Annotated in this window: 42 protein-coding genes and 2 pseudogenes (1 of these 44 running past the window's edge); 10 read left to right on the forward strand and 34 right to left on the reverse strand. The window is 34.6% G+C overall.

The window, feature by feature from the left end:
- Positions 1 to 52 precede the first annotated feature (52 nt).
- From A3SG_RS0102340 to ppsA, 13 genes and pseudogenes are all read right to left on the reverse strand, one after another.
- Entirely contained in the window at positions 53 to 2,263 is a 2,211-nt protein-coding gene (locus tag A3SG_RS0102340) for a glycosyltransferase (RefSeq protein WP_016988397.1), read from the reverse strand.
- A 13-nt stretch (positions 2,264 to 2,276) separates the two neighbouring features.
- On the reverse strand, positions 2,277 to 3,314 hold the full coding sequence (locus tag A3SG_RS0102345) for a hypothetical protein (protein WP_016988398.1): 1,038 nt from the start codon (positions 3,312 to 3,314) through the stop codon (positions 2,277 to 2,279).
- A 70-nt stretch (positions 3,315 to 3,384) separates the two neighbouring features.
- The gene (locus tag A3SG_RS0102350) at positions 3,385 to 4,323 is read right to left on the reverse strand and encodes an MlaD family protein (protein ID WP_016988399.1); all 939 of its coding nucleotides are present in this window, start codon (positions 4,321 to 4,323) and stop codon (positions 3,385 to 3,387) included.
- A gap of 8 nt (positions 4,324 to 4,331) precedes the next feature.
- A complete protein-coding gene (locus A3SG_RS21010; protein WP_016988400.1) occupies positions 4,332 to 5,081 on the reverse strand; it encodes an ABC transporter permease in 750 nt (249 codons plus the stop codon).
- Positions 5,082 to 5,548: 467 nt separating this feature from the next.
- Positions 5,549 to 5,947, reverse strand: a complete 399-nt coding sequence (locus tag A3SG_RS22140) for a phosphoribosyltransferase family protein (protein WP_016988401.1) — start codon at positions 5,945 to 5,947, stop codon at positions 5,549 to 5,551.
- A 362-nt stretch (positions 5,948 to 6,309) separates the two neighbouring features.
- Complete coding sequence (locus A3SG_RS22145; RefSeq protein WP_232226257.1) at positions 6,310 to 6,531, reverse strand: hypothetical protein; 222 nt, start codon at positions 6,529 to 6,531, stop codon at positions 6,310 to 6,312.
- A 76-nt stretch (positions 6,532 to 6,607) separates the two neighbouring features.
- A complete protein-coding gene (locus tag A3SG_RS22150) occupies positions 6,608 to 7,405 on the reverse strand; it encodes a hypothetical protein (RefSeq protein WP_232226258.1) in 798 nt (265 codons plus the stop codon).
- Positions 7,406 to 7,760: 355 nt separating this feature from the next.
- Positions 7,761 to 8,054 (reverse strand): chaperone modulator CbpM, encoded by a 294-nt coding sequence (locus A3SG_RS0102370; RefSeq protein WP_016988402.1) that lies wholly within the window; start codon positions 8,052 to 8,054, stop codon positions 7,761 to 7,763.
- The gene (locus A3SG_RS0102375) at positions 8,051 to 8,950 is read right to left on the reverse strand and encodes a DnaJ C-terminal domain-containing protein (protein WP_016988403.1); all 900 of its coding nucleotides are present in this window, start codon (positions 8,948 to 8,950) and stop codon (positions 8,051 to 8,053) included. Before A3SG_RS0102375 ends, A3SG_RS0102370 begins: the two co-directional genes overlap by 4 nt.
- An 822-nt stretch (positions 8,951 to 9,772) precedes the next feature.
- A complete protein-coding gene (locus A3SG_RS0102385; RefSeq protein WP_016988405.1) occupies positions 9,773 to 12,373 on the reverse strand; it encodes a cation-translocating P-type ATPase in 2,601 nt (866 codons plus the stop codon).
- Positions 12,374 to 12,615: 242 nt separating this feature from the next.
- A complete protein-coding gene (locus A3SG_RS0102390; RefSeq protein ID WP_016988406.1) occupies positions 12,616 to 13,605 on the reverse strand; it encodes a 2-hydroxyacid dehydrogenase in 990 nt (329 codons plus the stop codon).
- An 88-nt stretch (positions 13,606 to 13,693) separates the two neighbouring features.
- A pseudogene (locus tag A3SG_RS23025) lies at positions 13,694 to 13,924 on the reverse strand (zinc ribbon domain-containing protein); the annotation flags it as partial.
- Between the two features lie 348 nt (positions 13,925 to 14,272).
- Positions 14,273 to 16,396, reverse strand: coding sequence for a phosphoenolpyruvate synthase (gene ppsA / locus A3SG_RS18905; protein ID WP_016988407.1), 2,124 nt, complete (start codon positions 16,394 to 16,396; stop codon positions 14,273 to 14,275).
- Positions 16,397 to 16,957: 561 nt separating this feature from the next.
- Between ppsA and A3SG_RS0102400 the strand changes: the two genes are divergently transcribed.
- From A3SG_RS0102400 to A3SG_RS0102430, 7 genes are all read left to right on the forward strand, one after another.
- Positions 16,958 to 20,476, forward strand: coding sequence for a PAS domain-containing protein (locus tag A3SG_RS0102400; RefSeq protein ID WP_016988408.1), 3,519 nt, complete (start codon positions 16,958 to 16,960; stop codon positions 20,474 to 20,476).
- Between the two features lie 9 nt (positions 20,477 to 20,485).
- Positions 20,486 to 21,211: a sensor histidine kinase gene (locus tag A3SG_RS0102405; RefSeq protein ID WP_016988409.1), complete on the forward strand. Its 726-nt coding sequence runs from the start codon at positions 20,486 to 20,488 to the stop codon at positions 21,209 to 21,211.
- A gap of 4 nt (positions 21,212 to 21,215) precedes the next feature.
- Positions 21,216 to 21,626 (forward strand): response regulator, encoded by a 411-nt coding sequence (locus A3SG_RS0102410; protein ID WP_016988410.1) that lies wholly within the window; start codon positions 21,216 to 21,218, stop codon positions 21,624 to 21,626.
- Positions 21,627 to 21,663: 37 nt separating this feature from the next.
- Entirely contained in the window at positions 21,664 to 22,071 is a 408-nt protein-coding gene (locus tag A3SG_RS0102415) for a response regulator (RefSeq protein ID WP_157485272.1), read from the forward strand.
- A 6-nt stretch (positions 22,072 to 22,077) separates the two neighbouring features.
- The gene (locus A3SG_RS0102420; protein WP_016988412.1) at positions 22,078 to 24,435 is read left to right on the forward strand and encodes a response regulator; all 2,358 of its coding nucleotides are present in this window, start codon (positions 22,078 to 22,080) and stop codon (positions 24,433 to 24,435) included.
- 178 nt (positions 24,436 to 24,613) lie between these two features.
- Complete coding sequence (locus A3SG_RS0102425) at positions 24,614 to 24,976, forward strand: response regulator transcription factor (RefSeq protein ID WP_016988413.1); 363 nt, start codon at positions 24,614 to 24,616, stop codon at positions 24,974 to 24,976.
- A 1,094-nt stretch (positions 24,977 to 26,070) separates the two neighbouring features.
- On the forward strand, positions 26,071 to 27,603 hold the full coding sequence (locus A3SG_RS0102430) for a SulP family inorganic anion transporter (RefSeq protein ID WP_016988414.1): 1,533 nt from the start codon (positions 26,071 to 26,073) through the stop codon (positions 27,601 to 27,603).
- 792 nt (positions 27,604 to 28,395) lie between these two features.
- On the opposite strand, the gene A3SG_RS0102440 is transcribed toward A3SG_RS0102430, so the two are convergent.
- The 3 genes and pseudogenes from A3SG_RS0102440 to A3SG_RS0102445 all read right to left on the reverse strand — a co-directional run bounded on the left by A3SG_RS0102440 (position 28,396) and on the right by A3SG_RS0102445 (position 30,318).
- Entirely contained in the window at positions 28,396 to 28,710 is a 315-nt protein-coding gene (locus tag A3SG_RS0102440; RefSeq protein WP_016988416.1) for an HPF/RaiA family ribosome-associated protein, read from the reverse strand.
- Between the two features lie 269 nt (positions 28,711 to 28,979).
- Positions 28,980 to 29,375, reverse strand: a pseudogene (locus A3SG_RS23030) (murein L,D-transpeptidase catalytic domain-containing protein); the annotation flags it as partial.
- Positions 29,376 to 29,781: 406 nt separating this feature from the next.
- The gene (locus tag A3SG_RS0102445; protein ID WP_016988417.1) at positions 29,782 to 30,318 is read right to left on the reverse strand and encodes a GNAT family N-acetyltransferase; all 537 of its coding nucleotides are present in this window, start codon (positions 30,316 to 30,318) and stop codon (positions 29,782 to 29,784) included.
- Between the two features lie 1,171 nt (positions 30,319 to 31,489).
- Here A3SG_RS0102445 and katG point away from each other — a divergent pair.
- Positions 31,490 to 33,751, forward strand: a complete 2,262-nt coding sequence (katG, locus tag A3SG_RS0102450; RefSeq protein WP_029596569.1) for a catalase/peroxidase HPI — start codon at positions 31,490 to 31,492, stop codon at positions 33,749 to 33,751.
- A gap of 818 nt (positions 33,752 to 34,569) precedes the next feature.
- On the opposite strand, the gene A3SG_RS22695 is transcribed toward katG, so the two are convergent.
- From A3SG_RS22695 to A3SG_RS0102485, 6 genes are all read right to left on the reverse strand, one after another.
- Complete coding sequence (locus A3SG_RS22695; RefSeq protein ID WP_016988419.1) at positions 34,570 to 34,701, reverse strand: hypothetical protein; 132 nt, start codon at positions 34,699 to 34,701, stop codon at positions 34,570 to 34,572.
- Between the two features lie 538 nt (positions 34,702 to 35,239).
- A complete protein-coding gene (locus A3SG_RS0102460; protein ID WP_016988421.1) occupies positions 35,240 to 35,824 on the reverse strand; it encodes a fasciclin domain-containing protein in 585 nt (194 codons plus the stop codon).
- 1,310 nt (positions 35,825 to 37,134) lie between these two features.
- Complete coding sequence (locus tag A3SG_RS0102465; RefSeq protein ID WP_016988422.1) at positions 37,135 to 37,800, reverse strand: tetratricopeptide repeat protein; 666 nt, start codon at positions 37,798 to 37,800, stop codon at positions 37,135 to 37,137.
- A gap of 483 nt (positions 37,801 to 38,283) precedes the next feature.
- The gene (locus A3SG_RS0102470; RefSeq protein ID WP_029596570.1) at positions 38,284 to 39,912 is read right to left on the reverse strand and encodes a long-chain fatty acid--CoA ligase; all 1,629 of its coding nucleotides are present in this window, start codon (positions 39,910 to 39,912) and stop codon (positions 38,284 to 38,286) included.
- A 1,028-nt stretch (positions 39,913 to 40,940) separates the two neighbouring features.
- The gene (locus A3SG_RS0102480; protein WP_016988425.1) at positions 40,941 to 41,825 is read right to left on the reverse strand and encodes a ChaN family lipoprotein; all 885 of its coding nucleotides are present in this window, start codon (positions 41,823 to 41,825) and stop codon (positions 40,941 to 40,943) included.
- 23 nt (positions 41,826 to 41,848) lie between these two features.
- On the reverse strand, positions 41,849 to 42,460 hold the full coding sequence (locus tag A3SG_RS0102485) for an SOUL family heme-binding protein (RefSeq protein WP_016988426.1): 612 nt from the start codon (positions 42,458 to 42,460) through the stop codon (positions 41,849 to 41,851).
- Between the two features lie 682 nt (positions 42,461 to 43,142).
- Here A3SG_RS0102485 and A3SG_RS0102495 point away from each other — a divergent pair.
- Positions 43,143 to 43,985 (forward strand): alpha/beta hydrolase family protein, encoded by an 843-nt coding sequence (locus A3SG_RS0102495; RefSeq protein ID WP_016988428.1) that lies wholly within the window; start codon positions 43,143 to 43,145, stop codon positions 43,983 to 43,985.
- A 323-nt stretch (positions 43,986 to 44,308) separates the two neighbouring features.
- On the opposite strand, the gene A3SG_RS0102500 is transcribed toward A3SG_RS0102495, so the two are convergent.
- From A3SG_RS0102500 to truA, 9 genes are all read right to left on the reverse strand, one after another.
- Positions 44,309 to 44,773, reverse strand: coding sequence for a hypothetical protein (locus A3SG_RS0102500; protein ID WP_016988429.1), 465 nt, complete (start codon positions 44,771 to 44,773; stop codon positions 44,309 to 44,311).
- A 412-nt stretch (positions 44,774 to 45,185) separates the two neighbouring features.
- Positions 45,186 to 47,366, reverse strand: a complete 2,181-nt coding sequence (locus A3SG_RS0102505; RefSeq protein ID WP_029596572.1) for a TonB-dependent receptor — start codon at positions 47,364 to 47,366, stop codon at positions 45,186 to 45,188.
- A gap of 53 nt (positions 47,367 to 47,419) precedes the next feature.
- Complete coding sequence (locus tag A3SG_RS0102510) at positions 47,420 to 47,737, reverse strand: DUF6660 family protein (protein ID WP_016988431.1); 318 nt, start codon at positions 47,735 to 47,737, stop codon at positions 47,420 to 47,422.
- A gap of 112 nt (positions 47,738 to 47,849) precedes the next feature.
- Positions 47,850 to 48,056, reverse strand: coding sequence for a GDCCVxC domain-containing (seleno)protein (locus A3SG_RS22155; protein WP_083832393.1), 207 nt, complete (start codon positions 48,054 to 48,056; stop codon positions 47,850 to 47,852).
- Positions 48,041 to 48,676: a mercuric transport protein MerTP gene (gene merTP / locus A3SG_RS0102515; protein WP_016988432.1), complete on the reverse strand. Its 636-nt coding sequence runs from the start codon at positions 48,674 to 48,676 to the stop codon at positions 48,041 to 48,043. Before merTP ends, A3SG_RS22155 begins: the two co-directional genes overlap by 16 nt.
- Complete coding sequence (locus tag A3SG_RS0102520) at positions 48,673 to 49,047, reverse strand: ArsR/SmtB family transcription factor (protein WP_016988433.1); 375 nt, start codon at positions 49,045 to 49,047, stop codon at positions 48,673 to 48,675. The genes merTP and A3SG_RS0102520 overlap by 4 nt, the downstream gene beginning before the upstream one ends.
- Before the next feature lie 425 nt (positions 49,048 to 49,472).
- Positions 49,473 to 50,861: a dihydrolipoyl dehydrogenase gene (gene lpdA / locus A3SG_RS0102525; protein WP_016988434.1), complete on the reverse strand. Its 1,389-nt coding sequence runs from the start codon at positions 50,859 to 50,861 to the stop codon at positions 49,473 to 49,475.
- A gap of 678 nt (positions 50,862 to 51,539) precedes the next feature.
- Complete coding sequence (locus tag A3SG_RS0102535) at positions 51,540 to 53,294, reverse strand: ABC transporter ATP-binding protein (protein ID WP_016988436.1); 1,755 nt, start codon at positions 53,292 to 53,294, stop codon at positions 51,540 to 51,542.
- Between the two features lie 159 nt (positions 53,295 to 53,453).
- Positions 53,454 to 54,188, reverse strand: coding sequence for a tRNA pseudouridine(38-40) synthase TruA (gene truA, locus A3SG_RS0102540; RefSeq protein ID WP_016988437.1), 735 nt, complete (start codon positions 54,186 to 54,188; stop codon positions 53,454 to 53,456).
- 306 nt (positions 54,189 to 54,494) lie between these two features.
- On the opposite strand from truA, the gene A3SG_RS0102545 reads away from it, so the two are divergent.
- On the forward strand, positions 54,495 to 54,995 hold the full coding sequence (locus A3SG_RS0102545) for a metallophosphoesterase family protein (protein ID WP_157485275.1): 501 nt from the start codon (positions 54,495 to 54,497) through the stop codon (positions 54,993 to 54,995).
- On the opposite strand, the gene A3SG_RS0102550 is transcribed toward A3SG_RS0102545, so the two are convergent.
- The 3 genes from A3SG_RS0102550 to A3SG_RS0102560 all read right to left on the reverse strand — a co-directional run.
- Complete coding sequence (locus A3SG_RS0102550) at positions 54,996 to 56,588, reverse strand: ATP-binding protein (RefSeq protein WP_232226259.1); 1,593 nt, start codon at positions 56,586 to 56,588, stop codon at positions 54,996 to 54,998.
- 194 nt (positions 56,589 to 56,782) lie between these two features.
- Positions 56,783 to 57,442 carry a response regulator transcription factor gene (locus tag A3SG_RS0102555; RefSeq protein WP_016988440.1) on the reverse strand — a complete coding sequence of 220 codons (660 nt, stop codon included), beginning with the start codon at positions 57,440 to 57,442 and terminating at the stop codon, positions 56,783 to 56,785.
- Between the two features lie 149 nt (positions 57,443 to 57,591).
- On the reverse strand, positions 57,592 to 57,671 hold the 3' portion of the coding sequence (locus A3SG_RS0102560) for a DUF4293 family protein (protein ID WP_016988441.1). It continues 334 nt past the right edge of the window; only the last 80 of its 414 coding nucleotides appear in the window; its start codon lies off the right edge, out of view; the stop codon is at positions 57,592 to 57,594.

Below are 57,671 nucleotides of genomic sequence, written 5' to 3' on the forward strand. Positions count from 1 at the left end.
TCACTGGCCTCTTCTTTTTTTACAAAAAAGTAAAAGCAGCTACAATTCTACATTATTTTTCCATTATTAGGCGTGCCTTAAAAAAACACAAAGTCGATTCAGCACCCTGATTTATATTAATGTGTTTGTCTTCAAGACCATCATAAGAAGCACCATTTTCTGGGTTATACATAATTTGTTTCAGATGATTGTTGCCTAAAAACCAGGCGAAAGCCAACTTTAATTGTTCTTCGTATTTTCTGTTTTTGGTGACGTCATTGAATAAATCTAAAGCAATAATCGTAGTGGCCACTTCAATAGGCTGTTCTCCGTAAAAACACCTTTCGTTTTGTTTTTTAAACCATCCTCTGTTTGAGATTACCTTGAGTTGGCCTTTCATAAAATAATGGGATAACAGAAAGTCAAAGGTAATTATGGCTATTTTTTTATATTTCATCTTTCCGGTAACCAGATAACTGTACATCATCGCCTCTGGCAATACATTATTGGCGTAGGTCATGTAATCTTCATACCAGCACCAATTCACATCTGAATTAATATGATAGTGTCGCAATAGTTCATCTGCTAATTTTTCGATATGTTTTTCAATTTTTGGATCTTTATAAGCGGAGTAATAGTTGTAGAGTCCTTTTATGGCATAGGCCATAGCCCTTGGAGAACTGAAATCATCAATTCTGACAATTGCTTTATCCCAGCATCTTTTTGCTCTTACAACTATTTCTATCGGGAGTGTTTTTTTATGTGCTAAGGTCGTCCCTAGGCTCCATAAAGCTCTTCCATTAGCATCTTCGAGATTAACTTCATAATTTTGTGCGGTTAATTCATTGTTATAGTCTTTGTAATTGTCAAACCAGCCATTTGGTCTTTGTATTCCTTCTATATATCTCAAATAGGCGTGTACCAATGACAAGGTTTCATCGTTAGGCTTAAATTTATGATACATAACCAGATCGATCAAGGCTCTTGCATTATCATCCAAGGTATATCCTGATTCAGGATCAGGTTCGCTAAATTTAGAAAATTGGAGTATGCCAAAATCAGTAGTCAGGTTTTTAATATGGTCTAGCTTTATCGGTGGAAGACAGAAATTTAAATTCTCTTCTTTGATTGTTAATTGATCAAATAAGAGTCTGTATTGGATGGCAATATTCCCCCATGAGGTGACATGTGACTGTGAAAAAGCATTCTTGCCCATACTTACCCGTTCCTCTTTATTTTCAATAAGCCGCATTATCGCCTCTTTAAACTCTTCAGAATCATCAAATTTGCTTAGTAAAATCCCCGTAGTCTTTGTTAGCATTTCAACTGAATGGGGAATTGGTGTGGAAATTACGGTACAGCCACAACTCATAGCATAAGCCAAAGTACCACTTACGGATTGGTTGGGATCTTTGGATGAAAATAAATAAATATCGGACAGTGTTAAATATTCCAAAAGTTGTCTCAATTCAACATATTCATTGATAAAGACTACGTTATCTTCTAAATGGAGGTCACCCACAATTGTAGCTAGTTTTTTGCGGTATTTCTCCCCTTCATCTTTGATGATTTCGGGATGTGTTTTTCCAATTATTAAATAAAGTAAACTGGGATGTTTTTTTACGACTTCTGGTAATGCAAATAATGTTGTTTCAATATTTTTATTTTGACTGATCAATCCAAAAGTAGATAACACAATCCTATCAGAATAATGGTAGCTTGCTTTTAATTTTTCTTTTTGTTCCCATAACACATTGTGGTTGCCGTGCGGAATTACCTGTGTTTTTGAAGTAGGACAGTTATAATAGTATGTCAAGATCTCTTGCGATTTTTTTGTTAGTACTACAATGCGGTCCGAGAGGTCAATGATGGCATTGACTATTTTTTTTCTTTTTTCATCAGGATTAGGGAGGACAGTATGAAATATTGTGGCGATGGGTTTATTTAAAGCCAATATAAAGGCAAGGATATAATCGCCATATTCACCACCGAAAAGCCCAAACTCATGCTGGATACAAACGAGACCGATGTCTTTACGTTCATTTATTTGTTCAGCTACAAACCGGTATTCATTCAAGTTAGCAGCCGATAGCGTATACGTAACTTCTTGATTGTATTTGTATTCGACATCTTTATTCTGTAAGGCGCATACCTCAACAGGAAGGGTATCCCCAAAAACAATTTTTACGGCATCTACGATATCATTTGAAAAAGTCGCTAATCCACACTCTCGAGGTGGATAAGAACTTACAATCAGCATTTTTAATCCTTTCTCAATTTTCATTGGTTTACTATGTTTAAGGTTGTTTTTTTAATTCGCTTAGTAATTCGGATAGATTTATTTTAGCGACTGCAATATGCCTGTCAGCAGCACCGTAGTAGATATAAAGGTCATTGTCAAATAACGCATGACCAGTGGGAAAGACAACATTATTAACGATACCCTCTTTTTCCCATTTTTTTGTTGGTGAAAAGAGAGGATAAGGCAATCTCGATAGCTCCATTTCGGGATTTTCTAAATGGAATAAAGCAGCTTTAGCATGGTATATCTTTCCAGTTGGAGTCTCATTTACACCATGATAAATTAACAACCATCCGCAAGGGGTTTCAATGGGAGGAATCCCGCCGCCTACATAATTCGTTTCATAAGGATCTTTAGGGTCTAGAATAATATGATCAGTCAAGTTCAGTAAATAATTTTCCCAAAAAGGAAGCGTTAGGTCTTCCCACTTGTCAAACTTAACAATCTGTATTCCGGGCCAAATTCGATGTAAGAGAACAAATTGACCCTTTATTTTTCTTGGAAAAAGGACGACATCTTTATCGCGTAATAAACGGGTTTCGTCTCCGGCTAACCCGATTTCCGTAAAAAGATTATAATATTGATGGTATTTGGGGTTTAAAGTAGAATCGTTAAATCTATTGATATAATTTTCATATTCCTGATAGTTCACTGAAGGTGTGATTATTCCATGTTTTTCAAAATGAATTAAATCTTTCGAAGTGGCTAAGGCTCCCATGGTATTGACGCCATCATAAGCAGTGTACGTTACGTAAAAGGTATCTTCAATTTTTACAACTCTTGGGTCTTCGACTCCTTTTTTTTCATAATCGAAGTCCCTCAAAATAAGAGGCTTTTCCAGTCTTTCCACTATTTTTGTAGGTCCCTCCATTTTTGCATAGCCAATGGTAGAAACGTTGCCTTCTTGTACGGCCCGATATAAAATATGAATCGTATTTCCATCCTGATAAACACCAGGGTTTATGACGCCATTATTTTCAAATTCTAAATGAGTGGGGCTTAGAATAACTCCTAACTTTTCTACTGTAATCATGATCGAATGTTTTGTGATTTCTTAATCAATATCTTATTGGTGTTATTTTTTATACCTCTCTTTTTATCCTTCAAAAGTATCCTGTAAAGAAAAAATTATGTTTTAAAGCTTCTAAATTTTCGTTTAATTTGGTTTTAGCCTCATTGACATTGGGAATCTTAGCCTCAATTTTATGAACAAGTTTGGGATCATTAGCAAGATAATTCAAAGCACCTTTTCCATCTTTTATGTTGAGAGCGGTTTTGTTTAAATTAGTCACGACTCTGTTTATTTCCATACTTGAATTATCTAAATTATTAACAATTGTCTTTATACCATTGGCAACAGCCGTGTCTTTCAAAAGACCTATAACGTTGTCTTTATTGGTCATCGATTCAACAAGTCTGTTTAAATTTTTATTGGATTTTGCCGTTTCCCTTCCCGATATTTTTAAGTAATACATGGTTTCTTTTAAATATTTGGCGACCTCAACATCATTTAATAACAGTCCGATAGTCCTTTTTCCGTGATTAATTTCTTCGGTGATTGTAAGTAAGTTTTCAGTAAGATACGCCACATTTTCGTTCGTTTTACTTAGAGTTTTCAAAAGATCATCAGTACGGATATGATTTACAGAACTAATTTCATCTCGTGGCTCAACTAGAGGTTCCGCCTCCTTCCCTTGCAAAATATCGATAATCATACTTCGTACCAAGAAGTCAGGGATTATCATGCCCACGGCATCTTTTTTTACATGTTTGAAGAGCGTATCGTCAATAATCATGTTCACTTTGATGTTTGTGTCATTAATCATTTCAATGCCACGAACAGTCCCTAGATTTAGTCCAGAGTAGCTCACATTATTTCCTATTTGTAAATCATTTACATTAGTGAAAACAGCCGTCAAATCACTTATTTTCCCAAATATATTTTGCTTATTGTCAATGAAATATGTAGCTGACACGAAAATGAATAGCCCGATCATTACAAAAAGTCCTAATCTTATTTTTTGTGATGTTGTTTTTCCCATGTCTATACTTATTTAAAGAAAGCCTGTACTTTTATGTCGGTTGAAGTCGATAATTCATTAAACGTACCTTCAATATAATTAATACCATCGACCAGTAAAATCATTCTATTTGAAATCACTCTGGCACAATCGACATCATGTGTAATGATGAGAGCTGAGGTCTTGTGTTTTTCTTGAATTGACTTCATCAATATCAATATTTCTTTGGCTGTGATAGGGTCTAATCCCGTGTTGGATTCATCGTAGAGAATGATCTTGGGTTGCAGAATTAGTGTTCTCGCTAAGGCAATCCTGCGCTTCATTCCACCTGAAAGTTCGACTGGCATCAAATCTATTAAGTATTTGAACGGATTGGTACCAGAAACCTCCATCGCGTCAATTTGTTCCGTAACGCGCATGGATCCTAACTCAGCACCAATACCGGAACCAATACGGCTAGCACAAATTAAAGCGGTTGTTATAGGACCTATTTCTCTAATTATTGAAATACTCACCATGGAGGGCATCCATGAAACAGCACCAAACTCAAGCAGAGTAGGGCGTGATTGTAAGGAAAAAACCAAACCAATTATGAATCCAGTAAGAGCAAATAACAATAAATAACGATTTCCCATACAAAGGCATTGACGAAGAAACTCTTTAAATTCAAATGGACGTCTGAAAGATTCTCTGAAAAACCGACCGGCAAAAAAGGCAAGTTCACCAATTTGAATCAAGAAAGATTTAATCAATTCAATTATTTTAAAAATGGCATTCATAGGTGTGATGAATTGATTTTCTTTATATTGCGCTACTCAAATATACGACTATTAAGCTGGTTTTCAGGTGTCTTACAATGTTGTTAAACTGATTATTGAATCATTTAGTCGAAAAAAAGAGATTGTTGAGTGGACAATAAAAATAATTTAGCAAATACACTCTTATTAAAAAAAACTAAAACAAGAAGATATTGTACCAGTGAGGAAGATGATTTTCCGATTTTGATTATCGTGATAGCGCAAGAGGATTAATTACGCCGATTAGTAATGTTAGATCATAACACGCTGGACTTAAACCTAAATTTGTTTTTACTAAATAATTTAATTGGTTGAAATCGCTTTTATACGCTTTAATAGCAATCGCAGTCCGTTTGGTTGGGTTATAGAATCAACAAACCACTGATGTCAATTCTATTACTTTCATGCGAAATCCTGTTGCAGGTAATAATTTTTTTGGCACCGGAGTCTTATATCTGCTGAAAAGCATTCTTAGCGAATACCGTATGTACGCCGATACAAATAGGAGGTTTCATGCCGGTATTTTTCAAATGCGCAATTGTTTCAATCATCGTCCGTCTTGTTGAAATGATATTATCAATTAAAACTGGAATATAATCCTTGTATTTAGCAACAGGAGTTACAGATTCGTCGACATCAAGACCGCTGTATCTAACTTTCGTTAAAATTACATAGGCTGCACTAGCATTTTTTGCGACGGCAGCAACCCATTGTTCGCTTTCGCCAGCAGGGCCAATCAAAATGGGTTTGTCAATATTGTTTTTTATCCAAGTTGAAATAGGATTCGCGGCGTGATATACTGTGGTCGATAGACCGTAAACTTTAGATAAAGAGCTTCTACGATGCAATTGTGGGTCAATCGCTATAATAGTTTCTCAATCAGGAAAATAACGAACTTCGATGATTCCTTTTTCAGCCTTTTCTTTTTCAATAAGGATTGCCGTCAAGTCCTCATTTCTGGGTAAAGTAAAATATATTTTTCTCCTGTGCTTTATTGGAGCAAAATGATATCCTCTTCTGATTTCGTATACTCTATCGAGTATTTCAGCTCGTCGTTCGTTTTTGAATAAATACAGTATAACACATCTTCTTTTTGCATTTTTGTGTTTAAAGGTATTTATAGCAATACCCCTTCTTTACTATCCTGTCGGGCACCGGCAAGTTTTGCAATCTTTGCCAGTTTTCTGTTATCGATTTCAGTTAAGAAGCCTTATTTTTCAGCTTTAATATCTTCTTTACAAGGTGCAAATTCAGGTTCTTTAAAATCACCCTGCGCTTTGCAGATCGAAAGGAACTTCTTGTATGCTTGTCCTAATGAAAGAATTTCTTTTGCAAGCTGTATTCCACTTTTGTTTTTTGTTTCGTGTACCATGTCAAAAATGCTCGTGGCGAGAAGTAATGATTTATTTCTAAAATCTTGAGGTGCTTTCATTTCGTTTCGCAAAACACTAATTACATCGATAGCAACCAGTGCGCGACCAATTCCTTTACCGATGGGTTAAAAACCATCAGTAAATAGCATACTTATCTTGATGCCCATTACTTTTCCTACGACATAGAAATACTATTTTGGTTTTTCGGTCATCTTCATCCGTTCTTACTTTTGCCGTTTTTCCTATTGGAATATCAATAACTACATGTTTGAAACCTGCTGCAATTTTTTTTGATAATACGGAGGCGATCATTTGGCCTTCACCAGCCACATCAAGCGATCTTTCTAAAAGTATTATGATGTCGTCAGCCGGGCTGAGTTCTATCGAACCATCCAATACAAAGCATCCGTTTTCTTGTTCGACTACTTTTTGAATTTGTTTGATACTGAGGTCTATTTTTGTCATGGTTTCCAAGCAATCTGCTGTGCCTGCAGGTGATGTGATGGACCTAGACAACGTTTTGGGTATTGTTAGTCCAAAGGCAGCAGCGATAGACACTACGATGGGTGTTGTCCTGTTTCCGGGAAGTCCCGCCACACACTGATTGTCCTCTACTATTTTTCTCTGCCAAGAAAGGCTTTGTCCTGAACCTTCCGTCGCTTTAGTGAGTCCTATGATCTCTTGAATGTTGAGGTTGTCACCGGCACAGGCGGTAATGAATGCCGCAATTTTAATATTGGAATATTCGCCTTTGACAATATCGTTTTTAATGTTTTTCAAGGACTCATCATTCAGTTGTTTGCTATACATTTTAGCTCTAATACTTCCCATAGAGTTCACGGGCTGAACATGCGAAAAACTAATTTCATTTCCTTCTTTAGCATCTAAGTCCATCCAAGCACTTTCAGACAATCCTGCTTCTCCAGATTTCAAAATCCCATTATTGATAATGTATTAGGTGGCTATTTTAGATTTCCCTTTTCCGGTTACTAATACGCGGTTTAGTGCTTCAAAGCCTTCCGATAAGCAAATATTGCAATTTTTACGCATGAAAACAACATGTTTCCTTTGGGTATTAATACCAAGATGTACTAATTTTAGAGTATTTGAAAGTAGTATGCATAAAAATAATTACTTAACGGCGCTGTTAATTAAGAAATATTAGCTCCCCCTCTAGGCGTAAAGTATCGTCTTAATTGAATAATAATCAGAAAATAGAATTATCACCGCAATGAGGAAAACAGCTAAACTCTTTCAGTATTTATAATTTATATAATAGGACTGAGAATTAATTTTCATAGAAGCGCAACCTGTTTTTAACCTCGACTAATTCTTTTTGCAGCGTATCAATTTTTTGCAGCAAATTAAAAACAACGTCAATTCCTTCGATGTTTACATCTAATTCTTGATGCATCCTAATCATTTTTTCGATTTCATAAATAGAATCCTGATGTATATAGTGTACCTGCTCCATGGTTTGAATCTCCACCAATCCAAGTTCACTTAAATTACTAAAGAAAGACAGTTCGACTTTATAATGGGAGACTAATGTATTGAGGGGAATGAAGTTTTCTATGTTCATAAGGCGTTTAGTGTAGAAAGTTCAGTGAATAGCTCTTTTTCTTTTTCAGAAAGGCTTATCGGAATTTTTATTTCGTAGGTAATGTATAAATCTCCAAATTGACCTTCTTTTTTATAAATAGGAAACCCTTTTCCTTTCAGCTTTACTTTGGTTCCATTTTGAGTCCCCGCAGGCACATTCAGCTTTACTTTTCCGTCAAAAGTGTCGATGGTAATATCACCTCCCAAAATAGCTTTATATAATTCTAAATCGACACTTGCATAAAGGTTCTCTTTATCTCGTTTAAAGGCAGTGTGATTCTCTAAGGTAAAAGTGATGTATAAATCTCCTTTTGGACCACCTCCGGATCCTGCAGCACCATATCCTGTAATTTTTATAACTTGTCCATTTTCTACTCCAGCAGGAATAGTAAGTCGGATGTTTTTGCCGTTTATGGTTAGGGTGCGTTTGTGGGTAGTGTAAACCTCTTTTAAGTCAAGATGCAATTCAGCATTGAAGTCCTGTCCTTTAAATTGCGCTGTGCGACGGCCGCCTCCTCTTGCGGATCGCCCGCCAAACATGGATTCAAAAAAGTCCGAATAATCCGCGCTGCCACCTCCACCGAAATCAGCTTGCTGTCCACTTCGTTGGTAGTGTTGCTGCTGTCTTTTCGATTGTTCATACTGCTCCGCGTGTTGCCAATTTTCGCCATGGGCATCGTATTTTTTACGATTTTCGGCGCTGCTTAATACTTCATTGGCTTCATTTAGTTCCTTGAATTTTCTTTCAGCTTCCTTGTCGTTGGGATTCAGGTCAGGATGATGTTTCCGAGCCATTTTACGAAAGGCCTTTTTTATCTCAGCGTCCGTTGCCGTTTTATCGACCCCCAATACTTTGTAATAGTCTATGAATGCCATTTTGTATTATTTTTTCAATTATTGATACCGTCTTTACTTTTTATTATCATCCAATATCCTGCTCTCGCTAATTCTTAAAAATTACAGATTATTACCTGCCTAAATTTAATCAATTTTTAGATGATATAGCATAATAAAACGTTTTATTACGCGCAATTGTAAATTATAAAAGCCTCGAAAAGGGACTATTTAAAAGTGATTTTATTACAATTTTGAGTCACAAATTTTTACATAGATCAAATCTTCAATGTATTGTATTTAAAATACTGTTATTTTTTTTAAATCAATAAAGAATGATTTACAGCCTATGAATTCAGTATCTTGAGGGTTGATCTGCAAAATAAAATTTATTTTTCCCAGCAGGTGTCCTAATAAGTTCCAATGTAATGTCTCTTGTTTGTATTCTATAGTTTTTAGCCGCGAGCGCACGTCCTAATTCATGCATAACAACTTTTACAAAAATGCATAAAACGAAAACTACCGACCAAAGGATCTGAATAGCGTTATACCCTGTTCGATAATTGATATAAATAACAAATACAATAAGTAACGAAAAGGTCCAATACATAAATAGGTCAATACCTGCTACTTTTCTCAGTTTGAATGTTCCTTTTATTTTTTCCTGTTTTAAAAGATGTAAATTTTTAGTGTAATTATAAAAAAAAGATAATTCAAGAATCCATAAGATATAACGTTTTAGATAATCAGGAACCGCTCACATTCTATCATTAAAGTACAAAATTATTCAGAAAGAAATGATACTACAGGCCACAAGAATAGCGTTGCTTTTGGCTATCTTCATTTTGGTGTTTTTTAGAATTCCTATTTAGAATTCCTCTTGAACCATTTTTCTATCTCAACTGCCCAAAAAACGATACTTGACGCGGCTAAGGTTATTGCCAACTCGAATACAGTTAATGGCTGCGTTCTGAAAATTTTGTTAAAAAAAGGAGTGTAAATAATTATAAACTGCAAACTAAATGTTAAAAGCAAAGCTCCAAGCATCGGTTTATTTGAAAATATGCCCATTTTGAAAACGGATTTTCGAGAAGACCGAATAGCCATTACATGTCCCATCTGGCTAAAGCAAAGTACAGTGAAAGCCATAGTTTGCCAGTGTGAAATCTGGTTTTGTATTGACCAAGCCTGAATTGCGAGTGTCGTAATACCCATTAAAAGGCCTACCCATAAAATATGGATGGCCATGTCTTTGGAAAAAATATTCTGTTTAGAATCTTGTGGTGCTCTTTGCATGATATCTGTTTCAGCTGGCTCTGAGGCCAGTGCTAGGCCAGGCAAACCATCAGTTACTAAATTTATCCAAAGTATGTGGATAGCTAACAAAGGAATTGGTAAACCTAAAAATGGAGCTAAAAAAATAGCCCATATTTCACCAGAATTAGAAGTCATAGTATACTTGATAAATTTGAGAATGTTGTCAAATATTCTTCTCCCATGTTTTACGGCAATAACGATAGTGGCAAAATTATCATCGAGTAAAATCATGGCAGCCGCCTCCTTAGCAACCGCTGTTCCATTAATACCCATGGCAATACCAATATCGGCATTTTTAAGTGCAGGCGCATCGTTTACACCATCGCCTGTCATGGCAACAAGATGATTTTTGGATTGCAAGGCATTAATAATCAATAATTTTTGTTCAGGAGTTACTCGGGCATAGACCCGCACATTTTCTACTATTTCTGCAAAGTCTTGCTGATTTAACTGGGCAAGTTCTGTTCCTGTTAGCACAAGGTCTTTTTCGGAAGATTTGATCCCTAATTTTTCCGCAATAGTTATAGCGGTCAATTTGTGGTCGCCGGTAATCATTACAGGGATAATACCTGCCTCTTTACATTCAGTCACGGCTTGTCTTGCTTCTTCACGAGGGGGATCTATCATTCCCACTAAACCAATAAGGCTTAATGATGATTCTATTGCATCAGAATATAGGATTTCTGGTAGTTTGGACATGGTTTTCATTGCAAATCCTAACATCCGATATCCCTTTTTTGCCATCTCATTTACATGGAGTTCAAATTCAGGAATACGTTCTTTTTGATTGTCATTTATCTTATCAAATAACACCTCAACTCCACCCTTAACAATAACCATAATTTTGTCAGGCGCATCTGCGGACGGATCTTGAATCTGATGTAACGTGGTCATACATTTTCGTTTTGAATCGAAAGGCAACTCTGCAATTCTGGGGAATTTTAATTCTAAAGCGGATCGTTCTAATTTTTTTTTAGAAGCATAGTCCACCATGGCAACTTCAGTAGAATCTCCCAGCCATTCCCCTTGTTTATCTTTGGAAACGTCGTTGTTCAGAGCCATGGCATGGAGTAAAATATTGTTTTCTGGGAAAATGGTACTGAATTCCTTTATGGAAGTTTCATAAATGCTTTCTACAGTCATTTTATTCAACGTAAGTGTACCGGTCTTGTCTGAACAGATGTAAGTTACGGAACCCAAAGTTTCAACAGCCGGAAGTTTGCGGACAAGTGCATTGTTTTTTGCTAATCGCTTTGCGCCAAAGGCAAGTGCTACGGTTACTAAAGCCGGCAAGGCTTCGGGTATAGCGGCTACAGCAAGGGATATGGCAACAATTAGCATGGTGATTGGAGATTCACCTCGAAGCCAGCCCACTAGAAAAATAAGAGCACAGATAAAAAGGATAGCGACTGATAATCGTTTTCCAAAATTGGCTAATCTTTTTTGTAATGGGGTAGGCGCTTCATTAGTCTGAATCATTTTTGCGATTTCTCCCAATTCTGTGTACATTCCCGTTGCTACTACATAACCACGTGCTCTACCCGCTGTCACAAAAGTTCCTTTAAATCCTATATTTGTTAGGTCGCCAAGCGAATAGTCTATTTCTGGAAGGGGATCAGTAGTTTTTTCTACATTATTTGATTCGCCAGTAAGAGTTGATTCATCTACTTTTAGCTGATGAGTTTCAAAAAAACGAATATCAGCAGGAATGCCGTTTCCGCTTTCAAGAACCACCACATCTCCCGGAACAATATCAGAAGCGAGGATTTCAATCCTTTTTCCTTCGCGGACTACGCTAGCTTGGTGCGCCACCATGTTTTTTAAAGCTTCCATCGCTTTTTCAGCTCGGTATTCTTGAATTACTCCTATTACAGCATTAATGATAACAATGGTAATAATAATTACAGTATCCGTTATATCGCCCATTATTCCCGAAATAATTGCTGCTGCGATAAGGATAAGAATCATAAAATCTAATAACTGATGGAGCAGCATTTGTATAATAGTCTTCTTTTTTTTGTTTTCAATTTGATTTTTACCGTATCGAGCATGCCGTTCTTTGGCCGTTTTTTCATCAATGCCTGAGGGAGATGTGTCCAACTTCTTAGATACTTCAGAAAGAGGAAGTAAATGCCAATTCGTGTTCATCTGAATTTATTTTAAGCAATCGTTATTTTTGTTTTTTTAGATTTCAATTCGGGTAACTATTAATTCGATCCATAAAGGTGTTTTTAATCGCATTTGCTTTTAGAAATTGACGTCGGATTTAAGATTCTAAAAATAAAATTTAACCAAATTGTTGCAGTTTGTCAAAAAAAATCAATCGAAACTTAAAGAACTTCCATGTCACCTCAATAATATGGGGTGTTTGAATTATTATTCAGAACGAATCATTTAAGTTCGTTTTCAGAGGTGCCATTGTATGCCCACGAATTAAAATTTGCAATGGTGGTGTGCGCGATTCCCTCTAATGCTTCGTTAGTTAAAAAGCCTTGATGTCCTGTAATTAAAACATTAGGGAAGGAGCGAAGTATAGTGTATAAATGATCCTCCAGTTTTTCAGTAATGTGGTTACCAAAGAAAATTGATCTTTCCTTTTCATAAACGTCTAAACCGGCCGCTCCAATATTTCCCATTTTCAGTGCATCTATTAAGTCTTCGGTATTCACGACAGTTCCTCTTGCGGTATTAATAAAAATAACGCCCTTTTTCATCAGGCTAAAGGACTTTTTATTGAACATATATTTTGTTTCGGGATTAAGCGGGCAATGAACTGAAATCACATCTGAGTTTTTACAAACCTCTTTTACTGTGGTGTACTTTATTTCTATTTGCTGTATTAATTCCGTATTTTCTTGCGGATCATTTGCCAAAATTTGGCAACCAAAACCATGCATAATTTTTGCAAAGGCGGCACCTATTTTTCCTGTACCAATAATTCCCACTGTTTTTCCATACAAGTCAAAACCCACCAAGTGATTTAGACGGTAGTCACCCATTTGCATAAGTTTTTGGCCTAAGATGATTTTTCGGTTTAGTGCCAATAACAACGCTGCCGCATGCTCCGCCACGGAATAAGGCGAATACGCAGGAACGTGGGCTACTTTGATTCCCAAAGCTCTTGCTTTTTTCAAATCAACATTATCATATCCTACAGAGCGTAAGGCAATATACCTGACACCAAAGGAGTATAATTTTTCCAGTATGATATCAGAGGCATCATCAGTAGTGAAAAGGGAAATGCCTTCAAAACCCTCTGCAAGTTTCACTGTTTCTGCACTTAAGGATTGGTTTGTATATTCTATTTCTAATTTCCCCTGTGTGGCATTTTCGATAAATGGTTTGTCAAATGCGTATATGCTGTACATTAAAATTTTCATGATGTTTTTTTTATTTCCAATATAGGAATGGTTGCTTTTTTGTAGATGTATTTTTCATATTGTTGATAAAGTATTTAAGGAAAATAGCCTAGATCGTTTTCCAACGGTTTAATGTGGGCAGAATGTTTACGGCATCTTGAATCAGATGTTCTGAAAGTTGCAATTTTTTCATCGCGGTTACTACCGTTTCCTTTATTTCACTAAATTTTATATTTGAATTAATAAATGAACCACCATCGTAACAGAATTTACAGTACTCATCCGTTTTTAGACAGTTAGATATGGTGCCTTTTAAGGCCTCGTTGTCAAGTGGAATTCCACAACTTTGACATTATACTTTTGGCTCCATACTTTATAATTTTAAGAGTTCAATTAATATGTTTTAATTTCTTCTAACTTTCCTTCGGTTTTTTACCAAAGATTACAGTTTTAAAAAGGATCTTTTAAAATCTGTAGCTAGTTGTTTGTACTATATCGTAGATTCTGCCCATTGATAATTTATTTATAACCGTACTGTATTTTTCTTTTCGTTTGCCAAAATATTTTCAATTTAAATTGCGTCAGGATTAAATGAAATACTGTCGATTCCTTCCTCTACTAAAAACTGTGCGAATTCCCGAATGTCACTGGGTGCCTGTCCTTGCAAGCCCACTTTTATTTTATTTCTCTAAGCGGCATGGATCGTTTTCCTGATTAAATTTTTTACCGCTGGATTCTGTTCGCTAAACAAATAACTTATTGATGCAGAATCTCGGTCCGGACGGAGGGTAAGTTGTGTCAAATCATTGGAATCGATAGAAAATCCGTCAAAAAGTGAGGCAAATTTACCGGCCAAGATCACATTACTGGGAAGTTCTATCATTACGCATAACTTAAGACCATTTTCACCCCGTACTAATTTGTTGGCGGCTATCTCTGCCAATACTCTTTCTCCTTCTCCTACGGTTATGCAAAAAGGAATCATCAGTTTTACGTTGAGAAACCCCATTTCGTTTCGCACTTTTTTCATGACTTCGCATTCCAGGGCAAATCCTTTTCTATAAAAATAGCTCATTCTCACAATTAGATCTTTAGGATAGAAAGCCGCTGCAACTATCGAAACTGCTTCAGCCATTTTGTCGATAAAATATTGTTTGCTGTCCTCATATCCTTTCGTTAATTCCGATATTGGGTCAATTGTAGCTTTGTTAGTTACTTTTTCTGGTTCACAAAGTGCTAACGGATGAATTTTAATGCTATTGGAAATCGCAAACGCCACTAGCATTAAACCAACTCCTTTATTTAGGTAGTTGCTCAATTCAAAAGCGCAATCAGAATCCGCGAGAATGAACATTAGGTCAGTATCCCGCATAGGTAATTGACTGAAGTTCTGCTCTGTGATTTCCCATTTTAACTCGCCTTCGTATATGTTACCGTCCTTTCCCTCAGCACAGGATACTGTGATTTGTTGTCCCCTTTTTATTAGTTTAGTGGCATCACCGCAACCTACCACGGCGAGTTCTCTAGCGACAATCTCGGTATGACTGGTGCGTCCTCCTTTATTATTAATAATGGCAGCTGCCTTATTCATGATTGGATCCCAATCTGGATTAGTCAAATTGGTAATGAGAATTTCCCTGTCTAACAATTGATTTCCTTCTTGCGGACTATTAAGTAGGCGTGCTTTGCTAGTAGCTATTTTGTCTCCTAATTCGATTCCCTTTGTGATAAGGATCGCTTTTTCTTTGAGTTTGTAAATTTTTCGGACTTGTTTTTTATCCTTCCTATGAACTGTTTCTGGCCGTGCTTGAACAATATAAAGCTGAGTGTTTACCCCGTCTTTTGCCCATTCAATATCCTTTAGTTTTTTATAATGTTTTTCGATTTTATAGCACCATGGTGAAAGTTGGATGACTTCTTTATCATTCAGTGAAAATTGATTTCGTTTGTCTATCGTTGTGGGTGTATTTACGATGGTATGTTCAGCTGCGGTTTCCTCGCTCTTTCCGGCATAAACCATCGTGAATTCTTTTCGGTCGCAATGTCTTTTCAGAATGAGATTCAGTTTTGGGTTTTCTAAAGTGGGCTTAAAGAGCATCCACTCATCCGATGTTATGGTGCCCTTGACAAAATTCTCGTAAAGACCCCAACTGCCGTTAATGATGATTGTATTTTGAAAACTGGGATCGCTAGTAAAAGCAACACCCGAAGAAGCCAGATCGCTTCGTACCACCTGTCGTACGCCAACAGAGATAGTAATATCTAATTTTGCAAAACCCATATCATGCGGGTACTTTATAGCACGATACGTAAAGAGAGATGCGTAGCAGCGATGTACAGCATCAATTAATTGGCTTTCACCGCTTATATTAAGGAAAGATTCCATTTGTCCGGCAAAACTTGCTGACGGTAGGTTTTCTGCGGTGGCACTGCTTTGAACTGCTACCCCAAGATCTTTTGTGTCACTTCGCGTGCTTAACGATTGGCAAGCAGTACTTATTTCAGCTTGTATTTCGTCAGGAATAGTTGCCGATAGAATTAACGCTCTTGCCTTTTCGCCAATTTCAGATAAGTTTGCGTATTTTTTTGTGCCCAATAGATTCAAGACGTCATCTAATGATTTTTCTAAATTGTTTTTTTGTCGAAAAAGAAGGTGTCTGGCTGCAGTAACCGCAAATCCATTAGGAATATTGACATTAATAGGATTTAATTGATTGTATAGTTCGCCAAGCGAAGCATTTTTACCCCCAACTTGATCTATCGCATCAATACCAATTTGGTTGAAAAACAAAATAGATTTATATTTTTCCATTTTTAATATATTAAGGTTTAAGCGACTACTATTTTGTTTTAATAAGCCAACAAAAAAACATTTGAATCATGCTGATACGATTCGAAATCAAAAAATGATTTTTAAATTTTGATGTTCTAATTAGTAATGCGATTTGAGAACTATAAGAAAAGTGCAGTAGGTGTGCTCGTTAAGATTAATTTAGTGTACTACTAATTTAATCAAAAAAAAATATTTTTGGTAGAAAAAGCATCTTTATTTTAAAATTAATATACTAATTATCAGTAGTTTATGTTTTTTATCGAATGTTGCACTTCTTGTTTGTAGCAGAATAAATAATGATTGATTTTATCAAATTCAATTAACGGCAGTGTTTTTTGATTTAATAAATTGATAAATGAATTCCTCTGGAGACAGTATGACGGAGTATTATATTAAATAGACAGATACAGCTTTAGTTCAATTATTATTTTATTTTTGTATGCTCTCAAGAATAAATCGTCTATTGGAACTGCATTACGGATAAGTTGTAAATACTTCCTTTGCTTGCAATTGACTCCAAATCAATATCCGCCCCAACTAATGAAAAAATCAGTATTGCCGATAAACGAACCAGAAAGACTTAAGGCTCTTGAAAGTTATTCAATTATGGATTCTTTACCTGAAAAGGAGTATGATTCCATTACACAGTTAGCGTCTTACATTTGTGGTACTCCTATAGCGTTAGTAAGCTTATTAGATGAAAACAGACAATGGTTTAAATCAAGAGTGGGTACAGATATTACTGAAACTCCACGAGACATCTCTTTTTGCCAATATGCAATTATGGGTGAGGAGGTGTATGAGGTTAATGACACCTTGGAAAATGAAACTTTTGCTAATAATCCCATAGTAACAGGAAACCCTGATATTCGGTTTTATGCCGGTGCTCCACTTCGGGATGTTAACGGATATAATTTAGGCTCACTTTGTGTACTTGACACAAAGTCAAGGGTACTTACTGACGAACAGAAAAATGCGCTGCAGTTATTGGCAAATCAAGTTGTTTTATTGTTAGATCTGCGAAAAAAAAATGTGGATCTTAAAACGACGCAACTCGAATTTAAGAATTTTATTGAACTCTCAAAAGATTTAGTTTGTATCGCTAATATAGATGGTAAATTCCAGAAAGTAAATCCGGCTTTTACCACTGTTTTGGGCTATGCCAAAGAAGAGTTAGAAGGTAAGCCATTTGGAAAATTTATTCACCCCGATGACTTAGAAATAACTTATAAAGAAGTAGAGAAGCTCGCGCAAGGACAAGAGACGATTAGTTTTGAAAACCGCTATCGCTGTAAAAATGGAGGATATATTCTGTTAAGTTGGAATGTAACGCCAGACCCAGAAACTGGAAATCTGTATTGCATTACTAGAGATGTTACTTTAGAACGAAGTCAACAAGAAGTAGTAATACAAACGAAAAATGAATTAAAGGCTATTCTTAATGCCTCTGAATTCTCAATAATTGCCACGGACTTACACGGGACGATAAAACAATTTAACAGGGGAGCTGAAAACTTATTGGGTTATAAAGCTCATGAACTGATAGGGAAAACGTCAGCGGCCATTTTCCATGTTGTAGGCGAATTAGTAAAACGTTCTCAAGAATTAAGTGAGGAACTCAGTGAAATTGTTGAGCCAGGATTTGACGTATTTGTTATTAAAACTCGAAAATTTGGGATTGCTGATTCGCAGGAGTGGACTTTTTTGAGAAAAGATGGCACTACTTTTCCAGTATTGTTATCAATGACCGCTATTAAGAACAGCTTTGGGGAAGTAACCGGTTACTTATCAATAGCTAAGGATATTTCAAAGGAAAAGGAAGCGGAACTTAATTTACTTAATAGTAATAAGTTGCTAGATGAGTCCCAACAAATCGCTAAAATAGGGAGTTGGAAATATGATATACTTACTGATGATCTTATTTGGTCAAAGGGACATTATAATGTTTTTGAGTTGGATGAATTACCTAAAAATGAACTTAATGGGGCCTATAGAGGGCGCATTCATCCCAATGATCTTTTAGTTTTGGACCAGTTAAGTGAAAATATCGTAAAAACAGGTGCGGATTTTAAAGTTAGTTATAGAATAGTATGTCCTGGCGGAAGAATAAAACAAATTTTAGAAATAGGCCAGCCGTATAAAAACCGAAGCGGAGAAGTAGTAGGAATGCAAGGCATAATCCAAGATGTAACAAACGAAAAAAAAATAGAACAAAATTTAATAAATGCTAATAAACTATTAGATGAATCCCAACAGATTGCTAAATTAGGAAGTTGGAAGCATGATTTACTTACAAATGACTCCATCTGGTCAAAAGGACACTATGAAATTTTTGAGTTAGAGGAAATACCCTCAGATGAGCTCTATGCTGTCGCAAGGTCAAGAATTCATCCTGATGATCTATCAATACTTGATGAAGCGGATAAAATCATACTGGAAACAGGAAGTGACTTTGAGATTACTTACAGAATATTATTTCCTGACAATAGAGTTAAACAGATCAGAGAAATTGGCAAACCCTACAAGAATGAAATAGGGCAAATAGTAGCATTGCAGGGATCGATTCAAGATGTAACAAAAGAAAAAGTAACTGAGCTAGATTTAATTAATAGTAAAAAATTATTAGATGAATCTCAAAGTATAGCTAAGATTGGAAGCTGGAAATTTGATTTAATCACTCGTGATTTAAAATGGTCGAAGGGACATTATCAAATTTATGATCTAGAAGAATTAACCTCTGATGAGCTGTTGATTGCGTATCGAGATCGAATTCATCCCGACGACCTAATAACGATTGATAATATTGTAGCGAACACCCTGGATACGGGTGATGATTTAAACTATAATTACAGACTTTTATTGCCAGACGGAAGCTTAAAATACATTGTAGGAATAGGGAAAGGAAATATAAATGACCAAGGAGAGGTTATCAGTATCCAAGGTACCATCCAAGATATCACTGAAAAAACGTTAGCCGAACTAATCATAATTGAAAAAGCAAAAGAAATAAATGATGTTAGATCTGCTTTAGATGAATCGTCTATAGTTACAATTACGGATCAAAAAGGCATTATTAATTTTGTGAATGATAAATTTTGTTCCATTTCTAAATATTCGAAAGAAGAACTTCTTGGTCAATATCATTATCTTGATAATCCACATTATAAATTAAATAAGTTTATTAAAAACATATGGAAAGTGATTGCTAAGGGGCAAGTATGGCAAGGAGAGATAATGAATGTTGCTAAAGACGGATCATTTTACTGGGTTTATTCAACTATTGTTCCTTTTTTAGATAATGACGGAAAACCATATCAATATATCGCTATAAGTTCAGATATTACAAAGCAAAAACAGGCGCAAAAAAGTTTAAACAATGCATTAACTGATCTTGAAAAAAAGAATAAGGAATTAGATCAGTTTGCTTATATTGTTTCTCATGATTTGAAGGCTCCACTGAGAGCGATTAATAATCTTTCGGAGTGGATTATGGAGGACATGCCGGAGATGCCCGCTGAGGTAAGCAGTAATTTTGAATTGCTACGAGGTCGTGTCATGCGCATGGAGAATTTAATTAATGGTGTTTTAGATTATTCTCGTATTGGTAAGGTGCTGATTGAAATTCAGTTAACTGATATAAAAAAAATGTTATATCAGATTGTAGAAACAATAGTACCCAGTGACGGGTTTGCCGTCTATATTGCAGACACAATTCCTGAAATTAAGATTGCAAGAATATTATTTGAGCAGATATTCACTAATTTGATTAGTAATGCAGTAAAGTATAATGACAAACCAATAGGAAAAATAGAATGCCTCTATGAATCATTGACCGGTTTTCACCAGTTTACTATAAAAGATAATGGTCCCGGAATAGCAAAAGAGTATCATGAAAAAGTGTTTAAAGTTTTTCAAACCATTGAAGCTCGGGATAAAAAGGAAAGTACAGGTGTTGGATTGTCAATTGTACAAAAGATAGTTGAAGAAAAGGGAGGTACTATTCGTATAAAATCTGAAGAAGGTGAAGGCGCAAGTTTTATTTTTACAATTCCTAAATAAAGAAAAAAAATGGAGTCAGAAAAAAAATGTCAAGAGGAGTTAACAGCCCTTAAAAAAGAACTTGAAGATTTTGTTTATATTGTTTCGCACGATATAAAAACACCAATGAGAGCTATCGTAAACATTGCTACTTGGATCGAAGATGATTTAGGAACTGATGTTGATAAGAATATTTTAGATAATTTTAATTTATTAAAAAATAGAGTAGGACGTTTGGAAAACATGATGAATGCGTTAGTAGAACTTTCACATGTCAATAGCATAAAAATGGATCTATTTGAAGTAAGTATTCCAAAAGTGGTTAATGATTGCATTGCAATGTTAGGGGATAAAACAAAGATAGAATTTCATATTAGTTATAATTTAATTGATGAAAAATGCATTACTTTGGGTAAGAAATTAGAAAAAGTAATTTATAGTTTGCTTCATAATGCTGTTCAATTTCATGACAAAGAAAACAAAAATGTCTTCATCGAAATCATCGAAAATGAAATCGATTATGAAATAGTGATTAGCGATGATGGTCCCGGTATTCCGGAAGAGGTTAAAGACAAGATATTTTCCATTTTCTATACGGTGCATTCTAAGGATGTTTTTGACTCGACAGGAGCAGGATTAGCGATATGTGATAAAATAATAAAAATGATAGGAGGAACAATAGAATATACTCCTAGGTTGAATGGAGGTTCCATTTTTAAATTTAATTGGCCTAAAGCAATAACAATAAATAATTAAAATTATGATAAAGAAATTGGTTAATATTCTCTTGGTAGAAGATGATGAGGTGGATGTAATGAATGTAAAAAGAGCGTTCTCAAAAAACAATATCAAGAATGATCTTTATGTAGCCGGAAATGGTGTTGAGGCGTTAGAAATGTTGCGTACCTCTATTGTTCCTTTACCAAGGATCATCATCTTGGATATTAATATGCCTAAGATGAATGGAATAGAATTTCTTAAAGAACTGAGAGTGGATGAAAATCTTAAAAACATCTCTGTATTTGTGATGACTACTTCAAATGAGGATAGTGATAAAATTAATGCCTATAATCTTAACGTCGCCGGGTATATTTTAAAACCATTATCCTTCGAAAAATTTATCTCCTCAGTTGCCACACTTAAGAATTTTTGGTCTCTATGTGAAATGTAGTACCTTACAAAAGTAAATTATGATAAACTCAAACATTTTGTTAGTAGATAATTGTAAAGTTGATATTGAAAATGCCATTTTAGCATTTTCAACGCTCGGTATAAAAGCTAATTTACACTTTGCTAAAAATGGCTTGGAAGCTTGGAATATGCTTCAAGGCAATCATAGAGTTTCTCCAACACCTAAAATTCTTTTGATTGATATTAATCAGGAAGGTATTAATGGTATAAGTTTAATAGATAAGATAAGAAGGCACAATGATTTAAAATCAATATTAGTATTTGTGATCACAGATACAGATAATGAGAAAAATAAAAGCGATGCTTTAAATTTAAATATTGCCGGATACCTACGTAAACCAAATGATAGCGACAAAAACATTGATTTTTTTTCAATCCTAAATAATTATTGGAATATTATTGAATATTCAAGTGAGAAAAAATAAAATGATATGGCTACACCTTTAAATATATTAGTCATTGATGATGACAAAGTCGATTTGACTACTATAATTCGATCTATTTCACATTCGGGCATATTAGCGGATGTGCAAAGTGCTTTTTCCGCTAAAGATGGGATTGAAAAGATTAAATCATTTCCTTATGATTTAATCTTTTTGGATTATCTAATGCCTGATAGCGACGGGATTTCTTTTCTAAAAGTTCTCAAGGATTTGGGAATAGAGACACCAGTAATTTTTGTTACATCGCAGGGAGATGAAAAGATTGCAAGTCAGGCGATTTTAGGAGGGGCATCAGATTATATTCCAAAATCACTATTAACTCCAGACGGCGTTTCACAAAGCATAAGAAATGCGCTGAAGGTTCATGAAAGTCTGACGCAAAGAAAGAAAACGGAATTAGCTTTAAAAATTAACGCAAACCGACTTTCAGAAGCTCAAAAATTGGCTAAAATTGGATTTTGGGAATTAAATCTAATTGATGGGGCTGTTTTCTTCTCGGAGCAAGTGTATACTATTTTTGAAATTGGCGAAAATAGTACTCCCTCGTTGGCCCGCTTAAAATCCCGCTTAATTAATTCAGGCGATGTTAAATTATTTGAAAGTAATTTGGATTTTGTAGAGAAAAACAATTCAGAAGTAAAGTTCAGTCACAGTTTAATAGGAAAAAATGGAGCTGTCAAATACATTAATGAATACATAAAATGTTTGAATGATGAGCATAATCAACCCCTCAAGATTTTGGGAACGATTCAAGATGTCAGTGATCAAAAGCACATAGAAAGAGAACTTATAAAGGCAAAAGACCTGGCAGAGCAATCAGTGCGAATAAAAGAACAGTTTCTTACGAACATGAGTCATGAAATCCGGACTCCAATGAATGGTATTATCGGGTTTGCAAGAATTCTGGAGGAAACATTATTAGACAGTGATCAGAAGCAAAGTGTAAAAGCTATTAAAAGAGCTGGAAAAAATTTAATGGTTATTATAAATGATATTCTTGATTTTTCAAAAATTGAGGCAGATAAAATGGTAATTGAAAAAGTAAATTTTTCTTTGTCAAAAAACATCAAAACTGTCATAGAGTTGCTCTCTACAATTGCGGAAGAGAAGGAAGTAAAATTACTTTATGAGCTTGATCCGAAAATTAATGATTTATTAATTGGCGATCCCACTAGGTTGTCTCAGGTTTTGATTAATTTATTAGGGAATGCTTTGAAATTCACTGATAAAGGATATGTCGAGTTACTGATTTCACAAGAAATAGAATCTGAATCAGATAGTTTTATACGATTTACAGTTATAGATACAGGTATTGGTATCCCGCAGGATAAAATAGATTCCATATTTGAAAGTTTTAATCAGGCGTCTAATGAAACTAGCAGAAAATTTGGAGGCACAGGTTTGGGCTTAACTATAACCCGCAAACTGATTGAACTTCAGGGCAGCGCAATAACCGTAAAAAGCGAAATGGGAAAAGGAAGTTCCTTTTCATTCCTGATGCAATACGAAAAAGTCAAAAGTGGAGCTACTGATATCACTATAAATGAAAATAAAAAATTAACTCCTGACTTTCTAAAAGAGATAAAAATATTATTAGTTGAGGATAATGAGCTCAACCAACTTTTAGCTATTAAAGTTTTTAATAAATGGGAGAAGGAAATCGATATTGCCGACAATGGAAAAATAGCCATTGAAAAAATCGAAAAGAATAATTACGATATTATTTTGATGGACATTCAAATGCCTGAGATGGATGGGAATGAACTTACAAAATACATTCGAAATCATATGGGAACTAAATCGAATATCCCAATAATAGCATTGACAGCACATGCTACATTAAAAGAAGAACAGCGCTGTATGGAAAATGGAATGAATGATTATTTATCAAAACCATTTCATTTTAAGGTATTACTTGAAAAACTATATAACAACTTAATGAAGACAAATACCTTTGTTTCATCTGACTCAGCTCTACCGACAGTTAGCACTGAAGGCTTAATGGATTTTACACATTTAAACGAATTTGCGGACGGAGATGCTGATTTTATAAAAGAAATGCTACTCTTGTTTATGCAAAACTCTCCAATAGCCTTACAAATAATATTGGAATCAAATGCTGCGGATGAGATTAATATTCTAAAAGCAGAAGTTCATAAATTTAAGTCTTCTGTCAGTTTGTTAGGGATTACTTTAGCATCAAAAAGTATTGCAATTATTGAGGAAGAAATCAACATGAACCCTTTTGGACAAAAGAGGAAAGAAGAAGTAATTTATCTTAATCAAATTTGCCAGTCTGTTTTTACTGAATTGGAATCATTATTGCATGGCTCATCAATAACGTAGTCTAATTTTGTCGCATAGCATTAAATACAAATAAAGTATTCTGATAGTTTTATTTATTAACCCATTAAAATTAATGACCTACCAATAATAATTTTGAAATAGATATTCTTGCGACAGAGATAGCAAACTCAGTTTTTTAAATAATTATTTTCCCCAAATAATAATTAAATTAAATCAAATGAAAATTTTAATAGCCGAAGATGATGAAATGATGCTTAAAACAATGGAGTTTAAGCTAAAAAGAGAAGGATTTGATGTAATTGCATGCGCGAATGGCGAAGAAGCGATTACTAAAATCATCACTGATAATCCAGATGTAATAATAACAGATATTATGATGCCGTTTATTACCGGACTTGATATTGTCAGAAAGGTGAAAGCCGAATTAAAACTCAACATCCCTATAATAGTATTGTCTGCCGTTGGTTTAGAAAAGACGGTTTTGGAAGCTTTCGAATTAGGTGCAGATGATTTTATAACTAAGCCATTTAGTCCAAACGAGTTAATTGTCAGGGTAAAACGACTCGTGTTAAAAGTGTAAAGGATAGTGGTGTCAAATGATTTAGAACTAGTATTTTCTTATATTTAAAAATCGCTACGCTGAGAGTGATTTTTTTTGCAATAATAAAAATCTTAAATAAGTATAAAAATAGGGGCTGTATATCGTTCAGGCTATTCGAATTTTAAGATTTTTAGAATACAACGGCATCAATATTTGCTCCCAAATCTACCAAATAAGCAGAAATGTTTTTTACAATTTCACGATACTTGTAGATATAAAAATATGGGCTAGAGTCTGTTTCTAGTATTTCCTGTGATTCATAACCACATCATCTGAAGTTTTATTGGAATAGACCCCTCAGTTGTCAACTAGCTAATTCTCTATATCTAGATCTCTAAAAAGTGAAATAAATCGAGTTAGCCCAGCAATAAAGACTTCCTGTTCTTGTTCCCAATAATGCCTGAACTGGCATCTATGATTAGTTCCTTGCCAAATTGATTATTCTAAGCATAACAGTTGCACGTTACTATTCTCAAGAGATTTTAATCTGAATTTAAGATGATCTTCTTCTCTCAAACAGGCTAAGATAGAAGAATTACGCTTCCATTCTCATACCGGAATGGTTATGGAAACCTCAGTTTTCTGACCAGGTCTGAATTCACATCGGACAGGTTTTTCACTTATGAAACATTTTAAATAGTGGGTGATATATTTGGTTTCTAATACCCTTATCATCCAATTTTTAATTTATGATGATTGTGGTATTCGAAGTGTCTGCATCTTATAGGACCAGGCTAGCATTAAAACGACATAGAATAAATTTAACAAAAGAAACTATAATGGAGTATATGTATATCTATTTGTTTTTAAATGAGTTATATATTTAATTTTGTTTTTATTGGTGATTTGTTATTCGATCCTTTTTAACATAACTACATTCCTTTTTGAACACCCATTAAAAAAAAGTACATTTGCAGATCAAAATAAAAATTTTTACTTTTTTCTTTAGAGGGTAGGGCTAAGCCATTTTAGGCAAATGGTTACACGTCAATTTTTTTATTGGTTTTAGAGGTTGATTTTTAATTGACGATTCTTTTCCGGACCATAAACTCATCAATATTTTATAAAATAAAATGAAACAGTATTTCAACTTATTCGACTTCACACAAAAAGTCAATTACAGAACGGAAGTTTTAGCAGGTTTAACAGTTGCTATGACCATGATTCCAGAGTCATTGTCATTTGCCATATTAGCTGGCTTTCCACCCTTAGTTGGATTGTATGCTGCATTTATAATGGGATTAGTTACAGCTATATTTGGAGGAAGGCCTGGAATGGTATCTGGCGGGGCAGGAGCAACAGTGATTGTTCTAATTGCTTTAATGAAGTCTAACGGGCTAGAATATGTATTTGCGGCTGTTGCTTTGGCAGGGGTTATACAGATTTTGATAGGTCTGTTTAAGTTAGGTAAATTCATACGGCTAGTACCGCAGCCCGTAATGTTTGGTTTTGTAAATGGTTTGGCTATAATTATTTTTATGTCTCAGCTAGAGCAGTTCAAAACAGTTGTGAATGGGGAAAGTGTTTGGTTATCCGGCAGTCCTATGTTTATTATGCTTGCTTTGGTGGCTTTAACTATTGCAATTGTAGTACTTCTTCCTAAAGTGACCAAAGTTGTACCAGCTTCATTAGTAGCTATTATTGTGGTTTTTGGATTAGTTTTAGGATTAGGAATTGAAACAAAAACAGTTGCAGATATTGCTTCCATAAGCGGCGGTTTTCCTCCTTTTCATATTCCTGATATTACTTTAAGCTTCGAAACTTTAAAAATAATTTTCCCTTATGCCCTTATCATGGCTTCAGTAGGATTAACAGAGGGATTACTGACTATAAACTTAGTGGATGAGATAACGGGAACAAGGGGGAACGGTAATCGAGAATGTATCGCCCAAGGAAGCGCTAATATTTTAAATGGTTTTTTCTTCGGAATGGGAGGATGCCCCATGATAGCACAGACCTTAGTCAACCTTTCTGCAGGATCGAGAGCGCGTCTGTCAGGTATAGTTGCGGCATTAGCGATTCTTGTAATTATTTTGTTTGGAGCACCAGTTATTGAGCTGTTACCAATCGCGGCCTTAGTTGGCGTGATGATCATGGTAGCGATAGGTACATTTGAATGGATTAGTTTTAGAATCATTAATAAAATGCCTAAACACGATATTTTTGTTGGAGTTTTAGTGGCCATTATTACTGTTTTATTACATAATTTGGCATTGGCCGTTCTCATTGGAGTGATCATTTCAGCTTTGGTTTTTGCATGGGAGAGTGCGAAGCGCATTCGTGCTAGAAAATCCATCGATGAGAAAGGGGTGAAGCATTATGAAATATACGGGCCATTATTTTTTGGTTCTACTACTGCTTTTGCCGAAAAATTTGATGTGATTGGTGATCCGGAAGAAGTAATTGTTGATTTTAGAGAAAGTAAAATTTCTGATATGAGTGCAATTGACGCGGTACATAAACTTACAGAACGATATGCTAAAGCGGGTAAGAAGCTCCATTTGCGTCATCTAAGTGCTGACTGTCGTCAGCTGCTGCATGCTGCGGACGACGTTATTGACATTAATATCATGGAGGATCCTACTTACAAAGTGGTGGCTAATTAGAAAAAAAACAGACTTTATAAAAACTCAAGTCTGTTTTTTGTTTTAAGGTTTGGAGTTCGTTTTTATAAATTAAAACACTTAGATTTAAGTGTATTTTTTCCCATTAGCATTTTAGCTCTAACTGGTCGTACTAGTTTTTTGAGTTCCAAAATTGATAATTACGGCCGTTTTATCTCCTTCAAAAGAGCGGGTAAATAAAATTTGTTTCTCTTTTTACTCTAGTCTATCGTAATCCTCATGTTGTAATAATTTTTAGTTATTTCGCAGTACTATTCATTTTTTATATCTGTTAAGAATAGGTTCTCTTTCCTTTGCTAAAGTTTGAATATTTAGGTTGAGTTATCCTGAGGGTCCTCCATGAGCATAGCCTTATGCAGCCATCGTACTCGCTTTCGCTTTGAAAAACAATAACTCGCTGAAAACGCATGGTATTTCCATAATATAAGGTAAATACCTTTTGCTGAAGTTTCTCTTCTTTGATAAGTTTTCCCTATTCCATCGCACAAAATTATAGTTTGCTATTTATAATTTCATCCGATTATTCAAGAGGCTGAAGCTGTGTTACCGTGGTTTTTTCTATGAGGTTAAAAAAACGTTCGAACACTTTTGATAATGATGCAGTAGAGAAGGTGGAAAACAGTTTAGATAGAAATATAAAAAAAGACGCCTTCATTTTTTATTAAATGAGGGCGCTTCTCGTATTACTTTATGGATGAAGGAAATAAGAAAAAAATGCCTTATCTGATAATGTATTTCTGTCTAAAAACGTATAGGATTATTTATAATTATCAATTAATGATTGTTCAAACGACCAAGTGTGCTTTCAAGAGATGCTTTTAGCTTGTTAATAGCCCCTTTTACAGCCAAATCATGAGTGTTTCCGTTATTTGAAACAACAATTGGTTTCATTCCTTCGAGTCTTGCTTCCAGTTTACATAGCTTATCGTTTTGTCCTTCTTTTTGTCCGTTTTCATCTGAAAAATGAGCTTCTATCCTTGTAATATGCTCGCCAAACCTGCTTAATTCTGAGGTTATTAAAGTATTTAATTGTGTTCTGAATGCTTCGTGTAACGTTAAGTTGTTATCTGAATTTAATTGGATAGTCATAAATTTATTTTTTATTTGTTAGTGATTTTTTTTACTGAAAAAAAGTATTGAAAAATAAGACGATATTTCTCGTTTTTTTAACTTTTATGCTCCTTTACAGCAAATTTAATGTTTTGTAAATCTAGGCTTTTTGGGATGGAAAGTGTTATATATAGCTAAAAATAAATTACATGATTCACGCATCTTCGCAGTACTGATTCTCTTTTTTAATATAAAGAAAGTAAGCGAAAATGGATATTGGAAGTCGAGAAAATACCGGCTACTTTTATTTAATAGTAAATGTCTAAAGTGATGTTGCTCTTAGAAGCGTCAATTTGTTTTTCAATTCGTTGATAATACTGTTGATTTATCATCTGACAGCCAAAACTGTATTCGATCTGATTGTTTTTTTCTTTATGGGGAACATCAGTACTTTTGTGGAGTACAATGGTTCTAGAGAATGATTTGTTGTTTGTATTATCTAATCCATGCAAGTTGTATGCCTTACCAAATTGTCTATGGTAACTCTTTCCGATACTGTAACTATCTAAGGAAGTAAAAAGAGAACCTCTTTCATTACTAAATTTTTGGTTTCCATCACTTTTAATTCGGGAGCTGAAACCATGCGCTGTTAATCCTTGATCTAGGCGGATATCATTTTTAAGATCATAAACAAAAAACCTGTTTTTCCTGACATTACTTGCATATCAATAAAAAATGCTATCTATTGATTATAATGAGGATTAGTGCGAACTAATTCTTTTATCTGCTTTACCTGTAGTAACAGTTTTTCCTCTGTTGTGATAGTTAAATCAGAATAAGCAAAGGTGTTATTTTTAACATCTTTAGAAAAAAGGTTGCATGGCAATAAGAAGAGTCCTATTGATTGTATAGTAAAGAATATTTCTCTCCTTTTTTTCAGTATTATTTTTATTTTTCTTTCAACCTGTAACTGATTATTGAATGATCGTATTTAAATTTGGTACAAATTAAGTTGTTTTGAAAAGTTACGAAAATAAAAACTAATTATTGAAAATCAGAAATTTAACAGGTCTAGGGACAAGCCTGCCAGCTGATTTTAGTTATTTTACCTTAAATAAATTTATACATGACATACATTCCTCTTAAATTGTCATGTATTAAGTCAAATTCCAATTTGAATGTACCACAAATTTGGAAGTCCATTTTTTCATAAAATACCACTGCTTTTTCTTGAGTATCTATTGCTTCTAACCATAAAATGGAATGGCCACTAACTACCAATCTTTTTTCTGTCCAATGGATAAGGGTTTTTCCGATGCCTCTGCTATGAAAAGCGGGGTCGAGATAAATTCGATCTAATTTAGCGGACTTTCTATCTTTAAATTCTGCCAAAGGAATATTTTCGATTAGTTTTAATATCCCAATCGTTTCAGATTGATAGTGAACAAAATAATAATAAGAATTTGGATTGTCGAGGTCTCTTGCAAGGTTAGTATAGGAATATATTTTTTCCATATACCAGCTACCACTATCAAGCCAGAGGTGGCGGTATTCTGGAAGATATATTCTTTGCATTAGGTCGAATAATTTTTCCTGGTCAGTAAGTTCAATTGCTTTTAAGGTAATTGTATCGGATACTATGATCATATTTTTATTGCGCGCTTTTATTGTTGTGATATTTATTTCAAGTTATAAACGCAAGATATTGGTTATAGTTAGAATGTGGTGCTTCAAAATTAAATCTTTTTCGAGGGCAATTATTTATTCTCCTTTATTTATACAACGCTATGTTTTATAGCGTCTTTACAAGAAGTTAATTTAGGTTTTACTTTCTTGATGTTTTAAAATATTTATTTCAATCTCTTAAATCAATAAGGAAATGAATACTCTTTTTTTTAAATAGTATTTGGGTAATATAGTACATCTGTGATTTATGTAATTAACATCAAAAATTATGTAACCCAGGGTGATTGATAGAGGTATATTTTTGGTTTCACCTCTCTTATTTGCTTCAAATATGCGAATCGGAGTTCTTCATAAAGCAAGAAATTAGGAATTATTTCTTAATTAATGTATTTTCTATTAAATAAGCACTAAAATAAATACTTATGAAAAACTCTTCTTAACCTAAGAGAATTGCTTGGATCATTGGCTTGGGCTGTGGCATTCTCGGAATTATTGGTGACTATACGCATGTTAAGATTTTAAGTCAATATAGTTACGGCCTGTTATTAGTTGGTTTTCTGGTATTGGGTGCTGGAACTACTTTAGAGAGGTTTGGTTTTTTTTTCTATTGATTTAGTACCAGTAATTTAAGGATTTTAATAAGGTGCCTTCGCTAGATAGTAAACACGATATTTTATCTTAAAAACAGAATTACCTCTCGCTATTTGACAGAGCGGCGAGCCTCGACAACAGTTATTTTGAAAGTGATTTTGTTATACACAGTTGGTTATCCCTCTAATGTATTGAAATCATAGCAGTTGCTGTTTAATTATATTAATTAGTCTCTTAGTTTTCTACCGATTAATAATAAATACGCACCATAGCTCGTCTTCATTAATTGGATTAGTTCGCCATACGCTTCAGTCAGTCATCGCGTCCGTAAAAACCTCACTTTTAGATGATTTCAATTAGCTAGATGCCATAAGGATCTTTTATTAGCCATTGTTGAGTGTTTATAATTTTGTATATTTATAAAAGGTGTTTTTAAATCATGACTATAGTATTTACCTATCATTATATAAAATCTATAGATAAAAATTATCGAAATACTTATTGTATTTTTGACGAACGAATAAATTTAAATTTTTTAAATATGGAAAAAAATAAGCAATCAAGTGGATCATCTTATAAGATGAACAACGAAAGCAAGTGTCCTTTTTCTGGAAGCGCACCGCAGAAAGGTGATGGAACCGAAGCAAAGCAAAGTGCTGGAGGTGCTAAAAGTAATAAGGATTGGTGGCCAAATCAGTTACAATTGAATATACTTCGTCAACACGCAGATATATCCAACCCGATGGGAGATAATTTTAACTACGCTGAAGAATTCAAAAGTCTGGATTTAGATGCTGTTAAGAAAGATATTTTCGATTTAATGACGGATTCCCAAGATTGGTGGCCAGCCGATTATGGTCATTATGGACCGTTCTTTATTAGAATGGCTTGGCACAGTGCTGGTACATATAGAACAGCAGACGGCCGCGGAGGTAGTGGTGCCGGTTCTCAGCGATTTGCACCGCTAAACAGTTGGCCTGACAATGCAAACTTAGATAAAGCGCGTTTGTTGCTATGGCCTATTAAACAGAAATATGGTAGGAAACTTTCTTGGGCTGACCTTATAGTTTTAACCGGTAACTGTGCTCTTGATTCCATGGGATTAAAGACTTTTGGTTTCGGTGGGGGCCGTGAGGATATTTGGCAATCTGAGGAAGATATTTATTGGGGCTCTGAAGTAAAATGGTTAGACGACAACCGGTATACCGCGGAGCGTGAATTAGAAAATCCGTTAGCAGCAGTTCAAATGGGACTTATTTACGTGAATCCAGAAGGACCTAATGGAAATCCTGACCCACTTTTATCAGCACGTGATATTCGAGAAACGTTTGCACGTATGGCAATGAATGATGAAGAAACAGTAGCGCTTATAGCTGGTGGCCATACTTTTGGTAAAGTACATGGTGCTGCCGATCCAGAGAAATATGTAGGCCCTGAACCAGCAGGTGCTGGCATCGAGGAACAAGGCCTTGGTTGGAAAAATAGTTTTCGTACTGGGAAAGGAGAAGATACTATTTCAAGTGGATTAGAAGGAGCTTGGAGTGCTACGCCTACAAAGTGGAGTAACAACTATTTTGAGAATCTTTTCGAATTTGAATGGGAATTAACTAAGAGTCCTGGGGGTGCACATCAGTGGAAACCTAAGAATGGGGCAGGAGCTGGTACAGTACCAGATGCTCACAATCCATCTAAAAGGCACGCACCGTTTATGCTTACGAGTGATTTAGCCTTAAGAGTGGATCCTATCTATGAACCAATTTCAAGACACTTTTATGAAAATCCTGATGTTTTAGCAGATGTATTTGCTCGCGCTTGGTTTAAACTAATGCACCGTGATATGGGACCAATAGTTCGTTATCTAGGTAAAGACGTTCCTAAAGAGGAACTAATCTGGCAAGACCCGATTCCGGCTGTAGCACACAAAATAATAGATAATACGGACATAGCAGCGCTAAAAATAAAGATACTTGATTCAGGACTATCTGTGTCGCAATTAGTATCTACTGCTTGGGCTTCTGCATCAACTTTCCGTGGGTCTGACAAACGAGGAGGCGCCAATGGAGCTCGTATACGACTTGCACCTCAAAAGGATTGGGAGGTTAACAATCCAACTCAATTAGCGAAAGTTTTAGAGACGCTTGAGCATATTCAAGTAGAATTCAATAAGGCTCAGTCCGATGACAAGGAGGTTTCGATCGCTGATCTAATTGTTTTAGGTGGTTGCGCAGCTATCGAAAAGGCAGCAAAAAGCGCGGGTCACTCGGTTATTGTTCCTTTTATAGCAGGACGAGCTGATGCATCGCAAGAACAAACGGATGCAGAGTCATTTGATGTGTTAGAGCCTGAAGCAGATGGCTTTCGTAATTATTTGAAAGCCCAATATACCATATCTTCAGAGGAAATGCTGATTGATAAGGCGCAATTGATGACGTTAACTGTACCTCAAATGACCGTTTTACTTGGTGGAATGCGTGTATTGAACACCAACTTTGATCAGTCTAAACATGGCGTATTTACGGAACGTAAAGAGGTATTAACTAATGATTTCTTCCTTAATCTACTAGATATGGAGACAACATGGAAGGCAGTTTCTGAGGCTGAAGATGTATTTGAAGGTAGCGATCGTACGACTGGTGAAGTGAAAGGGATTGGTACACGTACAGACCTCATATTTGGTTCTAACTCAGAGCTACGCGCTATTGCTGAAGTTTATGCATGTGCTGATTCATCAGAGAAGTTCGTGAAAGACTTTGTGTCTGCTTGGGATAAAGTGATGAACTTAGATCGTTTTGACTTAGTCTAGTAGATCAAAAAATAATACTATATGAAAAGAAGCTGTCCGAAATGGACAGCTTCTTTTTTTGCTTTATGTTGTGGTGATAATAAAAAAAAACTAATTTAGTTAGTTCATAGGACCTCTTTAACCTATTTGCATTGATGAATACTTATTTTAGAATTGACTTTAGTCAACTCTTTATTTGGTATTATAAATAAAATTGATCCTGTTTATTTATATAATAAGTTTTAAGAGATCTGATTACGCTGTAAAAAGCAAAATCGATTTTTTTGTTTGGAGTTGGAAGCGTTTTATGAAACTTCAATAAGCTACAGTTTTGAGCGGTGAATGTTGTGCTTTAGGATGTGAAGAATAATTTAATTTTCACAACATAATTTAAAGACTTTGGTGCGCTATTTGATTCGAAGGTTTGATGCTTAACTAAGATCTAAGTCTTGATCTTGAGGTGTTAAATGTAGCACAAAAAGCCATGCTTAAAAACGTTGATAGCATGTACTTCGTAAAAAGTTTAATACGTATCAATGTAATTGCCGGTCGCTGTTGTTTGCACCGAGAAATCAAAGAGTCTCTTTAGTAGGTCGCAAATAATGACAATCAAAATAGAGACTCTGTGGAGCTGATTTTTGGTAAAAAAGTGAAATAACTGAGATATTGACAGGAGTAAAATGATTAGGCAATTCAAGCTAATTATTTATAACTTCGGAAGTTTTGACGTAGCGCCGTTATTGTTGCGATGCCACATTAGATTGAAATTTACAATTAACAATATGCTTTAAAATATGTACTTCGCTCTTTGTCAAGACGAACCACTGTATTGACAGTGATTATTTCTTACTGTCTTTAATTTTCTTCTGCAGTTCTGCATCTTTTTTACCAGTATTTGTTAAAGCATAAGCAAATGCAACACCAAACACGATAGTGATTATTCCTGCGAAATAGGGTATAAAATCAGTCATTTTTGTCCCTTTTTATTAGATGTAAGTATATCCCAAAGCAAAGTATTGATGGTACCCAAAGCCCTATAAAAATAGCTTGATTTTCATGACCATCAAAAAATAAAATTTCAGAGTAAACTAATGAAGCAAAGGCTGCTACAAATAGCAACGCATCGGTTAAGTTAAATTTATAAAACATTTTGTATTAATTATTTTAGTCCTACATGTATGGCTTCTAGGAAGACGCCCCGTTTTTTTTAGTGGGTTCTGGACTCCACTTTATTAATATGTTTTTATGCGATTGCATAGTCAGACTATTCTTCTGGTAGAATAACTTATGTTTTAAAGATGCAAAAAAATAATAGTAAATTCTGAGATTTCAAAAGTACATCTTTTTAAATTAATTATAAGGTGAGAGAGCTAACTTTATCTTACTCTAATACTCTTTAAATGAAAAAGCACATCTTATTGTCAAAAATGGAAACACTATTATTCCTTAGCTTACAATAAAAAAACCGCCACAAATTTGTGACGGTTTTTAATATGAGAAGTTAAAACCTTATTTAGGCATAACTACTGTATCAATTGCATGAATAACTCCATTTGAAGCAGCTACATCAGCAAGAATTACTGTTGCAGTTCCGCCATTAGCGTCTGTCAACATCACTTTTCCGTCATTCAAACTTAGAACAATTGTTCCTCCTTGAACAGTTGCAACACTGTATTTTCCATTATTGTTATTTATTGCATCGATAACTGTTGCTGCGTCAAATTTTCCTGCTACAACGTGATACGTTAAAACTGATTTCAGTTTGTCTAAATTTTCTGGTTCCAATAGGCTCTCTACCGTTCCAGCTGGAAGTTTTGCGAATGCAGCGTTATTTGGTGCAAAAACAGTAAAAGGACCGTCTCCACTCAACGTTTCAACTAAGTCTGCAGCTTTCACAGCTGTAACAAGCGTTGAAAAGTCTTCATTTGCAGATGCAACTCCCACAATGTTTGGTGTTTCTTCTACCATCGTTGCGTCCATTCCTACTGCTGTTGAGTCATTCATTTCAGTTGACTCAGCTTCTTTTTTTTGTCCACAAGAAGCTGTAATTACTCCTACTAATACCAATGCACTGATTGTTTTTACTAATTTCATAGTTTACTATTTTAGATTTAAATTAAATTAAGAAATTCAAAGATAAGCATTTATCTTATTTGTTCACTATTTTTAACGATTAATTAAACAAATAGTAAAAAAGATGCTTAATTATCGGTTTCGTTCACCGTTGTGCCATGCTGCTCTTACTAAATTTACACTCTCAGAATTCACTATTTTATCTGCATTGCGCTGATTTTAAGCTTGATTTAGTACAACAACCGATCTAATTTACAAAAAAAATACATAGTAGGAGTTAAATCATTCAGTTTTTTTATATTGATTAACGATTTCTGAGAAACTATCAGCTATTATGGTTAATATGTTGATTTATCTGATTTAATTTCACCCTATTAAATCATAAAGTAATGTTTTAATTGAATAGTTACAATTAAGATCATCCGTGCTCTTCTTTTTTATTTGGTGTAGGAGTTTATCCTAGGAAACATTCTGTTTACAAGTTCAGGCTTGGCTTTTGTAAGTGCTCTACTAAAACAAAACTTTCGTTCTGCTATGCTATCTGTAGTTTTATGAAATACAGAATCTTATAAATCACAAACTGTTGTTTGTCTGTCGTGAATCTCTTTCCCATAAAGGGTAGTGTGTAATACTGGCGTTGTTATTTTAATTACTTCACTGTTTTTTTCTTTTGGCAAATGTATCAATGAAAGTATGCAAGATTGGAAATCGCTTTTTTCGCACAATAGTGGACTACCCTTAAAGATTGCACAATGCTAATCCTGAAGTGATATTATTAATTGTGCCTAATGACTTTAGTTTTATAAAAAGGGACCACAAATGAAGTGGAGCTATCCTATTTATTATAATTGCAACATTCGCCTTTTCATAAAATCATCTTCAGAAATAGTCGGTCGGTTTTGAATAATAGTTTTGCTTAATACATATTGTCGTTGATGTGCTTCTTTGAATTTCAATTTTAGGTTGCTATTTTCTCAGTTTCACAGATAAACCATAGACTTTTTTAATATCAGATTGAAAATTGTTAGCCGCTTCCTGCAAAGCTTTTTCCCGTCTGCTACAAATGATTGATTTATTTCCTTGCTCGAGAAACCTTTAAATTTCACAAGGAGTAATTCTGCTCGCCCTTCCTGTGATTAAAATGGTGTTACCTATTAGTTTTTTATTTAACGCGGTTTAATTTGCTTACAATTTTAGTTTCTGTCTCATTGGTTAGCGAAGTTCAAGAGTTTTATATGCGACTATTTCAGTGTAAAATGAGCAGGATAAATAAATAAATAATTAATTCACTGAAGTCCTGATTTTTTTCACAAATTAGATTACAGTCTAGTTTAGTTTTGAGATGCAATTTTCCTTACTTCGGGCTCAATCATCTTAGGATCTAGTCTGTCAGTAATTTTCATATATTTCTTAAGACTATCTTTTTTTATGAAATAGGAGTACGCACTTGTCAATGAGCCATAATATTTTGCCTCGTTTGGTTTTAGTTTAATTGCACTTTTTAAATTCTCAATGGTTAAGTCAAGATATTCTATTCTTTTAGTTTCGTAAAATAGCTGGCCGTAACTTGTGGCCATACTTTCGTATACTTTTGCATTATTTGGATTTAACTTTATTGATTTTTCAAACAGTGGAATGGATTTTTTCGTTTCGTGTCTCAATCCCATAAGATTACCAAAACCCCAATAAATTTCTGCGTTATCTTTGTCGAGTAACCACGCTTGATTAAATCTTTTCATTGCTGTGTTTGCATCATTATCATAAAAATATCCCCACGCTTTTTCAATATATTTTTGAGAAGCGACTTTGCGGTTTTTAAATTCTTTATCGCAGTCTGCGAGAAATTGGTTATCACTTTTGATTTGCTCATCACATTTTTGTCTTTCGCCGTACATTGGAAGTAAATTAATTCCTTCAGGACACTCTTGTTTAGATGAGCAATTCAATAAAAGGATTGCAGAAAATAAGATTGTATTTTTTAAAATGTTGCAGACCATAATTCTTAGTTTTTTCGCTGTTCGACAAAATGACTTTTAATTGCAAACGAATTTATGTCTTAGTTCAGATCGTTCTGGTATAACTTGTGTCAATCTATTAAACAGGATACTTATTTATCGAGCTAATATATAAATAAATAGCACAAAATAATTTACTGAATTTAGGTCTTGCGTAAAGGATAGAAGTGGAAATCCTTTTTTACTTTATGAAGCGATAGTCAATAAAGAAAAAGATTGTAGCACATAGCCTGACCGCGCTAAAACGGAGTTTAAGCGGGGTTACGCTCCAAAAATTAAACATAGAAATCCGATTGGCCTATACCAATCGGATTTCTGTGTTTAAGACGAGGACTTTTTACTTTAGACCTTTAAAATCTAACTTACAAATAGATCACTTTGCCATATATACCTACAAAGCTCTCGATAAGGGCTTAATTCAAAGTAGTGGGGTGAATTGTTTATTCCAAGCCCGTACTATTTGGTTTAAGTAAGTCTTCCTGCAGCAAAAAGTCGTCTAATTTCTTTTTTGTCAAATTTACCAACGCTGGTTTTGGGTACTTCTTTGATATAAACATAATCTCGGGGAATCTGATATTTCACAAATTCTCTTGATAGGAATTCTATCAATTCGTAATCTGTAACGGTATCTTCGGTATTTACCAATACTATCGAAGCTAGAGGCTTTTCGATCCATTTTTCGTCGGCTATGGCAATTACTGCAGCTTCTTTAATTTTAGGATGCGCCATTAATGCAGATTCTAAGGCAACACTTGAAATCCATTCTCCTCCACTTTTTATAAGGTCTTTTGTACGGTCTTTAATTTCCATATACCCATCTGGATCGATCGTGCTGACATCACCAGTTTTAAACCAGCCGTCTTCCGTAAAGCTATCCTGATTGTTGGTTTTAAAATAGGAACTGATAATCCATGCTCCTTTTATTTGTAATTCTCCCATAGTCTTTCCATCTGTGGGCGCTAAAGTCCCTTCGTCTGTCATAATCCTTACCTCTACACCTGGAAAAGCGATGCCTTGTTTAGCACGAATATTCATTTTTTCGTTACCTGATAAATGGTCATGCTTTGGTTGTAATCTCGAAACGGTACCTAAAGGGGATGTTTCTGTCATTCCCCAGGCTTGAACCCCCTTGATTCCAAAATCTTTTTCGAAACCTTCAATAAGACTTTTAGGTAGTGCAGAACCCCCTACGATATATTCCTCAAGGGCCAGTTTTTCTTTTGGTGGATTCTTTTTCATAGCATCGTAAATGCCCAGCCAAATAGTGGGAACTCCGTTTGCTTTAGTAACCTGCTCTTCTTGGAGAATTTTAATAAGAGCGTCTGGCTGTAAATTAGAAGAGGGTAGCACCATGTTTGATCCAGACAAGAGGCATAAATACGGAAATCCCCAAGCCATTACATGAAATTGTGGTACAACTAATAAGATAGTATCCAGACTGCTATAATTACCAGCATTGGGTGATATAATATTAGAGGCATGCAAATACGTGGATCGATGAGAATATAAAACTCCTTTTGGTAAACCTGTTGTTCCGCTTGTATAACACATTCCACAAGCATCATTTTCGTTTAACGTTGGCCATTCAAAATCTTCTGATTGGTCTGCGAGTAAATCTTCGTAGTGTATTGTATTTGTCAAAGTGGTTTTAAAATCTTTAGGGGCGTTAATTAATACATAACACTCAACAGTTTCGAGCAGCGGGGCAATTTTTTCAAGTAATGGGACTAAAGTAGCATCCACAAAAATGACTCTGTCTTCAGAATTGTTAATTATATATTCCGTTTGGTCGCTTGCCAGTCTGATATTTATAGTATGACAAATGGCTCCCATACCTGAAATACCATAGTATAACTCTATATGTGGTGCATGATTCCATGCAAAAGTACCCACCATGTCCCCATTAGTAATTCCTAATTTTTGGGTCAGCGCATTCGCTAATTTTTTACATCGTTTGTACATATCACTAAAGAGATACTCATGACGTGTTCCATCTGGTAAATGAGTTATTATTTTTTTATGATGATAGACGCTGTTGCCGTATTCAAGAATAGTATTAGTTGTGAGTGGGTAATTCATTATAAGGCCTTCCATACTATAAATTTTAAATTATTATTTAATTTGATGATTTTATTTATTGTGGGATATTTGCTCTGTACTCTTTTATTAGGTAATCAAATACTAAGCTTTCTTTTAAATGATTTTCAACTTCACTTGACTTCAGTAAGTTGCAAACTTCGTAGCCACATTCTTTCAACTAAGATAAAAAATAATAAGAAATAAAAATGTGAATTTTTCATATTTTTAGCGAATTATTAAAATTTCTTCTCTATGAAGTATTAAATTACGATTTTATTCTCCGATTTTTATTTTCGGCGACTGATATAAATACTTCGTTTTTTGCTGCTTTGAGAATTTATTAAATAAAAATTTATTTTGGAAAAGTAATAGTATTTTTAGTGATGAAGAAGCTGTTTTTGTATTCAAGAATTTGAATTTGCGAAGCTTTATTCATAACTGGATTATTTTAGTTTACTTATTTTTTAGTATCCTCAGTTCTAACTGAAAATACGTCAAAAATCAATCTCCCACAATTTTTTTTACCAACAGAATATACTGTATGGAATTACTTGTAATTTTTAAGACTACAATAATTGATTTTTTAAGTAGTCCTAATTCTTCAAACTTCATATAATTTTTATCAGATTCATCATCTGAATATTTCAAATAATGATTGTTATCGCATTGAAATTGTAAAGTATTTCAAATATCATGTTTTCTTGCATTATCAGTTAAAGGTATTTCCTCTATTATCTGTAGCTTTAATGAATCCGTTACCAATAAAAACGGTTTATTGTTTTGGCCGGGAATACAAAAACAGGATTTTCAACGCAGCACTAGATGGACTCCAGCTTTTCAGAATATTGGGTAAAACGGTTACGTTACTTATTAGTCACACTGGTTTCCAATGAACATTACAAGTATACGGTAAGGTAATTCATATATTTATCGGGATTAATAATAGCTGAGATTAGCAATTGCTTGCAGCTATTATTGGTCTTTAGTCATGCTTAAGGCTTCAAGCGATTTTAAGGGCTAAAATCTCGATATTTTATTAAATACTAGCCTTTTGCTTGTGTCAAATTATCTGGAACTACGATGATATAATTTGCAATTGTAGTTTTTTCATCATCTGTCATTTTATTCCATACGGATTGCATTACTGTAGTAATGGATTTTATTTTTAGACCAGGCTGAATTTTATTAATCCACCAAATTATACCTTGTTGATAATTGGAATGGTAGGATCCTTCAAAATGAAATAAGAAATCACCCCGGTAAAAATTCTTGAGTGAAAAATAAGCCATCGTAGCGTCTTTAGAAGCTTGGGCAGTTTGTATGTTTAGTATATTTTGTGGAACATGTCCTCCCATATTATTAGCCATTTCTGCATAAGCTTTCGCGGTGGGGTCAAAATATTTATCTAGATCTGGACCAATAAGCGCAAGTGCCTCTGGACTTAAATTTTTTAAAGCGCTTATTCCCATTTTGTTAATCATGGAAGCATATCTTCTGGGAATATTCGTGGCAATAAAACGCAAGTTATTTTCTTTTGCAAAATCAACTAAAGGCCTATAATCGGTTTGATAATTGCTCCACAGCTGCGTTATTTCGGCAGTCATTTTATCATCGGCATAATAACCTTTCAAATATTCATTGAGTACTAACTGATTTCCAGATTCAAACATTTCGGCTCCGAAAAATAATTTACGCCCTTTAAGTTTAAAAAAACTTTTACTCATTTCTAATTGCATCCAATGGGAAATTGGATTGTTGTGATATTCGCCAAAAAACACCATATCACTTACTATAAGGTCTTGAATCATTATATCATAGTCTGCAGTTTTTCCATCGTTCCTAAATAACTGGAATGTCAGCTTGTTCTGGCCATTTGTTGTACCTATTGTGATCAGTAGTACTAAAAATGTTACGATGAAGTGTTTCATGTTTTTTATGGAATTCAACTTTATTATTTTTTAACTAGGTCTCTAGTTTCACTTTGCAACTCGACGATAACTTCGTTTTTACGATTAAAAACTTCAAAAGGAGGATTATACCCTAAAAAGTAAAACCGGTTGCTATATTTTATTCCCTCAGCATCTAAAGCTGCCTTCAATTTCTCTTTATACTTTTCTATTTTTGTATCATTGGCCCAACCGCCAAAGGTAATTGCTGCGACAGTTTTTGCCGGTTCATCACGAAATTCGATCTGCGATTCGATGGGTTTAGGAAGCGTTTTTTTGTTGAATTTTTTGGGAACCAAGAACATAACCGTCATGGAGTCTTCGAGAGACATGGCGACAGGTGAGGTCATGGATATTTTTTCGTTTTTTTCATTTCCGCCAAAAATGTATCCGGCTAAAATAGAGAACCCTTTGCTGGATGCCTCTTTAAATTCCTTTGTCGAGAGTTTGACAGAAGTAAACAAACTTGCTTCGTAGCTGCGGATTTCAAATGTGTCGTATTTTTTATTGACGACATAAGGATAGGTTTCAATAGATTTTTGTTCATTCATAGCATAAAGTTGTACCGCAACAAAGGCTAAGAGCACTACTCCGAGTGAGATAAATAGTATTTTCATTATTCGAATTTAAGGATATTGTTATTTTAATTTTAAAGGAGCACCAACATTCAGTAGCTTTACGCTGTTACTGTATACATGGACTAATTTCTTTCTTTTAAAGATAAGGGATTTTTGGGAAGAAAACGTCAAAGTTACTACAGAGTTAATTATAGCACCAAATCTCCTTCTATTTTGTTATTATTATTTTTTATTTTCATCTCGAATAAGTCAAAGTTTTTCGTCCAAAAATTTTCTTCTGATTTCTTTTCCTTGTGAATCGGATTTAATGATATCCCACGAAATTCGAGCCGTTTTTTCTTTTGGAAAGTAGTTGACTCCACCTGCTCCTATAATTTCATAATTTTCTTCAACTACAAAGTAATCTTCTACTTCTTTATCAAGATATTCTATTAAGTATTTTTCTTCTGCGGAGTCAAAAAATTGAGGTGTGTTTGGCCTTAGAATTCAATCACTGCGATTTTGTCTGGCTGTTTATAGGGTCTTATTTTTAGGGTCTTTTCTCAAATTAATGGTGCTTGTTTTACTTCCTACGAACTTCAGCCTATTTTCGATGCTTGCTGGCCAGCTACTGATTATTTCCATGTTATTGTTTTGAAATACTAGAATTTTTTAGAAACAATAGTTATATCAACTTCTTATCTTTGTTCTACTTATTTATTGAAGTCTAAAAGTAAAAAAAATGATATTAAATAGAAAATTTATTCTTAAAGGAGCGTTACAAGAGCAATTTACAATAGATTTGAGTTATTCTGAATCTCCCGAACAAAAAGGGGTAATCATCTTTTGCCATGGATTTAAAGGCTTTAAAGACTGGGGTTGTTGGCAAATGATTGCCAATTATTATGTAGAAAATGGTTTTACTTTCTTAAAGTTTAATTTTTCGCATAACGGAATGGGACTAGAAGATTCAGCCGAATTTACGGCTCTCGATAAATTTGCTACCAATACTTTAGGAAAGGAAATGGAAGATATTGGGAGCGTGGAACAATTTATAGTCAACGAATTACCAGAAATATTACCAGTAATAAACACTGATAATATTTTCATTATCGGTCATAGCAAGGGAGGTGTTTCGGCATTACTGTATTGCGCGCACTTCGATACTAAAATTCAGAAAGTATGCACTTGGGCGAGTCCGTTTGATTTTCATCGCAGTTGGAATTCAAAATTTGTTGACAAGTGGAGAGCTGATGGAGTTCAGTATATTAAAAATGCAAGAACCAATCAAATGATGCCTTTGAACATATCAGTTTTGGAGGATCTGGAAACCAATAAAGAAAAGTACAGTTTGATTAATGCGGGTCAAAAGCTCCAAATTCCCTATTTGATTATTCAAGGAACCGATGATCAAGCGGTGAAAATGGAAGAATTCAATTTATTAAAGAAACATTTTACTAAGGCAAAAAGTCATGTTATTTTAGAAGCTAATCATGTTTTTGGAGGGTCACATCCGTATTTAGGAACAGCATTACCAGCACATACTCAAGAATTGGTAGATGTAACTAAGGAATTTTTCTTGTAGCTGACACTAAACTCAAGGTATATAAGCTTGTCTGCAAAAAGACACTACAAAGATATAAGTTATTGTTTTGCAGAAGTACACAATATAACCGCTGCCATATGCGAAGGATTTTTTAAAAGTTTGTCGTTTCTTAGAAATCTCAAGCTATGCCACTTTTTTAGCTACTATTATATTGTTGTGTTTGTTTTTTAGTATAGGTAGTTAATGTTCCAGAGCTACACGGAGTTGCGGATTTTAGAAATGATCTTTCCACTACCGCAAAACGAATTTAGGAAAATAGAAGTTCAATTCAACAAAAACCTTGCAACTGTGTCTTACGTGTGTTATGCAGGTTGCAAACCTGGTATTTTTGTTTTTATAGCTAATATAAGATTTTCATAGTTTTCAAAACTATCAGGTGAAATAATTAAGTTTTTTCCTGTTTTGAATTTTACAACACTTATGTGATATCCATTAGAAATATTGATGCCTCGCGTACTTCGAAGTATTGCTTTTTGTTTATCGATACTCAAAATAGAATCGAAAGGAATATATTGTTTTGTTCTAAAAATTAAATATTTTTTTTCAATACCATTTTCCATAATCTTTAGAGAAAAAACTTTGAGTAAATCTATTGATACATATATAAAAAAGAGCAAAACTACAAAGCCAAGAACTAATGATTGTTTTGTTGTTTGGTCTGGATTTATTAATCCATTAATACAATAAGAGAAAATCATCAGAAAAAGGAAAAATCCTATCCCTATTCTTATCCAAAATAATTTTCGAAATTCTGATTTGATTAGCATTTAATTTTATTTATTGTGTTGCTCGTACATGCTGCATAACTTGCAAAGGGTCTAACAAAGTCAGACTTACCTATCCTAATTAGGGTGGATGGGTCTGATAAAAAATTAGACTTATTTATTAAGCTAATATATAAATATAATAGTACAAATCATCTAGTTGTATTTATGCTGGGTAAAGGATAGCAGTGAAAATCCTTTTTTACTTTATGGAGAGATAGCGAAATAAAGAAAAAAGATTGTAACACATAGCTCGACCGCGCAGCAACTTAGTGGAAGCGGGGATACGCCGAAGAAATAGTCATAAAAAAATCCGACTGGCTAGCACCAATCGGATTGCTGTAGTTATTAGCGATAAGAATACATCATAAAGTCCTTCGAGCTGCCTTCTTATCCTACTAATTTTAGTTTATTTTTAATGTTCCTCATTTCCAAAAGGTTTGATAATAATTCCTAAACTAAATATAAACCCGTCAGTAGGGGAGTATAGTTCAGGAAATACAGGGTTTTCGTGAGGAGGCAAAATCAGTGGCGAAAATCTACTTTGTCTTCTGTCCGTAAAGTTCTCAAAATTCACGAAAACGCTAGTGAACTTAAAATTGCGCATTACCAATAGACCTAAAGTAACAAAACCTGTCGTCTCTTTTGCATTTGATAAAAACTGCTTTCCTGTATAAAAGGTTTCGAAGCCGATGCGCCATTTTTGTGATTCATACATAAACACACTTCCGCCACTGTGCTTTGCGGTTAAAGGTTTTTGCGGATTTCCTTCTAAATAATTCAATTTAGTGTCTATTAGTGCATAATTTAGAAACCATCTAAAATCTTTGTAGCTGAACTTGATATTTGTTTCGGCTCCTTTGCTCAAAATTTTATCTGTTGCATTCTCATAGTTAAAGAAGCCGTCATTCGTGCTATTCAATAGTAAAGCATTGTTAATTGCGGTGACATAAAATAGTTGATTAATGGAAAAACCTACTTCGTCAAATAAGTTTGTTTTATAGTTTACATCAAAATTAACACCGTAAGAACGTTCTGGTTTGAGTATTGATTTATCTATCGCGAGTACCTCCTTAAAATTAATATATTCAGCCTCTTCGGTAAAAATATCAGGAATTTTATATCCTAAACCACCACCAATTCTGCTCGAAAATCCGCCGTCAATTTTGTAGAGCAAGGACAACCTTGGAAGTGGAAAAAAGCCAAAATCAGTATTGTAATCACCTCTTAATCCTGTTTCCAAGATCCAATTGTCTGAAAGGTCATAAATGTTGTTGACAAACATTCCATAAGTAAGATCTTTTTGGTCGCGCTGCAGTGGAGTAGTATCATTTTCATCAAAATTTGAGGAGTATACATTTGCGCCAATAATCCATTCCGTTTTTTGAGATTCTCTTTGATAATTAATTTCGGTGAAGGTATTGATTTGTTTACCATCAAAATTAAAATCAGGAACAGTAAGATTTCGGTCAAAAAAGGAGATGCTATTTTTGACATGAAAAGAACTCACGGAATCCAGTTGCGTTTGATAGACTGCTTGACTGCTCAATCTTTTCGAAATATTTTCTTCGGTATATTGGTGAATTCCATTTTTACCACTTTTAATCGCTGTCATATCGCCACCGATTCTATCATCGTAAGTCCCGTTCAATCCAAACCAAAGAGTAGTTTTTTCTGATGGGTAATAATAGAATTTAGGATTAAATGAGATGGATTTCGTTTTGGGTAAATTGCTAAAGTCATCGTCTTCTGTGTCGTATGCTTTTTGATAATGTCCTGAGCCGTATAAAGAAACACCATAATTCTCGTTCCTTTTGCTATAAAATACATTTGCGGTGCTTCCTAATGCCTGTGTTTGAGTGAGCATAATATCTAAAACGGGGTCATTACCTGGTGTTTTTGATACCATATTTACCAAACCTGCAATAGCGCCGCCTCCGTAAAGTGTAGAAGAACTTCCTTTAATAATCTCAAACTGTTGCAAGTCTAAGGGCGGAATTTGCAAAATACTCAAACCACTTGAAAATCCTCCATATAGTGGAAATCCGTCTCTTAAAAGTTGTGTGTATCGTCCATCAAGACCTTGAATCTTAATGTTTGTACTTCCGCTACTTAAAGACGTTTGCTGCATTTGTATTCCTGTGCTTTCGCGAAGTACCATAGAAATGTTGGTTGGGTTCATAGCTGCTTTTTCGCCCAATTCTTCACCACCAATAAACTCGATTCTTGTTGGAATTTTCCTAACGGTTCTTGTACTTCTCGACGATTGTACCACCACCTCGTCCAGTTCTTGATCGTCGTCAGTTGTTAATTTGAAAATTAAAGCTACAGTACTGGGTGTTAAAATACTTGTTTTGAGGGTTCTATATCCCAAATATGATATTGAGATAAGATGCGTTCCATTTGGAATTTCGGTAAAAGTGGCATTTCCGTCACGATCCGTTATTGCCCCTTTTTCTAATTTTTCAAAGTAAACCGTTGCACCCAATAAGGGTTCGTTTTCTGTAATTACTTTTATTTGCACGGCTGATGTTTGCGCTTTTAATGAAAAGCACGCTGTAATGATGAGCATTGCGCTCAAGATGTATTTCTTCATTGAAGATATAAATTGATTAACTAAATTGTTTTTTTGACTTTATAGTCAGTTAACTAGCTAATTAATTGTGGCGGTTGCCAAATATTAGAATCAAAATCAAAACGGTAGATTGATTGATAAGAAGAAAAAACGGCTGTTGAAATTTCAGTAATTACTTCAAAATTGAACGACATAAGGGGTTCAGAGGTAATAGACATTCCGCAACAGTCGCAAATACAAGTAACAGGACATGAATCATCGCTGTCGTTTTGATGATTGTGGTTCACACTTATTTCATCTTGGTGTTGGTCTCCCGTATTATTACGGTCAGAACAAGGTTTTATTGACAAAAAAAGTAGTATCAGCGATAATATGATTGTTATTCCTTTCATAATCGATCGCAAAGTTAATAAATACAATTTTTATACTACTGAATTTGTTTTGTTTGTTTTTTGTGATGATGTTCTCTTATGTATTGGGGAAAGCAAATGTGACGTTGGCTTTTCAGCAACAGCTTTCTTTCTGTTGTATCGAAGGGCATTTTACGGAACCATAACTGCAATATACACAACAGTCACCATCGTTTGGACGTAATACTTTTTTACAGCTCTCACATTCATAAAAGAATTGACAGGATTCTGTAGGCATTTGCTCTACTTTTTTATGTCCGCAGTTTGGACAAGTAATTTCTGATTTTAATTGGATTTCCATTCGTTTTCTTTTTTGTTAGTTACTTCGTAGCCTGTCGAGTTAATTACTTTCGCAATTTCCGTTTCATTGGTTTTGGTCCTGTCAAATTCAATGATTGCGTTTCTATTTTCGTAGGATGTTTTTGAGGTTACAATTCCGCTGAGTTTATTTACTTTATTGTTGACGTGTTCTTCACAACTCGCACAAGTCATTCCACTGATTTTAAATTCGGTTGTTTGAATGTCTAATTTATCAACTGCGATTATTTGCTTTTCTGTGTTTGGGTAGAATATTCCAGAATAATATGGGAGTGCCAGCATTACAACTGCAAATCCCGTTGTAATTCCTAAAAATACTTTTGATTGAATAAATTTTGGTTTTCCGGGTTCACCTGCAGGTAACACGTCCGTTTCACATCCGCAGTCGATTTCATTTTTAGGTTTTAATTTATGATACCAAGCAAAACTAAGAACCAAAATTGTCACCCCAATTAGATAAGGTCTAAAAGGTTCTATCCAAGAAAATGTTGAGACAATTCCGCTTGTTCCTGCGATTAGAGCCAAAACAGGTGTAATACAGCATAATGAAGCTGTAATTGCGGTGAGCAAACCTGCACCTATTAATTTGGTTTCACTTTTCATATCGCGTCTACTATTTTATTTTTATCAAGTATTTCAAAAAACGGATGTAGTAATTTTTCGTATTCAGTAGTGAGTGAGTAAAAAATAGTTTGAGCTTCTCTATCAGTTTCTAATAGATTTCTGTCTTTCATTTTTCGCAAGTGTTGAGAGATAGCAGAAATGTTCATTCCAAGAATATCGCTTATATCACAAACGCAAAGTCTTTTTTCCTCAAAGAGTAGGTAAAGTATTTTAAGTCTTACGTTATTTCCAACCAATGAAAGTCCATTCGCTAAATAGTCAAAGGATTCATTTAATTGTAAAACGGTGTCTTTGCAACGGTTTATTTGCTCGATATCTGCTTGTTGTCTTATGCAAGTATTATTTTCCATGAAGTAAATGTACGTTATTTTATTATTTAAGCAAATACTTAAACATAAAAAATTAAAATAATACGATTTTGTTTGAACGGTTGTATTGTTTTGTCTTTTTCATAAATTTTTATATCACTTATATGTTCGTCCTACTTAGTAATTACACTTATACAATGTTAAAATTAAATAAATCATCTAGTAGTATTTATACTGCGTAAGGGATAGCAGTGAAAATCCTTTTTCACTTTATAAAGCGATAGCGGAATAAATAAAAAAAGATTGTAACGTATAGCCCGACCCCAGTGCAACGGAGTGGAAGTGGGGTTGCGCCCACAGAAAAACAAGACACAAAAAAATCCGATTGGCGTATACCAATCGGATTTCTATAATTATCGAGATTAGGTTGCTTCGTTCCGATAGTTATCTGAACTCACTATGACAGTCTACAAGTGTATTACTTCGCCGTAAGCGTCAGCAACCGCTTCCATCACGGCCTCACTCATGGTAGGGTGGGGGTGAATTGATTTTAGGATTTCGTGTCCTGTAGTTTCCAGTTTACGTGCTACAATTGCCTCAGCAATCATATCTGTTACTCCTGCACCTATCATGTGACATCCTAACCATTCACCATATTTAGCGTCAAAAATTACTTTTACAAAACCGTCTGGTGTTCCAGATGCTTTTGCTTTTCCAGATGCTGAGAACGGGAATTTACCAATTTTCAAATCGTATCCTTTTTCTTTAGCTTGTTTTTCAGTTAAACCTACAGAAGCAATTTCAGGAGAGGCATAAGTACAGCCTGGTACGTTTCCGTAATCGATAGGCTCTACATGTATTCCTGCAATTTTCTCTACACAGTTGATTCCTTCAGCCGAAGCCACGTGAGCCAATGATTGTCCCGGTGTTACATCACCGATGGCGTAGTACCCAGGAATGTTAGTTACATTATACTCGTTCACTAGAATTTTATCTTTGTCAGTAGCGATTCCTACTTCTTCCAGTCCGATATTTTCAATATTAGTTTTAATCCCAACAGCAGATAGCAACATGTCCGCTTCGATGATTACTTCGCCTTTAGCTGTTTTTACAAATGCCTTTACACCTTCTCCTGAAGTATCAATTTTCTCAACAGAAGAGCTAGTCATGATTGTTACACCCGCTTTTTTCATAGAGCGTTCCATTTGCTTCGAAATATCTTCGTCTTCAATAGGAACAATGTTTGGCATGAATTCAACAACAGTCACTTTTGTACCCATTGCATTGTAAAAATGTGCAAATTCAACTCCTATCGCTCCAGAACCCACGATAATCATCGATTTTGGTTGAGTAGGCAAGGTCATTGCTTTTCGGTAACCAATTACTTTTTCGCCATCTTGTGGTAAGTTTGGTAACTCACGGGAACGTGCTCCAGTAGCTATAATAATGTGGTCTGCGCTGTATTCTGTAACTTTATTATTTTCGTCAGTAACATCTAATTTTTTTCCTGGTTTTAGTTTCCCAACACCAATAATCACGTCAATTTTATTTTTTTTCATCAAGAACTGAACTCCTTTACTCATGTCTGAAGCAACCGTTCTACTGCGTTGTACTACGGCAGGAAAATCTTTGTCAAATGAGGATACAGTCAATCCATAATCAGAAGCATGTTTTAAATAATCAAAAACCTGCGCTGATTTTAGTAAGGCTTTGGTTGGGATACAACCCCAGTTCAAACAAACACCACCTAAGCTTTCCTTTTCAATTACAGCTACTTTAAAGCCTAGTTGCGATGCTCTAATAGCACAAACATATCCGCCTGGTCCACTTCCTAAAACAATGATATCGTATTTCATTTTTACAAGTTTTTCTAAATTTATTTATTTTGCAAATTTAAGGATTTATTCTGTTTTTGGAAAGATTAGAAGTAACAAAGTTTTAAAGATTCAAGAAGTAATACTTGGGGAGTATTATAAAAAAAAAGGGTAGTGGGGTAAAAGAAGGTTGTAAAGTTTGGTAAAAGAGATCAATAGTGATTTAGTTATCGCAAAAAATAGTAGAACAGATAAGTAATATCAGTTTTAGAATATTTTTTTATCTGAGCAATACATTAGCGTTACACACGTAACTTTTAAGGTAAAAAAAAGAATAGCGATAATTTTTTTACGACATAGATACATAGATTTTTTCTGCGTAAAATGAAGAAGCTACTTTTTAATTAGAGATCATGCTATGGACAATTTTTTTTCTTACCGTTTCTCCAACTATAAAGTGGATCTATGTTTCTATGTGGTAAGATTTTTTAAACACATAGGAACAAAGGGTTAATGTCTTTGAAGTCATTTCATTTTCCGTAGTATTTGCATTGAAACCTTGTTTAAAGCAAAAGCTTGCTTAATCGATAAAGTAACAAGGAATTTTTTCGGTTAAAATTATACGATACAGATTTTACTAATTAAGCAGTTGCGACGGCTTTTGTAGGTACTTATAGTAAACAAATTAAAGTGAACTTTGTGCTCTTTGCGGTTATTAAACTAATTAGCTACTGTAAATTGTGAATCATACAGGTTCTTATAATAGCCGTTTTCTTTATTGATTAATTCCTGATGTGTTCCTTGTTCTACAATCAATCCCTTGTCCATAACCACGATTTTATCAGCATTGATTATGGTCGCCAGCCTGTGGGCAATCACAATCGAGGTTCTTCCTTGAGTTATGGTTTCGGTGGCACGTTGAATTAATTCTTCAGAATACGAATCAATCGAAGAAGTGGCTTCATCCAGAATAAGAATACTGGGGTTGCTCACATAGGCTCGTAAGAAAGCAATCAATTGACGTTGTCCGGAAGACAACATTACGCCGCGTTCCTTTACATCAAAGTCATAATTATCCGGTAAATTCATTATGAAGTCATGCACCCCAATTTCCTTGGCCGCAGCCAAAACACGTTCTTTTGTAATCTCAGGATTGTTCAATGTAATGTTGTTGAAAATGGTGTCCGCAAACAGGAATACATCTTGAAGTACTACGGCAATTTGCTGACGCAGTGAACCCAAAGTGTAGTTTTCAATATTTTCGTTGTCGATGCAAATCGTACCGCTGTCAATTTCGTAAAAACGGTTTAACAAATTGATAATAGTAGATTTTCCAGCACCTGTAGACCCTACAATCGCGATTGTTTCTCCCGCATTTATATTTAAATCGATTCCTTTTATCACTTCTTCATCAGGGATGTAGCTAAAATGGACGTCTTTGAAATGCAGGTTTCCATGGAAAGTTGGTGCTTCAACGGTGCCAGTATCTTGAATCTGGTCTTCAGTATCGATAATGGCAAAAACACGATTAGCGGCAATCATTCCCAACTGCATTTCATTGAATTTATCAGCAATCTGGCGTAATGGATTGAATAACATCGCTATAAACATTGTATAAGAGAACAAATCTCCAAAAGTGGTTAGGTTACCACCATTCAGGATCTTGATTCCACCATAAAATATTATAAAACCAAGGGTAAGCGAGGAGATAATATCAGCAATTGGAAAGAAAATGGAGTTGTAAAGGATTGTTTTGATCCACGCTTTTTTGTGTTTATCGTTGATTTCTTTGAATTTTTCAGCTTCAGTATCCTCTCTGTTAAACAACTGTAAAATCTTTATTCCAGTAACGCGTTCCTGCACAAAGGAATTCATGTTTGATATTTGGTTCCGCACGTCCTCAAAAGCCACTTGCATCTTGCGTTGAAATATACGAGTGATAAATACTAAAACAGGCATCGCAACAATCACGATCCAAGTCAGCTGCCAGTTCATGTAGAACATGAAACACAACACGACCACCATTTTCATTAAATCACTGATGATCATAAACAATCCTTGACTGAAAATACGCGCTATCGATTCAATATCTGATACAGATCGGGTTACCAGTTGACCTATCGGTACCAAATCAAAATATTTCATTCTGAAACTTAAAATATGTTTGAATAATTTTATTCGAATGTCTTTCACGATGTCTTGTCCCAACCAGTTTGCCCAAAAAACAAAGTAAAACTGGGAGAATACCTCACACAACAGCACAACACCCATCAAGGTGATGTAAAACAACAAGCCCTTGGAATCCTGCGTTTGAATATATCCGTCGACGGTTTGCTTTAATAAATATGGTCGTAATGCTGCAAACACAGATAAGGAGATGGCAAAAATAATTACGCCGTTAAAACGCCATTGATACGGTTTAGTATATTGTAATATTCGTTTGAATAATCGGGTGTCAAATGCTTTTGCTTTCATTTTTTTTAAGCTGAATTTATTTCAGTTTTTATTTGGAGCTATTTCCTGCTATCCATTTCAATCTTTATATTTTTTTTAAAATATAAAGGATTTACATTACTATCAGGGCTAACTTGTTTTGTGTTCCTAATTATAAATGATTCTTTAAAAGCATTTATTTTATAAATAATCGTATTCTATTTCAGTCAGATACAAACCATGTGCTGGTACTGAAAACCCAGCTTTATCTCTGTTTTTATATACTATGATGGTGTTAAAATCATCAAGTGTAATCTTATGTAATCCAACGTTCAAAAGTGTTCCCACAATAGATCGAACCATATTCCTCAAAAAACGATTAGCCGAAATCGTAAAAATAAGCTTGTTGTTGTTTTGTTTCCAACCGGCCTCAAAAATCGTGCAATCAAAGGTATTAACATCTGTATTTACCTTCGAGAAACATTGAAAATCATGATGGTTAAACAATAGCATTGCTGCTTCATTCATTAACTCAATATCTAATTTTTGATGAAAGTACCAACTTTGCTCTTGCAAAAACGGATCTTTAAAGGTATTTATGTGGTACTCATAGGTTCTTTTTGAAGCATCAAAACGAGCATGGGCTTCATTTGCAACGGTAATAATATCGTGAACAGCAATGTCTTTTGGTAAAAAGGAATTGAGCTTATGTACTAAACTCGGGATATCAAAAAAAGTGTCAAAATCAAAATGGGCATACATTGTTTTGGCGTGAACACCGGTATCCGTGCGTCCGGCTCCCATAATGCTGATTTCTGAATTGAGCAAGGTAGAAATAGCCTTATTCATCGTTTCTTGAATTGACAAGGCATTCGGTTGGTATTGCCAGCCGTGATATAGGGATCCGTTATATGCTAATTTTATAAAATATCTCATTTGAACTACTGAATTCCTTCTGTGTGCTTCAAAATCTCGCGGGGTTGAAGGAAAACATGTTTATACATTGAAAGAGGCAAAGGTACCGATTTAATTTTTTTCAAGTAGAGAGAAAGCTGTACTATTTTTTGCGCCGAAACTTATTTTTTATTTGGAATAGGAATGGCTATTTTTGCCGGAATTCCTAGCCCAGATAGAAGCGATATCCTTTTTTTTTAAAAAAAAACAAAAAGATACAAGCGTATAGCTGGATTAGCTCCTGAAAATGAAAACCCAAGTCCACAACAACTTAAAAAACATAGAATTTTGAGTACGAAAATCCTCTTGCTTTCTGATACGCACAGTTACATTGACGATACCATATTGAAATATGTCGCTCTGGCTGACGAAGTTTGGCACGCTGGTGATGTTGGAGATTTAGCTGTAACCGATGCTTTACTAAAATTAAAGCCGTTGCGAGCGGTTTATGGGAACATCGACGATGCGAAAGCTCGTTTAGAGTTTCCGTTACACAACCGTTTTATGTGCGAAGGGGTTGATGTATGGATGACGCATATCGGTGGATATCCCGGGAAATACAATCCAGCGCTTAAAGCGGAGATGGCATTAAATCCACCCCAATTATTTATTTGTGGACATTCACATATTTTGAAGGTGATATTCGACAAGAAACACAATCTACTGCATATGAATCCGGGTGCCTGCGGTAAAAGTGGCTTTCATCAGATTCGAACGATGCTGCGCTTTGTGATTGAGGGCGATAAAATAAAGGACTTAGAAATTATTGAAATTGAAAAGCGCGTATAATTAATCAGCACGGGAAATTGGAACTTTTAGATGTACTGATGTCCCAGAATTTAGTTTGGACTGTACAACAAGTTCTCCTTTCATATTGTTAATTCGGGCATATATTTGATTCAGGCCAAATCCTTCACTAGGATTGTATTTACTGGTATCGAAGCCTACTCCATTATCCCATACTTGAATCAGTAATTGATTTTCTACTTCCTGTAAACTAAGCGTTGTATTTTCGGCGCCACTATGTTTAATGACGTTATTGAGCAGCTCCATTACTATAAAGTACATTTTCATTTCAAATTCACTATTGTAGCGTGTCTTTTCATCTATAGTGCTTGAATATTCAAAGTGGATATGGGAATTTGAGTTTTTCTCGCACAAATCATTAAGAGCATAAAACAGTCCGAAACGCGATAATAGGGATGGTAAAAGTTCATGAGATAAATCACGTACCTTGTCATGCGCTTCTTTTAAGATCGCTTTTGTTTTTCGTATTTCTTCTGACTCTATTTGATTTTTAGAGCTGAAGACGCTCAAATGCAAACCAGCAGAGGAAAGTAAAGCACTGATGTTGTCATGCAAGAAATTAGCGATTTTTTTTCGTTCCAGTTCTTGGCCATCAATCGATGCATTTATAATATTTTCCTGAATTTTGCTTTGGATGTCTTTAAGGTTATTTTTTTGTTTTAGTTGCGTATTTTGAAAGAAAAAGTAGAAAAGGATAATGATAAAAAGTAGTAACGAAATTATAATGATGCTTATTTGTTTGTTTTTGGATTGTCTTTCTAAAAGTACCTGCTCCTTCGTTTTGTATTTTGCTTCGATGTTATCGACCTCTCTTTTATATTCATCTAATTCCAGATTAATTCCGGCAACATTTATTTTCTTTAGCTTCTCTTCATAATTGAGGGCAGTAGTGATACTATTATAGGTTGCTAAATGTTCGTATGCTTTTTTATAGTTGCCATTTTTTAATAAAAACTTAGAGTATTCTTGATGTGTAAATGATAAGTCTGATTTTTCATCTCCTTGATTCCCTTTTTTGATAGCGCTTTCAAAGAACGAAGCCGCTTTTTCAGGTTCGTTTTTGTAGCAATAATACATCCCATTTAGCATGTTTAAGGCAACGATAGTCGATTCATCGCCAAATTGTGGATGGTTTTTATTGATAAAATTGAGATAGGGTAAACCTTTATTAAAATCACCAATATCAAAGTAAGCCCAAGCTATATTTAACTTTGTCAAAATCATTTGGGTAGTGTCGCGATTTTTCGCGCTGTATTCTAATGATTTTTTATAATAATAAATCCCTTTTTCATACTCCTTTTTATCAAAGCAATAGATATTTCCTAAGTTGTTATAGAGCCAGTTTTTTAGTTTGTCGTTAGTAGTTCTATTAGCATAAACAAGTCCTTTTTGATAGTAGAAGAATGCTTTGTCAGATTCACTTAACTCATCAAAGGTTGCAGCAATTGTATTATAACAAGTGGCTATGCCATTGTCGTCTTTGATGGCGATAGCGAATTTTAAGGCAACTCTTGATTTTATTAAAGATTTTTCGAATTTACCCGCCTTCATCAGATTGGTAGCTTCTTTTATCATTTTGTTAATTTCATTTTTGCTGGGAACTTCGCTGTTCGAAAATGCGGGATTGCAAAAAAGAGTTAATGATAGTAACAATAAAAAGCATCGGATTTTGAGCATAGAGGATAGTATCTGTTCGTGTCTTTTTCAATTTTTAAAGCTAGTGATCAGCGGCCCCTTGCGAAAGAGCTGGAATATTGTTTTTATGCTTATTACTTGATTAATTTGTTTTTAAGAGCAAACTTAACTAAACTGATGGTGTTCTTTGCTTTTAACTTTTTCATGATGTTTTTGCGATGCGTTTCCACGGTATTAGTGCTGATAAATAATTTCTCGCTAATTTCTTTTCCGCTATGCTCTAGTGCAATCAAGATGATGATTTCAAGTTCTCTTTCTGTTAAGATGGAACCGATGTTCGGCTTTTGCTTATTTAATTTTGAATTGTCTTTTGTCGCGGTATTAAATATTTTTTCTCTGACGGTGTTGCAAAAATATTCTTCTCCGTTGGCAACAGCTAGAATGGCTTCCACGATATTGTCTCCAGCACATTGTTTGGTCAAGTAACCACTCGCTCCTAATTTCATGACTTCCTGGATAATTTTTAAATCATCATAACTCGAAAGAATAATTACCCTGCAGGGGTACCCTTTTTTGGCAAATTCCTTAATTACTGCGATTCCGTCTTTTTTCGGCATGCTGATGTCAAGTACAAGAATGTCTGTCTGATTGTTTGTCACATCATCATAGAGCGAGCTGCCGTCCAAAGAAAAGCCAATTACCTCAAAATTAGAAACCGTATTTAAAAGCGTGCGCATGCCGTCTATTAGTACTTGGTGGTCATCTGCTAGGTGTATCCGTATTTTGTCTTTCATGCTATAACTGGTTGCATCAAAAATATAAAAAAAAAGTATTATAATGGGTTTAAAGCGTTTTATTTATTGCCTTATTCTTAGTAATAAGCATAAAAAAACCCGAATTTTCATTCGGGTTTCCTTCGCACTAATAAACTAATATTATGGGTTTATCTCAATCTGTCCACAGATTTGACAAGATCTTCATCCTTTTTGACGGCCTTATTAGCTAACACTAATAATACGATAG

Source organism: Flavobacterium sp. ACAM 123 (assembly GCF_000264055.1).
Taxonomy (GTDB): Bacteria; Bacteroidota; Bacteroidia; order Flavobacteriales; family Flavobacteriaceae; genus Flavobacterium.

Bases quoted from the DNA above. Each gene is read 5' to 3' on its own strand.
- A3SG_RS0102340 (WP_016988397.1), bottom strand. From the start codon at position 2,263: ATGAAAATTGAGAAAGGATTAAAAATGCTGATTGTAAGTTCTTATCCA.
- A3SG_RS0102345 (WP_016988398.1), bottom strand. From the start codon at position 3,314: ATGATTACAGTAGAAAAGTTAGGAGTTATTCTAAGCCCCACTCATTTA.
- A3SG_RS0102350 (WP_016988399.1), bottom strand. From the start codon at position 4,323: ATGGGAAAAACAACATCACAAAAAATAAGATTAGGACTTTTTGTAATG.
- A3SG_RS21010 (WP_016988400.1), bottom strand. From the start codon at position 5,081: ATGAATGCCATTTTTAAAATAATTGAATTGATTAAATCTTTCTTGATT.
- A3SG_RS22145 (WP_232226257.1), bottom strand. From the start codon at position 6,531: ATGAAAGCACCTCAAGATTTTAGAAATAAATCATTACTTCTCGCCACG.
- A3SG_RS0102370 (WP_016988402.1), bottom strand. From the start codon at position 8,054: ATGAACATAGAAAACTTCATTCCCCTCAATACATTAGTCTCCCATTAT.
- A3SG_RS0102375 (WP_016988403.1), bottom strand. From the start codon at position 8,950: ATGGCATTCATAGACTATTACAAAGTATTGGGGGTCGATAAAACGGCA.
- A3SG_RS0102385 (WP_016988405.1), bottom strand. From the start codon at position 12,373: ATGAACACGAATTGGCATTTACTTCCTCTTTCTGAAGTATCTAAGAAG.
- A3SG_RS0102390 (WP_016988406.1), bottom strand. From the start codon at position 13,605: ATGAAAATTTTAATGTACAGCATATACGCATTTGACAAACCATTTATC.
- ppsA (WP_016988407.1), bottom strand. From the start codon at position 16,396: ATGGAAAAATATAAATCTATTTTGTTTTTCAACCAAATTGGTATTGAT.
- A3SG_RS0102400 (WP_016988408.1), top strand. From the start codon at position 16,958: ATGAAAAAATCAGTATTGCCGATAAACGAACCAGAAAGACTTAAGGCT.
- A3SG_RS0102405 (WP_016988409.1), top strand. From the start codon at position 20,486: ATGGAGTCAGAAAAAAAATGTCAAGAGGAGTTAACAGCCCTTAAAAAA.
- A3SG_RS0102410 (WP_016988410.1), top strand. From the start codon at position 21,216: ATGATAAAGAAATTGGTTAATATTCTCTTGGTAGAAGATGATGAGGTG.
- A3SG_RS0102420 (WP_016988412.1), top strand. From the start codon at position 22,078: ATGGCTACACCTTTAAATATATTAGTCATTGATGATGACAAAGTCGAT.
- A3SG_RS0102425 (WP_016988413.1), top strand. From the start codon at position 24,614: ATGAAAATTTTAATAGCCGAAGATGATGAAATGATGCTTAAAACAATG.
- A3SG_RS0102430 (WP_016988414.1), top strand. From the start codon at position 26,071: ATGAAACAGTATTTCAACTTATTCGACTTCACACAAAAAGTCAATTAC.
- A3SG_RS0102440 (WP_016988416.1), bottom strand. From the start codon at position 28,710: ATGACTATCCAATTAAATTCAGATAACAACTTAACGTTACACGAAGCA.
- A3SG_RS0102445 (WP_016988417.1), bottom strand. From the start codon at position 30,318: ATGATCATAGTATCCGATACAATTACCTTAAAAGCAATTGAACTTACT.
- katG (WP_029596569.1), top strand. From the start codon at position 31,490: ATGGAAAAAAATAAGCAATCAAGTGGATCATCTTATAAGATGAACAAC.
- A3SG_RS22695 (WP_016988419.1), bottom strand. From the start codon at position 34,701: ATGACTGATTTTATACCCTATTTCGCAGGAATAATCACTATCGTGTTT.
- A3SG_RS0102460 (WP_016988421.1), bottom strand. From the start codon at position 35,824: ATGAAATTAGTAAAAACAATCAGTGCATTGGTATTAGTAGGAGTAATT.
- A3SG_RS0102465 (WP_016988422.1), bottom strand. From the start codon at position 37,800: ATGGTCTGCAACATTTTAAAAAATACAATCTTATTTTCTGCAATCCTT.
- A3SG_RS0102470 (WP_029596570.1), bottom strand. From the start codon at position 39,912: ATGGAAGGCCTTATAATGAATTACCCACTCACAACTAATACTATTCTT.
- A3SG_RS0102480 (WP_016988425.1), bottom strand. From the start codon at position 41,825: ATGAAACACTTCATCGTAACATTTTTAGTACTACTGATCACAATAGGT.
- A3SG_RS0102485 (WP_016988426.1), bottom strand. From the start codon at position 42,460: ATGAAAATACTATTTATCTCACTCGGAGTAGTGCTCTTAGCCTTTGTT.
- A3SG_RS0102495 (WP_016988428.1), top strand. From the start codon at position 43,143: ATGATATTAAATAGAAAATTTATTCTTAAAGGAGCGTTACAAGAGCAA.
- A3SG_RS0102500 (WP_016988429.1), bottom strand. From the start codon at position 44,773: ATGCTAATCAAATCAGAATTTCGAAAATTATTTTGGATAAGAATAGGG.
- A3SG_RS0102505 (WP_029596572.1), bottom strand. From the start codon at position 47,366: ATGAAGAAATACATCTTGAGCGCAATGCTCATCATTACAGCGTGCTTT.
- A3SG_RS0102510 (WP_016988431.1), bottom strand. From the start codon at position 47,737: ATGAAAGGAATAACAATCATATTATCGCTGATACTACTTTTTTTGTCA.
- A3SG_RS22155 (WP_083832393.1), bottom strand. From the start codon at position 48,056: ATGGAAATCCAATTAAAATCAGAAATTACTTGTCCAAACTGCGGACAT.
- merTP (WP_016988432.1), bottom strand. From the start codon at position 48,676: ATGAAAAGTGAAACCAAATTAATAGGTGCAGGTTTGCTCACCGCAATT.
- A3SG_RS0102520 (WP_016988433.1), bottom strand. From the start codon at position 49,047: ATGGAAAATAATACTTGCATAAGACAACAAGCAGATATCGAGCAAATA.
- lpdA (WP_016988434.1), bottom strand. From the start codon at position 50,861: ATGAAATACGATATCATTGTTTTAGGAAGTGGACCAGGCGGATATGTT.
- A3SG_RS0102535 (WP_016988436.1), bottom strand. From the start codon at position 53,294: ATGAAAGCAAAAGCATTTGACACCCGATTATTCAAACGAATATTACAA.
- truA (WP_016988437.1), bottom strand. From the start codon at position 54,188: ATGAGATATTTTATAAAATTAGCATATAACGGATCCCTATATCACGGC.
- A3SG_RS0102550 (WP_232226259.1), bottom strand. From the start codon at position 56,588: ATGATAAAAGAAGCTACCAATCTGATGAAGGCGGGTAAATTCGAAAAA.
- A3SG_RS0102555 (WP_016988440.1), bottom strand. From the start codon at position 57,442: ATGAAAGACAAAATACGGATACACCTAGCAGATGACCACCAAGTACTA.